The sequence below is a fragment of the Olsenella profusa F0195 genome (assembly GCF_000468755.1).
Taxonomy (GTDB): domain Bacteria; phylum Actinomycetota; class Coriobacteriia; order Coriobacteriales; family Atopobiaceae; genus Olsenella_F; species Olsenella_F profusa.
This window is the reverse complement of record NZ_AWEZ01000016.1, coordinates 1-53,256: the sequence shown is the minus strand read 5'-3', so window position 1 is coordinate 53,256 and position 53,256 is coordinate 1. Positions and strand designations below refer to the sequence as shown.

Annotated in this window: 57 protein-coding genes; 37 read left to right on the top strand and 20 right to left on the bottom strand. The window is 62.9% G+C overall.

Annotated features, from left to right (window positions below):
- Positions 1 to 1,041, bottom strand: a 1,041-nt coding sequence (locus HMPREF1316_RS02130) for an ABC transporter transmembrane domain-containing protein (RefSeq protein WP_269594075.1), incomplete at its 3' end; no start/stop codon positions are given.
- Between the two features lie 112 nt (positions 1,042 to 1,153).
- A complete protein-coding gene (locus HMPREF1316_RS02125) occupies positions 1,154 to 2,383 on the bottom strand; it encodes a radical SAM protein (protein WP_021725210.1) in 1,230 nt (409 codons plus the stop codon).
- A gap of 372 nt (positions 2,384 to 2,755) precedes the next feature.
- Between HMPREF1316_RS02125 and nrdG the strand changes: the two genes are divergently transcribed.
- Complete coding sequence (nrdG, locus tag HMPREF1316_RS02120) at positions 2,756 to 3,301, top strand: anaerobic ribonucleoside-triphosphate reductase activating protein (protein WP_021725226.1); 546 nt, start codon at positions 2,756 to 2,758, stop codon at positions 3,299 to 3,301.
- Positions 3,302 to 3,447: 146 nt separating this feature from the next.
- Here nrdG and HMPREF1316_RS02115 read toward each other — a convergent pair whose 3' ends face one another.
- Positions 3,448 to 4,257, bottom strand: coding sequence for a type III pantothenate kinase (locus tag HMPREF1316_RS02115; protein WP_021725248.1), 810 nt, complete (start codon positions 4,255 to 4,257; stop codon positions 3,448 to 3,450).
- 151 nt (positions 4,258 to 4,408) lie between these two features.
- Between HMPREF1316_RS02115 and HMPREF1316_RS02110 the strand changes: the two genes are divergently transcribed.
- A complete protein-coding gene (locus tag HMPREF1316_RS02110; protein ID WP_021725201.1) occupies positions 4,409 to 6,097 on the top strand; it encodes an OPT/YSL family transporter in 1,689 nt (562 codons plus the stop codon).
- 195 nt (positions 6,098 to 6,292) lie between these two features.
- On the opposite strand, the gene HMPREF1316_RS02105 is transcribed toward HMPREF1316_RS02110, so the two are convergent.
- The 3 genes from HMPREF1316_RS02105 to HMPREF1316_RS02095 all read right to left on the bottom strand — a co-directional run bounded on the left by HMPREF1316_RS02105 (position 6,293) and on the right by HMPREF1316_RS02095 (position 9,571).
- Positions 6,293 to 6,748 (bottom strand): PTS sugar transporter subunit IIA, encoded by a 456-nt coding sequence (locus HMPREF1316_RS02105; protein WP_021725251.1) that lies wholly within the window; start codon positions 6,746 to 6,748, stop codon positions 6,293 to 6,295.
- A gap of 58 nt (positions 6,749 to 6,806) precedes the next feature.
- Positions 6,807 to 8,078: a class II D-tagatose-bisphosphate aldolase non-catalytic subunit gene (locus HMPREF1316_RS02100; protein WP_021725240.1), complete on the bottom strand. Its 1,272-nt coding sequence runs from the start codon at positions 8,076 to 8,078 to the stop codon at positions 6,807 to 6,809.
- A gap of 89 nt (positions 8,079 to 8,167) precedes the next feature.
- Positions 8,168 to 9,571 carry a PTS fructose transporter subunit IIC gene (locus HMPREF1316_RS02095; RefSeq protein WP_021725213.1) on the bottom strand — a complete coding sequence of 468 codons (1,404 nt, stop codon included), beginning with the start codon at positions 9,569 to 9,571 and terminating at the stop codon, positions 8,168 to 8,170.
- 321 nt (positions 9,572 to 9,892) lie between these two features.
- On the opposite strand from HMPREF1316_RS02095, the gene HMPREF1316_RS02090 reads away from it, so the two are divergent.
- The gene (locus HMPREF1316_RS02090; protein WP_021725234.1) at positions 9,893 to 10,897 is read left to right on the top strand and encodes a LacI family DNA-binding transcriptional regulator; all 1,005 of its coding nucleotides are present in this window, start codon (positions 9,893 to 9,895) and stop codon (positions 10,895 to 10,897) included.
- A 216-nt stretch (positions 10,898 to 11,113) separates the two neighbouring features.
- Here HMPREF1316_RS02090 and HMPREF1316_RS14265 read toward each other — a convergent pair whose 3' ends face one another.
- The 11 genes from HMPREF1316_RS14265 to allC form a co-directional block, all read right to left on the bottom strand.
- Complete coding sequence (locus HMPREF1316_RS14265) at positions 11,114 to 11,488, bottom strand: family 1 glycosylhydrolase (protein WP_021725228.1); 375 nt, start codon at positions 11,486 to 11,488, stop codon at positions 11,114 to 11,116.
- Positions 11,489 to 11,497: 9 nt separating this feature from the next.
- Positions 11,498 to 11,674: a hypothetical protein gene (locus tag HMPREF1316_RS14260; RefSeq protein WP_021725225.1), complete on the bottom strand. Its 177-nt coding sequence runs from the start codon at positions 11,672 to 11,674 to the stop codon at positions 11,498 to 11,500.
- 175 nt (positions 11,675 to 11,849) lie between these two features.
- Positions 11,850 to 12,542, bottom strand: a complete 693-nt coding sequence (locus tag HMPREF1316_RS14255; RefSeq protein WP_021725231.1) for a glycoside hydrolase family 1 protein — start codon at positions 12,540 to 12,542, stop codon at positions 11,850 to 11,852.
- Positions 12,543 to 12,544: 2 nt separating this feature from the next.
- Complete coding sequence (locus HMPREF1316_RS02080) at positions 12,545 to 13,330, bottom strand: PTS transporter subunit EIIC (protein ID WP_040650912.1); 786 nt, start codon at positions 13,328 to 13,330, stop codon at positions 12,545 to 12,547.
- Positions 13,331 to 13,557: 227 nt separating this feature from the next.
- A complete protein-coding gene (allD, locus tag HMPREF1316_RS02075; protein WP_021725232.1) occupies positions 13,558 to 14,610 on the bottom strand; it encodes an ureidoglycolate dehydrogenase in 1,053 nt (350 codons plus the stop codon).
- A gap of 27 nt (positions 14,611 to 14,637) precedes the next feature.
- On the bottom strand, positions 14,638 to 15,585 hold the full coding sequence (arcC, locus tag HMPREF1316_RS02070; protein WP_040650910.1) for a carbamate kinase: 948 nt from the start codon (positions 15,583 to 15,585) through the stop codon (positions 14,638 to 14,640).
- The gene (locus HMPREF1316_RS13550) at positions 15,521 to 16,468 is read right to left on the bottom strand and encodes an oxamate carbamoyltransferase subunit AllH family protein (RefSeq protein ID WP_021725211.1); all 948 of its coding nucleotides are present in this window, start codon (positions 16,466 to 16,468) and stop codon (positions 15,521 to 15,523) included. Before HMPREF1316_RS13550 ends, arcC begins: the two co-directional genes overlap by 65 nt.
- Before the next feature lie 13 nt (positions 16,469 to 16,481).
- Positions 16,482 to 19,481, bottom strand: a complete 3,000-nt coding sequence (locus HMPREF1316_RS02060) for a bifunctional FdrA/YlbE family protein (protein WP_021725257.1) — start codon at positions 19,479 to 19,481, stop codon at positions 16,482 to 16,484.
- 28 nt (positions 19,482 to 19,509) lie between these two features.
- Positions 19,510 to 20,301, bottom strand: a complete 792-nt coding sequence (gene allE / locus HMPREF1316_RS02055; RefSeq protein WP_021725242.1) for a (S)-ureidoglycine aminohydrolase — start codon at positions 20,299 to 20,301, stop codon at positions 19,510 to 19,512.
- Positions 20,302 to 20,469: 168 nt separating this feature from the next.
- Positions 20,470 to 21,768, bottom strand: coding sequence for an MFS transporter (locus HMPREF1316_RS02050; RefSeq protein ID WP_232204393.1), 1,299 nt, complete (start codon positions 21,766 to 21,768; stop codon positions 20,470 to 20,472).
- Positions 21,769 to 21,802: 34 nt separating this feature from the next.
- The gene (gene allC / locus HMPREF1316_RS02045) at positions 21,803 to 23,032 is read right to left on the bottom strand and encodes an allantoate deiminase (protein ID WP_021725246.1); all 1,230 of its coding nucleotides are present in this window, start codon (positions 23,030 to 23,032) and stop codon (positions 21,803 to 21,805) included.
- A gap of 521 nt (positions 23,033 to 23,553) precedes the next feature.
- On the opposite strand from allC, the gene HMPREF1316_RS02040 reads away from it, so the two are divergent.
- Complete coding sequence (locus tag HMPREF1316_RS02040) at positions 23,554 to 24,753, top strand: dicarboxylate/amino acid:cation symporter (RefSeq protein WP_232204392.1); 1,200 nt, start codon at positions 23,554 to 23,556, stop codon at positions 24,751 to 24,753.
- A gap of 27 nt (positions 24,754 to 24,780) precedes the next feature.
- On the opposite strand, the gene HMPREF1316_RS02035 is transcribed toward HMPREF1316_RS02040, so the two are convergent.
- Positions 24,781 to 25,740: an NAD(P)-dependent oxidoreductase gene (locus tag HMPREF1316_RS02035; RefSeq protein ID WP_021725229.1), complete on the bottom strand. Its 960-nt coding sequence runs from the start codon at positions 25,738 to 25,740 to the stop codon at positions 24,781 to 24,783.
- A gap of 178 nt (positions 25,741 to 25,918) precedes the next feature.
- On the opposite strand from HMPREF1316_RS02035, the gene HMPREF1316_RS02030 reads away from it, so the two are divergent.
- The 16 genes from HMPREF1316_RS02030 to HMPREF1316_RS01960 all read left to right on the top strand — a co-directional run bounded on the left by HMPREF1316_RS02030 (position 25,919) and on the right by HMPREF1316_RS01960 (position 40,400).
- The gene (locus HMPREF1316_RS02030; RefSeq protein WP_021725218.1) at positions 25,919 to 27,562 is read left to right on the top strand and encodes a PucR family transcriptional regulator; all 1,644 of its coding nucleotides are present in this window, start codon (positions 25,919 to 25,921) and stop codon (positions 27,560 to 27,562) included.
- On the top strand, positions 27,559 to 28,425 hold the full coding sequence (locus HMPREF1316_RS02025; RefSeq protein ID WP_021725223.1) for an alpha/beta hydrolase: 867 nt from the start codon (positions 27,559 to 27,561) through the stop codon (positions 28,423 to 28,425). Before HMPREF1316_RS02030 ends, HMPREF1316_RS02025 begins: the two co-directional genes overlap by 4 nt.
- Positions 28,426 to 28,600: 175 nt before the next feature.
- Positions 28,601 to 29,074: a TetR/AcrR family transcriptional regulator gene (locus HMPREF1316_RS02020; protein ID WP_021725258.1), complete on the top strand. Its 474-nt coding sequence runs from the start codon at positions 28,601 to 28,603 to the stop codon at positions 29,072 to 29,074.
- A 72-nt stretch (positions 29,075 to 29,146) separates the two neighbouring features.
- Complete coding sequence (locus HMPREF1316_RS02015) at positions 29,147 to 29,716, top strand: MptD family putative ECF transporter S component (RefSeq protein ID WP_021725204.1); 570 nt, start codon at positions 29,147 to 29,149, stop codon at positions 29,714 to 29,716.
- 404 nt (positions 29,717 to 30,120) lie between these two features.
- Positions 30,121 to 30,543, top strand: coding sequence for a YjdF family protein (locus tag HMPREF1316_RS02010; protein WP_021725212.1), 423 nt, complete (start codon positions 30,121 to 30,123; stop codon positions 30,541 to 30,543).
- A gap of 730 nt (positions 30,544 to 31,273) precedes the next feature.
- Positions 31,274 to 31,831, top strand: coding sequence for an RNA polymerase sigma factor (locus HMPREF1316_RS02000; protein ID WP_021725233.1), 558 nt, complete (start codon positions 31,274 to 31,276; stop codon positions 31,829 to 31,831).
- Entirely contained in the window at positions 31,828 to 32,619 is a 792-nt protein-coding gene (locus tag HMPREF1316_RS01995; RefSeq protein ID WP_021725224.1) for a hypothetical protein, read from the top strand. The genes HMPREF1316_RS02000 and HMPREF1316_RS01995 overlap by 4 nt, the downstream gene beginning before the upstream one ends.
- Positions 32,620 to 32,656: 37 nt before the next feature.
- On the top strand, positions 32,657 to 33,568 hold the full coding sequence (locus HMPREF1316_RS01990; protein WP_021725243.1) for an ABC transporter ATP-binding protein: 912 nt from the start codon (positions 32,657 to 32,659) through the stop codon (positions 33,566 to 33,568).
- Entirely contained in the window at positions 33,561 to 34,820 is a 1,260-nt protein-coding gene (locus HMPREF1316_RS01985; protein ID WP_021725245.1) for an ABC transporter permease, read from the top strand. The genes HMPREF1316_RS01990 and HMPREF1316_RS01985 overlap by 8 nt, the downstream gene beginning before the upstream one ends.
- 93 nt (positions 34,821 to 34,913) lie before the next feature.
- Positions 34,914 to 35,798: an EamA family transporter gene (locus HMPREF1316_RS01980; RefSeq protein WP_021725256.1), complete on the top strand. Its 885-nt coding sequence runs from the start codon at positions 34,914 to 34,916 to the stop codon at positions 35,796 to 35,798.
- A 455-nt stretch (positions 35,799 to 36,253) separates the two neighbouring features.
- A complete protein-coding gene (locus tag HMPREF1316_RS14250) occupies positions 36,254 to 36,583 on the top strand; it encodes an SIR2 family NAD-dependent protein deacylase (RefSeq protein WP_021725205.1) in 330 nt (109 codons plus the stop codon).
- 42 nt (positions 36,584 to 36,625) lie between these two features.
- Complete coding sequence (locus HMPREF1316_RS14245) at positions 36,626 to 36,964, top strand: hypothetical protein (RefSeq protein WP_198009544.1); 339 nt, start codon at positions 36,626 to 36,628, stop codon at positions 36,962 to 36,964.
- 229 nt (positions 36,965 to 37,193) lie between these two features.
- Entirely contained in the window at positions 37,194 to 37,415 is a 222-nt protein-coding gene (locus tag HMPREF1316_RS14970; protein ID WP_198009548.1) for a macro domain-containing protein, read from the top strand.
- A 326-nt stretch (positions 37,416 to 37,741) separates the two neighbouring features.
- Positions 37,742 to 37,999, top strand: a complete 258-nt coding sequence (locus HMPREF1316_RS13540) for a SemiSWEET family transporter (protein ID WP_021725221.1) — start codon at positions 37,742 to 37,744, stop codon at positions 37,997 to 37,999.
- 970 nt (positions 38,000 to 38,969) lie between these two features.
- Positions 38,970 to 39,491 carry a helix-turn-helix domain-containing protein gene (locus HMPREF1316_RS01965; protein ID WP_021725244.1) on the top strand — a complete coding sequence of 174 codons (522 nt, stop codon included), beginning with the start codon at positions 38,970 to 38,972 and terminating at the stop codon, positions 39,489 to 39,491.
- A gap of 723 nt (positions 39,492 to 40,214) precedes the next feature.
- On the top strand, positions 40,215 to 40,400 hold the full coding sequence (locus HMPREF1316_RS01960) for a hypothetical protein (RefSeq protein WP_040650904.1): 186 nt from the start codon (positions 40,215 to 40,217) through the stop codon (positions 40,398 to 40,400).
- Positions 40,401 to 40,523: 123 nt separating this feature from the next.
- Here the strand turns inward: HMPREF1316_RS01960 and HMPREF1316_RS01955 are convergent, their stop codons facing one another.
- Positions 40,524 to 41,810, bottom strand: coding sequence for an ATP-binding protein (locus tag HMPREF1316_RS01955; protein ID WP_232204391.1), 1,287 nt, complete (start codon positions 41,808 to 41,810; stop codon positions 40,524 to 40,526).
- A 114-nt stretch (positions 41,811 to 41,924) separates the two neighbouring features.
- Here HMPREF1316_RS01955 and HMPREF1316_RS01950 point away from each other — a divergent pair, with 114 nt between their 5' ends.
- The 13 genes from HMPREF1316_RS01950 to HMPREF1316_RS01895 all read left to right on the top strand — a co-directional run bounded on the left by HMPREF1316_RS01950 (position 41,925) and on the right by HMPREF1316_RS01895 (position 50,422).
- Positions 41,925 to 42,299, top strand: a complete 375-nt coding sequence (locus HMPREF1316_RS01950; RefSeq protein ID WP_084620800.1) for a 5-methylcytosine restriction system specificity protein McrC — start codon at positions 41,925 to 41,927, stop codon at positions 42,297 to 42,299.
- A gap of 5 nt (positions 42,300 to 42,304) precedes the next feature.
- Complete coding sequence (locus HMPREF1316_RS01945; RefSeq protein ID WP_021725235.1) at positions 42,305 to 42,775, top strand: DUF6998 domain-containing protein; 471 nt, start codon at positions 42,305 to 42,307, stop codon at positions 42,773 to 42,775.
- A gap of 102 nt (positions 42,776 to 42,877) precedes the next feature.
- Positions 42,878 to 43,420: a hypothetical protein gene (locus HMPREF1316_RS01940; protein ID WP_040650902.1), complete on the top strand. Its 543-nt coding sequence runs from the start codon at positions 42,878 to 42,880 to the stop codon at positions 43,418 to 43,420.
- A gap of 3 nt (positions 43,421 to 43,423) precedes the next feature.
- Entirely contained in the window at positions 43,424 to 44,452 is a 1,029-nt protein-coding gene (locus tag HMPREF1316_RS01935) for a hypothetical protein (RefSeq protein WP_021725217.1), read from the top strand.
- A gap of 2 nt (positions 44,453 to 44,454) precedes the next feature.
- Positions 44,455 to 44,793 (top strand): hypothetical protein, encoded by a 339-nt coding sequence (locus HMPREF1316_RS01930; protein WP_021725207.1) that lies wholly within the window; start codon positions 44,455 to 44,457, stop codon positions 44,791 to 44,793.
- Position 44,794: 1 nt separating this feature from the next.
- A complete protein-coding gene (locus HMPREF1316_RS01925) occupies positions 44,795 to 45,121 on the top strand; it encodes a putative minor capsid protein (RefSeq protein ID WP_021725241.1) in 327 nt (108 codons plus the stop codon).
- Between the two features lie 7 nt (positions 45,122 to 45,128).
- Complete coding sequence (locus tag HMPREF1316_RS01920; protein ID WP_021725209.1) at positions 45,129 to 45,515, top strand: minor capsid protein; 387 nt, start codon at positions 45,129 to 45,131, stop codon at positions 45,513 to 45,515.
- Positions 45,512 to 45,661 (top strand): hypothetical protein, encoded by a 150-nt coding sequence (locus tag HMPREF1316_RS13940; protein WP_021725237.1) that lies wholly within the window; start codon positions 45,512 to 45,514, stop codon positions 45,659 to 45,661. Before HMPREF1316_RS01920 ends, HMPREF1316_RS13940 begins: the two co-directional genes overlap by 4 nt.
- Positions 45,658 to 46,377 carry a phage distal tail protein gene (locus tag HMPREF1316_RS01915; protein WP_021725220.1) on the top strand — a complete coding sequence of 240 codons (720 nt, stop codon included), beginning with the start codon at positions 45,658 to 45,660 and terminating at the stop codon, positions 46,375 to 46,377. Before HMPREF1316_RS13940 ends, HMPREF1316_RS01915 begins: the two co-directional genes overlap by 4 nt.
- 1 nt (position 46,378) lies before the next feature.
- Positions 46,379 to 47,599 carry a phage tail spike protein gene (locus tag HMPREF1316_RS01910; protein ID WP_021725252.1) on the top strand — a complete coding sequence of 407 codons (1,221 nt, stop codon included), beginning with the start codon at positions 46,379 to 46,381 and terminating at the stop codon, positions 47,597 to 47,599.
- 53 nt (positions 47,600 to 47,652) lie between these two features.
- Positions 47,653 to 48,831, top strand: a complete 1,179-nt coding sequence (locus HMPREF1316_RS13015; protein ID WP_021725249.1) for a BppU family phage baseplate upper protein — start codon at positions 47,653 to 47,655, stop codon at positions 48,829 to 48,831.
- Positions 48,828 to 49,031, top strand: coding sequence for a hypothetical protein (locus HMPREF1316_RS13935; protein WP_021725222.1), 204 nt, complete (start codon positions 48,828 to 48,830; stop codon positions 49,029 to 49,031). The genes HMPREF1316_RS13015 and HMPREF1316_RS13935 overlap by 4 nt, the downstream gene beginning before the upstream one ends.
- Before the next feature lie 2 nt (positions 49,032 to 49,033).
- Complete coding sequence (locus HMPREF1316_RS01895) at positions 49,034 to 50,422, top strand: leucine-rich repeat protein (protein ID WP_021725239.1); 1,389 nt, start codon at positions 49,034 to 49,036, stop codon at positions 50,420 to 50,422.
- A gap of 2 nt (positions 50,423 to 50,424) precedes the next feature.
- Here HMPREF1316_RS01895 and HMPREF1316_RS01890 read toward each other — a convergent pair whose 3' ends face one another.
- Positions 50,425 to 50,910 (bottom strand): GNAT family N-acetyltransferase, encoded by a 486-nt coding sequence (locus HMPREF1316_RS01890; protein ID WP_021725253.1) that lies wholly within the window; start codon positions 50,908 to 50,910, stop codon positions 50,425 to 50,427.
- Positions 50,911 to 51,012: 102 nt separating this feature from the next.
- Between HMPREF1316_RS01890 and HMPREF1316_RS01885 the strand changes: the two genes are divergently transcribed.
- Genes HMPREF1316_RS01885 through HMPREF1316_RS13930 form a run of 4 tightly spaced genes read left to right on the top strand, consistent with a single transcriptional unit; the run spans position 51,013 to position 53,236 of the window.
- The gene (locus tag HMPREF1316_RS01885) at positions 51,013 to 51,231 is read left to right on the top strand and encodes a hypothetical protein (RefSeq protein WP_021725255.1); all 219 of its coding nucleotides are present in this window, start codon (positions 51,013 to 51,015) and stop codon (positions 51,229 to 51,231) included.
- A gap of 1 nt (position 51,232) precedes the next feature.
- Complete coding sequence (locus HMPREF1316_RS01880; protein WP_021725215.1) at positions 51,233 to 51,472, top strand: hypothetical protein; 240 nt, start codon at positions 51,233 to 51,235, stop codon at positions 51,470 to 51,472.
- Positions 51,462 to 53,093, top strand: coding sequence for a GH25 family lysozyme (locus HMPREF1316_RS13010; protein ID WP_021725214.1), 1,632 nt, complete (start codon positions 51,462 to 51,464; stop codon positions 53,091 to 53,093). Before HMPREF1316_RS01880 ends, HMPREF1316_RS13010 begins: the two co-directional genes overlap by 11 nt.
- Positions 53,090 to 53,236: a hypothetical protein gene (locus HMPREF1316_RS13930; RefSeq protein WP_021725227.1), complete on the top strand. Its 147-nt coding sequence runs from the start codon at positions 53,090 to 53,092 to the stop codon at positions 53,234 to 53,236. The genes HMPREF1316_RS13010 and HMPREF1316_RS13930 overlap by 4 nt, the downstream gene beginning before the upstream one ends.
- The last annotated feature ends 20 nt before the right edge of the window (positions 53,237 to 53,256 follow it).

Genomic DNA, 53,256 nt, shown 5'->3' with positions numbered 1-53,256 from the left:
GACCACCGTAAGGGCCCCGCGGGGCACCCTCACGCCCGCCGCCCGGAACAGCGGCTCCCCCTCGCGCGCGGCCGTCGCCCACAGGCTCCCCGAGATGCGGGCGAGGTCGCCGGTGTCGCGGTAGAGCCCCTCGAAGCCCGAGGACTCGCGGGCCTCGGAGGCGAGGCCCCTGAGGCGGTCGAGGTGCACCGCATTGGCCCGATACCTCACAAAGATCTGTAATACTATCGACAAGGGGTCCTGCATGAGAGACGCGAGCCTGTAGCTCGCGTAGATCGCTCCCACCCCAATGGAGCCCTGTATGCACAACCACGCCGACTCCGCGAGCAGAACGACCTGCAGGAGGACTGTCAGCAGGATAGGAGCATCGCTTACCATCATCTCATTGAAGCGATAGCGCCATATGAAGGAGAGATACTCGCGCGCCGCATGATGATAGCGGTGGGAGAAGTAATCCTCCGCACGGATGGCGTTGATGGGGCGCTTGTTCTCCACGATGCGCTTGGACTCTCCAAGAAAGTCATCTTGGGTTGCTATCCCCTCCTGCTGCAGGCGAGCAAGGCGGCCCGCCGGCAGGCGCAAGGTCCCATAGAAGAGAAGGATATATACCACGCAGCCTAGGAGGAAGGCTGGATGTAACCAACCCATGAGGGCCAGAAGCACCAAGAGGCACAGCAGGGACCCCATGAGCCTCACGCTCAAGTCAGCATACGTACTGGCATACACACCTATCGAACTCGATTGTACATTGAGGTAGAAGCTCTTGTCATGATGCCTATAAACACGCCATGGGGAAGAGAGGAGGTCACGAATCAGCCTCACAGAAGCCGATCGCTGTCGTCCTATCTCCAGACGCTTCGGCATCCATGAGGAGAGGAGCACGCTCGATGCAGCAGAAACGAGCGTCATGATAAGCGCAAGAACGAGCCAGCCTGCCACGCTGTGGATATCCTGCCCGAGCGAGATGCGGCTGATGACATCCGCAATGAGCAGACTTGCCACCGCCATACATGTCGTCGATAGGGCACAGCCCAGCGCCATGAGCGCGTTTTTTCCCGTGAGCTCGAATACTGGAAAGGACACCCCCGCATCTCTGCGCAAAACCTCTGCCCCCCATCACAGTCTCAAAGAGCCGCATGCAATATGACTGCGCTTACTCATGCTCTTGCTCGATAACCCAACCCTCCCGATGGCAGACGAAATCCCGGAGGAGGTCCCTTAGGATGTATCTCTCAGGAATGCAAACATGCTTCTCCGGGCTCATAGGGCATGGGCCCATACACAGCGGAAGCACGGAACACGAGCGACAAGTTCCATGAAAGGCAATGTCCTGATAAGACGTGACACCGTTCGCCTCATCGAAGAACTCAATTCTCTCAGAGCAAATTCTCCGCCTCAGACCCGGACCGATGCATAGGGCCCGACCCGTCCTAAAGGGGCATGGCCGGCTCATGCCCGGCAGACATTGAGTGAATCCGAGATTCCTGGCATGCAGACGAAGCAGTAAGACCTTATGAGCAAAGTGTTCGGAAGTAAGCTCATGGAAGGTGGGACTATGCACCTCGTTATGCAACGCAGCATATACAAGCCGTATGCGTCGAATATTGGCGGAAATCATTGTGGAAATATCGTTTAACGTCTCTACAAAGGAATCGGCATTCTCCCGACAGAGGTTGAGTCGTATCTCAAGGTTAGAGGACGTCGTTCTCACAATCCGATCCAGAAGACTGACCTGCTCACGATAGGGAAAGCTGTGCGCCCTCTTCAAACTATTATGCCAGGTCTCATCTCCGTCAAATGTCAGGCGAATTCTCTCAAAGCTCACGCGTTCAAGAAGCTCATCATCGAGGAGCGACCCATTCGTTGATATGAGGGCGGAGTATTCAACCCCATACTCTCTCGAAATAGCCTTCATCCCCGCATCAATCTGCAAAATCGCTTCGCGATTCAGAAGAGGCTCTCCTCCAAAATAGACAATGCGCAGAGCTGTAGCACCACGCTGAACGATCCTCTCAGCATGTTTCAGTAGCTCATGAGAGTCTCTTGGGGTAAGGGATTCCCCACCATGTTCTTGATAGCAGTACACACAACGGAAGTTGCATCTTTCAGTTAGGACAATTGTCAGATAGACCTCACCTATGGGCACGTTCAGCCCTTCCATCACCTCATGTTCAAGAATACTTACTTCATCCTTCTTCTCATACACAAGTATGCCGCTACTCATAAGCGTACAGGCCTCATCTTCAGACACATGAGACAGGTAGGCTGGATCCATCTGGAACATGGCACTGGTCTTCGTGTTAAAGACATAGTCCTCATCATCTGCTGAAAACCAGACATTGAACAGGGATTGCTTTGTATGCGGCGCAAGCATTGGCGACATATCTGTCCTCTCGATATGACCCTCTCGAGAACATACGGGCGGAGCCCCACAAGCTCCGCCCTCTTACCGCTACACGAGGACAACGGCACCGAACCCACAGCTAAACGAGCGAACCCTCATGCCACTCTTTGCCGCAACGATGGTCTTCATAATCCCCTCCTCTCACATTGCGTAGAAGGCGAAACAGTTGGCACATGTCCCATGTCCTTCCACGTCTCCTTACCACAATTCATAACCTAGCCGGTCAAACGACCGGTCGAGAGGGGATACGGTACAATCCAAAGATGCAGCCCTGCTCGACCAAGATAAGGGCACTCGTTGGGTCAGAGCGTCGCTGGTTGGGCAGAAGACAGGATTGTTTGGGGTCCCGGCATGAACTACGCCAACATCAAGTACTGCGACATCGCGAACGGCGCGGGTGTGCGCACGTCGCTCTTTGTCTCGGGCTGTCGCCTGCACTGCAAGGGGTGCTTCAACAACGGCGCCTGGTCGTTCCTCGCGGGGGAGCCCTTCACGACCGAGGTGGAGGATCGCGTCGTCGAGTCGCTCGCTCCGGCCTACGTGGACGGCCTCACCGTGCTGGGCGGCGAGCCGACCGAGCCCGAGAACGCCCAGGCGCTGGCCCCCTTCCTCGAGCGCGTGCGCGCGGCCCATCCCCAGAAGGGCATCTGGCTCTACTCCGGCCGCACCTGGGAGGAGCTCACGGGTTCCGGAAGCCATGCCAGCGAGGACATGCGGCGCATCCTGCGGACGCTCGACGTGCTGGTGGATGGCCCCTTCGTGCAGGAGCTGCATGACATCGCGCTGCGCTTCAAGGGCTCCTCCAACCAGCGCATCATCGACGTGCCCGCCAGCCTCGCGGCGAGTGAGGTGGTGCTCTGGAGTGACGACCCGCTGTTCGAGACGCACGAGATGTGAGCCAAGCTAGGGCGGCAACCGTAGACAAGAGCACCCTCGCGCTGGCCGCGCCGCTCTTCGCCATCATCTGGACCGGGACCTACCCCATGCGCCGCATACAGGCATCGCGGCAGGGTGAAGTGGATGACGATGCTCGTTAGCCGCCCCTACCTACGCGCGTTGAGCAGATAGAGCTGGTGCAGCCCCCGGAGGGCGAGCGTTGCGTCCACGATCACGTCATGCGAGACGAGCTTGGCCACGCGCGTGGCCCCCTCCCCCGTCAGCACGATGGGCGCATCCTCCCCCAACTCGGCAAACACGCGGTCGAGCAGGCCATCGATGCGCGCGACCTCTCCAAGCACCACGCCCGCGAGCATGGCCTCGCGCGTGGAGCGGCCGATGGCCGCCTCGGGCACCGCTAGCTCGATCATGGGCAGCCGTGCCGCGTGCTGGCTGAGAGACTGCGCCCCCGCTGCCAGCCCCGGCGCGATGAGGCCACCCAGGAAGGAGCCGTCCCGTCCCACCACCTCCAGGTTGAGCGTGGTCCCCAGGTCGACGGCGATCACGGGCGTCCCATGGCGCTCACGCGCCGCCACGGCGTCGGCAATGCGATCGGGGCCGATCTCCGAGGGATCGCGATAGCGCATCGGAAGCCCGGTCCTGAGACCTGGACCCACCACATACGGGCGACATCGCCCGAGACGCCCCAGGGCACGCTCCCACACATCGGACAGTGCTGGCACCACGCAGGAGAGAATCGCGCCCATGACCTCTCCGGTGGGTGGTTCCCCCATGACCTGCCTCATGCGAAGCGCCACCTCGTCCACCGTCAGGCGCTGGGGAGTCGAGAGCTCCCAGGTGCACGTGGGCTCGTCGGAGGCATGTCCGCCGCCCTCGAACAGCCCCAGCGACGTCGTGGTGTTGCCCACGTCAACCGCCAGCACGACACCTGTGGTCACGTTCTGTGCCCCTGCCATGTTCGTCCCCCTCGCCTGGTGGATGGCGCTCGCATCCTCTACACTGTAGCCGTTCGCTGGACTCGTCCCGTCCTGCGGACGTCCGGTAACCCGACTCCTCGCCACGCACGGGCGCTGGCATCAGGGGGAGCGGATATACGAAGGAGCAGCTATGGACGAACCGCGTGGCGCGCGTCTGCGCGACGAGCTCAGCATGCCTGGATTCGTCATCGGCATCGTGGGGTGTGTCATCCTCACGGCCGCATCGGCCTACACGGCCCTCAAGCTGGGGTCTCTCCCCTGGCCCACCATCTTCACCTCCATCACGGCGCTGCTGGTGCTGCGCGCCTGCGGGCGCCACAGCGTGACCGAGGCCAACGTCACCCAAATCGTGATGTCTGCCGGCTCCATGGTGGCGGGCGGCCTCGCCTTCACCATACCGGGGGCATGGATGCTGGGGCTCTCGGATGGCATAGGCTGGATGCAGATGCTCATGGTGGCAGTCGCAGGCACCCTGTTGGGCCTGGTATGCACCATGCTGATCCGCAGGCGCTTCGTGGACAACTCGGACCTTGAGTATCCCATAGGCACCGCCGCTGCCGAGACTCTCAAGGCAGCCCGCGAGGGTGGCTCCACGGGGCGGAGGCTCTTCGCGTCCATGGGGATCGCCGGTGCCTGGGCGGTGCTCCGTGACGGGATGCACCTCCTGCCGGCACGCCTCTTCGCCCTCGACATCCCGGGGGTGGCGTTTGGCCTCAACAACTCGCCCATGTGGCTCTCCATGGGCTTTCTCGTGGGCTTTGTGCCCGTATCGTTCTGGCTTGCCTCGGCACTGTTCGCAAATTTTGGGCTTGTCGTGGGTGCGAGCAGCCTGGGCCTGTGGAGCGTGGAGGCCGCCGGCGGCATCGTACGCAGCCTGGGCATGGGTCTCATGATGGGAGCGGGCCTGGGAGTCGTCGTGAAGGATGTGCTGTACCGCCTGGTCATCACACGACTACTCGGATCGCGCAGGATGGGCGGCTCGGACCCCGAAGGTAGGAACGATTGGACGGGCGACATCAAGGGACACCGAGACATCGGGATGCTTGCGCTTCTTGTGGCCGCAGCCACCCTCGTCGTGGGGGTGGGACTGGGACTCGGCCCCGTGCCGACCGTACTCATCGTGCTGCTCTCGTTCGTGACCACCACCATGAGCGCACAGTCCGTGGGACAGACGGGCGTGGACCCCATGGAGGTCTTCGGCCTCATCGTGCTGCTCTGCGTGGCGGCGGTCTCCAGCCTGTCCCAGGTCGGCCTCTTCCTTGTGGCAGGCATCATCACGGTGACCTGCGGACTTGCCGGTGACGTGATGGCCGACTTCAAGACCGGGGCGCTGCTGGGCAACAACCCACGCGTGCTATGGAAGGCGCAGGCCCTCGGCGCCACCGTTGGTGTGTTCGTCTCTGTGGCCACCATGGTCGCCATACGGGCCGCCTATGGAGCCGATGCGTTTGGCCTGGGCAAGGAGTTTGTCTCGACCCAAGCAAGCGTGGTGGCGACAATGGTGACGGGCGTGCCCAGCGTGCCAGCGTTTGCCATGGGACTGGCGAGCGGCGTCGTGCTCTACTGCATGGGGCTTCCCGCCATCATGATGGGCCTCGGTGTCTATCTGCCCTTCTACATGAGCGTGCCCGCGTTCCTGGGAGGCCTGGTCAAGCTCGTCCTTGATGGGCATGCACGGCACAGGTCGCAGGCAGGTGACGAGCGGGCCGACGATGTGCCGCAGGGGGATGGCATCGTTGTGGCATCCGGCGTGCTCGGCGGCGAGTCCATCGTGGGTGTCGTCATCGCGCTCGCCACGATCCTCGGCGGCATGGGGTAGCATCGCATCTGTCTGACGAGTCGTTCGCAATCCTCAGGGGAGTCGTTCACATTTTTCGGGCCGATGTCGCTGCTCCACAAGTACCCGCACCTCCTCTACCTGTAGCGTTATAAGAGAGGAGCCGTCCGCTTTTGCGAACGACCCCCGAAGCGTTGAATCAAGATTGCATACGACTCCCGCGATGGACGGACGAGGCTACCGCTCCAACTCGGCGTTGATGGCATCAGCGACAAACGTGGCGTCATCCCCCTCGCACAACAGCTTCTTGAACCCATCGTCCATCAGCAGCACCGCCGTCTTCGAGAGCAGGCGCAGGTGCTTCGTGCCTGCCTCCTGGCCAGGGACCAGGAGCGCCATGGCGATGTCGACGGGCTCGCCGTCGAGGGAGGGCCACGCGAGCTTCCGGTCGTTCTTGAAGACGATGACCGTCGCCCGCTTCACGGCATCGGTCTTGCGGTGGGGAATGGCAAACCCCTCGACCATGCCCGTCTGGTCGACCTCCTCTCGCGCGAGGAAGCCGGCGTACACCTCGTAGGCGTCGTCGGCGGCAGCCAAGGCGATGGGGTAGTCCGAGATGATGCGCAGGGTCTCCTCCCCGGTTGCCGTCTGCTGGTGCAGCAGCACGTTTCGTTCCGTGACGGATCGTTCCATGACGTCTTCCCCTGTGCTACGCCTCGCATGGGTATCCACCCACCGGCACCGACGGGACCTACAGCACGTCCTTGATGCGCGTGGTCACACCCGTGAGGTTGAGGCCCACGACATGTTGCCTGAGGGGGCGCTTGATGTGCTCGACCACGAAGCGCTGGCCATCGATGCCCTGCGCCGCGAGGTTCCGATAGAGCGTGGCAAGCTCCTCCTTGACCTCCGGGTCATCGAAGGCATAGTGGCCGGAGATGTCCAGGATCTGGAGGGACAGCTCCTCGTCCCTGAGAATGTCGTCCACCTGCAGGTTGACGTCGCCGCCGCACATCCACTTGCGCCAGCGCTCCGTCTTGATCGCCTTGACCAGCAGCACATGGCGCAGGTCGGAGGGATCGCCGCAGAGGTCGTTGTCAACAAGCAGCTGTTCCACGTCACAGAGCTTGAGGTAGGCGCGCGTCTCCTCGGTGCCGTACTGGGGAGCCACGTTGGAGGCGGTCACGTGGGCGGGGATGTGCTCGAGCAGGGTCACGTCGTCCAGATAGTCGGCGTTGTGCTCCTTGAGGCCCACGCCATAGCGCTTGGCCATGTCGGCCAGCTCGCGGGCGTTCCGGTAGTTGTAGTGGCCCACCTGCTCGGTCAGGCGCGTGAGGGTGCCCGTCTGTCCCACGATGAAGGTGGGCATGGGGCAGCCACGCCTCTCGAGCTCGGGCTTGAGCTGGGAGATGAACTCCTCGTACGTGTCCGTCGTGGTCAGGCCACCGTTGGTCTCCTCGGTGCCCACCTCATAGGCAACCTCGGGCAGGTTGTGCTCGCGACGGTACCTCTCGAGGTAGTCGATGAGGTCGACGGTGCGCCGCAGCACGACCTTTAGGGGGATGACCTTGCCGGTCTGGTAGGGATCCTTGGTGGGGTCCACCATCAGGAGGTCGAAGCCCGCCTCCATGTCGGCAACGAAGGACCTGCGGGCGATCTCCATGGCCGCGTCCTCGGACAGGTGCGCGTTGCGCTCCTCGTCACGCTGCCACGGACCGCCGTGGTCACGACACAGGTAGTACGGGCCATCGTAGCCCACCTCGTCAGCGGCCTTCCTGATGTCTGCCGCAAAGCGCCTCTGGTCCCAGTGGTTGACGTAGCCCGCACCCAGCTCGTCCATGTCCACCTGGTTGCGCGAGGCAATGAACATCAGGGGGAAGTCCTCGTCGCGGGCGAGCTCGAACGCCGCCTGCAGCAGGTTGGGCGACATGGGGCCGATGCCGATCATCGTGGCATGGTCACCCGAATCCTGAAGCTTGAGCATTCCCCGCACCGCTTGCTTGATTGAAAGCCTGCCAGGCATGGCAGCCCCCTTCCCCATCGCCTTGGGCGATGGATTGCTGTTGGACGAACATGGGATGAACGGAACCGTCAGGCTGGAATCACTCGCCCTCACCGTTCCTGCAGCCTTGGCTTCATGGCAACCAGAACTGCCGCACCGATCAGCGCGCCAATCACGATGTCCAGGCAGAACAGAGGGATGTTGCTGGTGGCGAGGGCGACGATGAAGCCACCGTGGGGCACGTAGCATTCGATGCCCTGCAGCGCCGCCAGCCCTGCACCGACGGCGGAGCCAATCATGATGCCGGGAAGCGTGCGCCCGAGATCCTTGACGGCAAAGGGAATGGCGCCCTCGGTGATGCCGATGCAGCCCATGAAGATGGCGGAGACGCCCATCTGACGATCCGCGTCATCAAACTTGGTGCGCGCGACGAGCGAGGCGATGCCACAGGCGATGGGAGGCACCGCGACGGCGACACGGAACATGCCGTTAGGAGCGTACACGCCCGTCGTCATGAGTGCCATCGTGAAGGTGGAGGCGGTCTTGTTGACGGGACCGCCCATGTCGAACGCGGTCATGAGGCCAATGACCAGGCCGAGCGCCACCGCCGAACCGCCCTGCAGGCTGCCGAGCACGTCCGTGAGCCACACCATGACGACGCTCAGAGGACCCGCAAGCACGTAGATGTACAGCAGGCCAAGGACCAGCGAGGTGAGGATGGGGATGATCAGGATGGGCATGATGGTGCGGACGGTGTCGTTCGTCCTCCACGTCTTCATCCAGCGGACGAAGTAGCCCGTCACGACGGCCATGATCATGGCGCCCAGAAAGCCCGTGGAGACGTTGGTCTCACCCACGGGCACGGGGTTGTTGACCAGGTAGCCCAGGACGAAGCCCGGGGCGAGGGCAGGCTTGCCGGCAATCGAGTAGGCGATGTAGGCGGCCAGCACGGGGATCATCATGCTGATGCCCGCCATGCCGATGAGGTTGAGGTTCTGCATGAAGGGGTTGGTGACCTCCATGCCAGAGCTGCCCGCCTGGCCCGATGCCAGCGAGAACGCCAGGAACACGCCACCGATGACGACGACCGGGATGAAGTACGACACACCGGTGTTGAACGCGTTCAGGAGGTCGCGCCCCATGTTGGCGAAGATGCCCTGCCGTACCCCACCGGACGTCTCGACCTCGGCGGCCGCCTCGGCCAAGGCAACCGCCTGGTCGACGGCGACCGAGGCGTCAGAGATGACCTCCGCGGTGCCCACCTTGAGGAAGCGGCCCCTCCCCCGCATGCCCTCGAAGCGGTCGTCTCCCTCTATGCCAACGTCAATGGCATGCAGGACGACGTCCGCCCCATCGACCTCGTCCTGCGTGAGCTCGTTCTCGATGCCCAGGCCGCCCTGGGCCTCCACCTTGCAGTCTATCCCGCGCCGTGCGCACTCCTTCTCGATGGCCTTCTTTGCCAGATAGGTATGTGCGATGCCAACGGTGCACGCGCATACGGCAACAAGTCTCATGTTCCCCTCCCCTACGAGCAGTGCGATCACACACTGACGCGCGTCCGGATCGAGCGGCAGCCATTGCCAAACGCTTGGTCGTTCGATGCCTATCTTGAATTGGATGGAGATGTCTATCAATATTTATTCGGTATATGTCTTTGTTATCCAGAATTTTGTATTTTAGTTAAACGATTGACATATTCTGCACGCTCGTGAATCACAAAGTGATATGAATGTCAACAGAAAGATGGGAGCATCGGTGACTGGGCATAACCACAGGGGAGCCCTACGTTCCTGCCGCTATCATTGCTCCCATGCCAGCACATTGGAGGGATTGCCATGGATGGCCAGCGCGTGACCATACGAGACGTGGCGCGCGCGGCGCATACCTCCACCGCAACCGTCTCCCATTACCTCAATGGGAAGTTCGAACGCATGAGCCAAGGCACGCGCAGGACCGTCGAGCAGGCCATCCAAGAGCTCGGCTATGTGCCGAATGCACAGGCGCGCATGCTCGGGAACGTCAAGTCGGGGGTCATCGCCGTGCTCCTCGAGGACAACACCAATGCATGGGCCGGACGATTCGTCTCGGGCTTTGAGACCGAGGCATATGGACGCGGCTTTCAGACCGTCGTCTGTGACACGCACTTTGATCCTCAGGTGGAGCATGACTATGTCGAGAAGATGCTCTCGCTCGGGGTTGACGGGTTTGCCATACAGCCGACGAAACGCTACCGCGCCATCAACGAGCGCATCAAACGGGCGCGAAAGCCCGTGGTCTTCTATGACTTCAACCTCATCGACCTGACGAGCACCTGGGTGAAGACGGACCTCTACGGTGGCGTCTATGACGCCACCAGCTCATGCATCGCCAAGGGATACGAGGAGTTCGTGGTGCTAGCAGCGAATGTCGAGGAGATGCGCACCCGTTCCGAGCGCCTGCGGGGGCTGTCTGACGCGCTGGAGGAACACGGACGCCCCTTCCAGCATATCGCCATCTCCCATCAGGCGCCATCCCTCACCGAGCTGCGGCATCAGTTCGAATACACCCTCAACCCGTCCAGAAGAACCCTCGTCTTCTGCATGCACCAATGGGCCCTCGCCCGTACCTATGAGGCACTCCTCTCCATGCGCCAGCTCATTCCGGAGCGGGTCGGCCTCCTGGGGCTCAACAATGCCGAGTGGACCCGCCTCGCATCCCCCTCCATATCCACATTGGTCGAGCCCGTCGAGGAGGAAGGGAAGCTGGCCTGCACGATGCTCGCGCAGTTGATCGCCGGAGAGCAGGCTCCGCAACAGCGCATCCTGCCCTGTGCGGTCAACTGGCTCGAGTCAACGAGATAGGAGCGCCGCCTGAGGTAGGCAACCCTCCCGGGAGTCGTTCGCAATCCTCTCGGGAGTCGTTCGCGATTTTGGGCTGACTTTTCCGCTCCAAAAAGTAGCTGCAGCTCCTTTACCTGCAACTTTACGAAGAGGGGTCATCCGAGTTTGCGAACGACTCCCCAAACACTGGCTCAAGATTGCATACGACTCCCCCCTGCCACGGGAACCACCGGGGCGCTATGGGAGCACGTCCCTCCCCTGGGATGCAATGACCCTCTGATACCAGTAGAAGCTGTCCTTGGGCGTCCTCGCAAGGCTGCCCTCTCCCCCATTGTCCCGATCGACGTAGACGAAGCCATAGCGCTTGCGAAAGCCCTGGTGCGAGCTCAGCAGGTCCGTGAACGACCAGGGCGAGTAGCCCATGAGTTCCACACCGTCGCCCAGGGCCAGCGCGCAGGCCTCGATATGCCGCCGCGGGTAGTCGATGCGATAGGGATCGTGCACGGACCCATCGGGCGCGACCTCGTCCGTCATGCCCAGGCCGTCCTCGGTGACGATCATGGGCACGTGGTAGCGAGCATGGTAGTCGTTGGGCACGATGCGTAGGCCCATCGGGTCGATCTATGCCCCATACTCGCTTGCCGCGAGGCTCTCGTTCCTCTCGTCACGACACCAGCCATACTGGTCGAAGTCCATCTCGTTGCCGCGGAAGGCCCTGGAGCCGGCCGGATGGTCACCATCAGCAGGAAGGTGGCTCGCGCACAGCGTGCGGTAGTAGTTGACGGCCAGATAGTCCATGCCACCCTCGGCAAGCGTCTGGCCGTCCCCCTGAAGGTGCGCGGCACGATGCCACGTTCCCTCAAATAGCGCAGGTAGAGTCCGTCGTAGTGGCCAGACTGGTACATGTTGGGCGCATAGACGCTCTCGAGATGATCGTTCATGCGCGCCGCCCATACGTCCTCGGGGCGGTTGGTCAGGGGATACGTGCATGTGGACGAGATGGCAGGGCCCACCTGGTCCCCGAAACCAGCTCATGGCAGGCGCGATACGCCAGGGCATGCGCCAGGAACATGTGATAGTCCATCTGGGCATGCAGGCGAGCTGCCTCAAGGGGATCGGGGCTGTCGATGTTCATCCGCTCGTCGACGCACACCATGAGGTTCTGCTCGTTGATGGTCTGCCAATACCTCACCCGGTCGCCAAAGTGCTCGAAGCAGATGCGCGCATACCGCTCGAAGGCAAGGGCGCAGCGGCGGTCGGCCCAGCCGTCGTACTTCTCGACCAGGGCGTAGGGCAAATCGAAGTGGTACAGCATCACCAACGGCTGTATCCCATACTCGAGGAGGCAGTCTATGACCTGGTCGTAGAAGGCGAGGCCCACGGGGTTCACCGCTCCGTCACCCGTGGGCACGACGCGCGCCCACGCGATGGAGAAGCGGTATGCCCCGAGCCCCAGCTGCGCCATGAGCTCGATGTCCTCGCGCCAACGATGATAGGAGTCGCCGACGACCCCGGTGTCGGCCTGCCGGTCGGAGCGCTTGAAGGGGTCGACGTCGGCGACGGTCATGCCCTTGCCATCCTCGTCCCATACCCCCTCCACCTGAAAGGCAGAGGACGATGCGTCCCACAGGGAGCCTTGGGGAAAGCTCGCGCCCATACCGTCCATGCCTAGACCTCCATCCCCTCGTCGGTGAGCTCCTCAAAGCCCACGACGGCCGTGGGGGCTGCGGCACCGAAGAACGCAACGGCGCATCCGACCAGGTAGAACACGAACTGCGCGATACCAAAGGAGGCGTACGTGAAGATGGTCAGCACACCGTTGGTGGCGAAGGCGTCGCCAAAGACGTTGCCGAAGCCCATGATGGCCCCACCCACGGCACCAGCGATGATGGCGCAGGCCATGGGCCACTTGAAGCGCAGGTTGCAGCCGTAGATGGCAGGCTCGGTGATGCCCACGAGCACGGCGGAGATCATGACGGACAGGGAGACGCCCCTCATCTCCTCGCTCTTGGTCTTGAGCCACACACCGGGGACTGCACCGCCCTGCGCGAAGTTGGCGGCGCCCGCAAAGGCGAGCAGGATGGGAATGACGGATTCGGTGTAGCTGAAGACCTTGGTGGACTCGCCGATCGTCCACGTCGCCTTGACGCCGGGGATGCCATAGATCGTCGTCGCCGTTCCCACATCCTGGATGGGCTTGTCGACCTGCGGATAGCAGAGGAAGGCCCCGAGGACCATGGCGATGATCTCGTTGCACCTGAGCGCCTTGGCCGCCGTATAGCCCAGGAAGATGGGCAGGAAGTAGAAGATGACCTGGCCGGCGGCATACAGCAGCACATAGGTGTCGTTGGTGGTGATGTCGATGCCCCGCTGCTTGAAGATCAGCGAGACGGCCGTGAGGACGCCCTTGACGAGGCCAGCCGCCGCGATGGCGGGCATGAGGGGCGTGAACATCCTGGCGACGGTCGAGAGGATCCCATCGCCCCAGCCGCGGTCGTCCCGTACCGTGGGGGCACCGGAGCCGTCCTTCTCCGTGCCGTGCGTCAGGAGGGGTCGAGCAGGAGCATCAGCGCCTCGAACACCCTGGACACCTTGGCACCCATGACCACCTGAAAACAGGCATTCCCGTGAGTGCCGGTGTCCGTGGCACACGTTTCGGAGTCCTCCTGCCTGCCTGTGCCCTACTCGGCGAAACGGTTTCTGTGGTCCCAGCTGTGGATGTAGAGCTTGTCGGAGATGAGGTAGTCGTAGATGTCATCCACGACCTCGATGCCACCCACTGCATCGCACTTGGCCTTGCGGATGAGCGCCCGCTCGCCAGGATAGTAGACCTTGTCGAAGCCCGGGCCCGGCCTCACGGCAGCCAGCTCATCCAGAGTCTGGGACATGTGGCGCTTGAACTCGTCCAGGCCGCAGAAGCGGGACGGGTCGATCACGATGTGGAGATGGCCCAGGTTCCTGCCCTCAGACAGGTCGTGGTACATCGAGGAGACGTTCTTGCCGGAGGGCACGCCCAGAAGGATGCCGGAGAGGATGTCGACGACCATCATCAGGCCGTAGCCCTTGGGACCCGCAATGGCACGCAGGGCATTGACCTTGTGGGGGTCGGTCGTCGGCTTGCCATCCGCATCGACGGCCCAGTCATCGGGGATGGGGCGGCCGGCGCTCTTGGCATCGAGGATCTTCCCCCATGCCTGCACCGTCGTCGCCATGTCGAAGTTCACGAAGCGCTCGTCTGCCGTCGGAGCACCGAAGGCGATCGGATTCGTGCCATAGAAGGGTTCCGCGCCGCCATACGGAATGACCATCGGGTCGGACTGACACATCGTGAGACAGCAGAGGTCGCTCTTCGCTGCCATCTCGGTGTAGTATCCCAAGGCTCCCGAGTGGGAGATGTTCTTCATGCCCACGACGCCGAGGCCATGCTCCCGTGCGAGCTCCATGGCCTTCTTGAGGCCTAGGATCGCAAAGGGATAGCCGCAGCCATTGTCCGCATCGAGGATGCCCGAGCAGGGACCCGTCTGCTCCCAGTCCCATCTTGGGTCTATCGTGATGCCACCCTTGGAGATGCGCTCGGCGTAGTACTCGACACGCACCTCTCCGTGGCTGTGAAGACCCCGTTCGCTCGACCAGGTGAGCACCTCTGCCATCTCGTCAGCATGCCCCTCATGGAGACCTGCCGCCATGAACTTCCCCTTCATGAGCCGCTTGAGCTCCTCACGTGCAACGAGCATGTCAGGTCCTTTCTCTCAAGATGGTGACTATCGTACGATACGGGTGCCGGCGCCCTGACTCAGGTCACGCAGGCGACCGAGCGAGGTGATCGTGGCCGCGCGACCCGCACCGGACTCGACGAAGCGGATGCAGGCCTCGACCTTGGGAAGCATGCTCCCCTGTGGGAACTGGCCCTCATCGATGTAGCGCTCAAGCTCCGGAACGGAGACCTCGCCCAAGGCACGCTGGGTCGGCCTGTTGAAGTCGATGCAGACATTGTCCACGCCCGTGCAGATCACGAGATTGTCTGCATCCACGATCTCAGCGAGCTTCTCTGCCATGAGATCCTTGTCGATGACACCCTCGACGCCGCGAAAGCCGTCTTCGGTCTCGACGACCGGGATGCCGCCGCCTCCGACGCAGACCACGATGTCGCCACGCTCGACAAGCGCCGGGACGCAGGCGGAGCCGGGCACGTCGAGCGGTTGGGGCGAGGGCACGACCTTACGCCAGCCACGGCCTGCGTCCTCTATGTAGGTGCAGCCATCAATCGCCGCCTGTGCCTTTGCGTCCTCCTCGGTGAGGAAGGGACCTATCGGCTTGGTCGGGTGCCTGAAGGCCGGATCGTCCGCCGCAACCGACGTCGTTGTCATGAGCACGTCGACCCTGTGGTCGAGGCCCGCCCGCTTGAGCTCGGTCTTGAGTGCCAGCACGGTCCAGTAGCCGATCGATCCCTGCGTCATTGCGACACAGGTGTCGAGCGGCATGGCGGGGCTCCTGGCAGAGGAGCCCGTCTCCTGCTGCAGGAGCAGGTTTCCCACCTGGGGGCCATTGCCGTGTGTGATGACTATCTCCTTGCCCTCCCGAACCAGGGGGACGATGTGGGCGCAGGTCCTCTGAAGCGCCCTGATCTGCGCCTCTGCCGAGGGGTCATCCGTCAGGATGGCATTGCCGCCGAGGGCGATCACGATGCGCTCGGGGTGCGTCGTAGGCATGGGCTCCTCCGTTCTTGCCGATGACGGTGTGACGCCAGAGGCTGTTGCCCCATCCCCACAAGGAGGGGGAGGGGGCCCGACGTGCGAATGCGGCATAGAGGCCAAGAAGCATATCGTCCCCCGAGGTATGGCCGTAGGACCTGGCCCCCGCAAGGGCACCCTCGAGCGGCCTCCCTTCCTGTGCCGCCTCAAGAAGCTCGAGAAATCCCTCGTTGCAGGTACCTTCGAGCATCGCCGCCAGGTAGGCCTCGCTTACGGGCGTGGTGTGCCGGATGAGGAGCGTGCGCTGAAGCGCACCTGCAAAGGCGGCAAGGTCCCCTTCGTCCCCCCGGGCACGAAGACCCAGGCCAAAACCGGAGAGGATGTCATCTCCCGAGGGGGTGAGGCCCAGCCCCCGACCAAGAAGCCAGAAGATGGCATCCTCCCTGGCGGCCTCCCCCACTGCCAGACCCCGCAGGGCAGCGAGCAGGCTTGTGTCGATGGCGAGCCCTGGGGAAAGTGGGGGATCAGCGTGCGCGACGGCCGAAGCCACGCGCCTGCGCCCCTCCGGGGAGAGTTGGGACGTGAGGGAGAGGCGGACCGTCTCCAGCTCCGTCCAGACAAGGCGCAGGAGCGGACGGCTGCCACGTGTCAGGAAGAGTCCCCGCGAGGTTATGCGCACCTCATCACCGATGCGGGCCCGGTCAAGAAGCAGGCCGGTCTGTCCTTGGGGGAGCTGGAGGCCAATGCAGGAGAGGGGCCTGTCATGCCCGCCGACGTAGAAGAGCCGACCCTGATCGGGCTGGACGTCCATTCCATGGGCAAAGGCCTGCACGACCACGCCGGCAAGCGAATCCCCCCCTAGGGGGACAAGGGAGGAGGAGATCCGCGCCTGTGTCCCCATGGCTGTCCCCTGCCTACTCGATGCCATGCTTTGCCGCATAGGCCTCGAGCGCCTTGGTGAAGCAGCCCATGGGGGCAAGGACTGTACCGGCACCGATCTGGCCAAGGCCGGCCCTCTTGTTCGCAATGCCGGTATTGATGGTCGGCGTGATGCCGGTCGCCACGACCTTGCGGATGTCGATGCCGAGGTTCGTGCCCTTGAAGTCCCAGGTAGGAATCGTCCAGTTGGGATTGTGGGCGATGCAGATCCTCTCGCCCTCCTTGGAATAGCGGATGGCGTCCTCGAAGCCACCGGCACCGACGAAGCGGGTGACGCCCGGGGCGGCGATCATCGCCATCGCACCCACACCGACGGTCTCAGTGATGGCGGAGTCGCCGATGTCGGGATTCGCATCTTCGGCAGAGTAGCCGGTGAAGTAGAGGCCCTGGGGCGTGTTGACGGGCGCACAGAACCACTCGTCCCCCATGCCGGCAATCCTGATGCCAAAGCTCTCGCCGTTTCTCGCCATCGTCGTGACGACGCAGCCATGCTCGTACTTGCGGGCGTAGTCCACCATCGACTTGCCCGCCGCCATCATGATGTTCAGGAAGAACTGGTCGGTGTCGGCAAGGAACTGGATGACGTCCTGCTTCTCTCCCTGGTCCCAATCAAGCACGGTGATGAGCGGTGCGACAGTCTTGAGGAAGACAAGGGACGCGGCGATGTTGCGCTGGTGAAACTCGTCTCCCATCGTGATGGCCTTGGCGATCATAGGATTGATGTTGAGGCCGCCTGGAACCGAGCGGATCGCCGCCGAGAGCACGGGGGCGAGGACGTCCGCCATCCAGTGCAGACGGTCGATGACCTCCTGGTCATAGGCACCAAAGCGCAGGACCTTGCCGATTCCCTCGTTCATGGTGCAGAAGCCCACGGTGCCGTCGACCTTGTTCACGACCTTGAGCACCGCCATGCCACCCGTCGTGATGCCACCCATGGGACCGACGGCGTGCGCGGAGTGGCAGGGCTTGAAGGCAACCTCCCCGGATTCGAGGAGCCTTCGGGCATCTTCCTCGCTGTCTGCCCAGCCCTCGAAGAGGACGGCGCCAACGCAGGAACCCTGCATGGGGTCGGACATGTGGGTGTACTCGATCGGGGGGCCCGCATGAAGGATGACCCTGCCCGCAAGCTCGGGAATCTCGCCCTTGGCAGGCACCACATCCACGAGGAAGGGCTGCGAGTCACGCAAGCGGCCAATCACGACGTCGTTTGCCTCGTCGATCTCCTCCTCGTGTTCGCTGAGCCCCTGAAGGAGATGGATCAGGTGCCTGTCGCCGCCAGCCATAGGCTTCCAGCTGTACTGGACGGACCTCGCACCGCAGGCACGCAGGGAGTCATTGAAGGACTCGACACCCACATTGATGATGCGAGGCTTGGCATCGAGAAGCTCGCGCACGGACTCGGAGGGCTCGGGAACTGGATCCTTGCAGCTCGGCTCATAGGGAACGAAAGTGCGGTCCGCCTCGATGAGGTGGACGCCCTTGAGCTCCAGGGCATAGCGGACGGCACGGGCGTTGGAGGTCTCCATATGGACACCCACGGCACGGAGTTCCGCAAAGGATTTCTGGTAGTCCTGCGGATCTGCCTCGGTACCGGTGACCGAGCCCACGAAGTGAAGTTCGCGGCCTTCCTTGCGGGCGACGGAGAGCTCTTCGCGAATCACGGGAGCCAGGGCCCCCGCCATGTCAGGATGGCAGCCATAGCCAAGCATCACGTCGAAGAGGATGACGCCGGCACGCGGACTGCGGGCGTACTTCCGGATGTGGTCGATGCGGACATCGGGGTCGATCATGGGGTGCGGACGACCCTGGGTGTAGACGTCGTCGCCGAGGTCAATCACGTCATAGCCATCGGCGTGGAGGATGTAGCCGTCCTCCTTCACGACGCCACCGAGGTCCAGCGCCTCGGAGACGAGCATGCCTGCCTCATTCGCCAGGGTGCCGCCCGAATAGAGGCCGACCACGGTCCTGCCCTCGGGGAGTGGGTCCTTGCACGTAAAGCCGAGCGGCTCGAGGTAGTTCCTCTTGACCGGCCTTCCCTCTGCGAGGTCGACCGCGATCCTGGCTGTCTCCTCGAGGGTGTGGGCCAGATAGACCCTGCCGAGATGGTGCTCCGGCCTCTCACCCAGAAATATGGCCACGACTGGCTTGGTGCAGCGCTCAAGGAGGTCAACCACCCTGTCACGGACCTCCCGCGCGGGTGGCTTGGAGATGACGCAGATGACCTTGACCTCCCTATCATGCTCGAGGGCAGAGATGCCATCCATGACGGTGATGGCGCCCACGGCGCCGGAAAGGTCGCGCCCGCCCGTGCCGATGGCATGGGTCACGCCTTCGCCCAGGCGGTCGATGATGCAGGTGACCTCCTGGATGCCCGTGCCGGAGGCGCCCACGATGCCGATGCGGCCGGGCCTGACCACGTTCGTGAAGGCGATGGGAGTCGAGCTGATGATGCCGGTGCCGCAATCGGGACCCATGAGCATGAGGCCCTTCTCATGTGCCTTCCGCTTCAGGCTCGCCTCGTCGGCGAGGCTGATGTTGTCCGTGAACGAGAAGACGTTGAGACCGAGGTCGAGGGCATGCCCGATCTCGGGCGCGGTGTACTCGCCCGGCGTGGAGAAGAGGGCGAGGTTTGCGTCGGGCATGGCCCCAAGGGCCTCGTCCCAGCTCTCCACCTCGGCGAGCTGGGAGGCATCCCCCCTCACGGAAAGGTCAGAGAGGAAGCGCTCGGTCTCGGCCAGGACCTCACCCACCGTCTCCTCGCGCTCGGAGTCGACGACGATGACCATGTCGGAGGGTGAGGCTGCCGCCGCCTCGTCGGTCAGGAGGCCCGCACCCTCGAGGATGTCCTTATTGGCATCGGTGCCCATCATGATCTGACTCTTCGTGACACCGGGCAGCGCATTGATCGCATTGGTGAGCAGCATCAGGTTGATGGAGTCCTGGTAGCTGTTCCTCTTGATGACGGTACTCAGCATGGGCAATCCCCACTCAATCGGAGCGACCTCAGAGCTCAGGGTCGCGGTTGCAGTCCTTGGAGTAGATGTAGGCGAACTCCTCTCCACGGCCCACGGCGTAGCAGGCCTGGGGCACATAGGAATCCATGTAGAGGTAGTCGCCCTTCTTGATGGGCACCCACTTGTCGCCTAGGACGTACATGCCCTCGCCGGAGTAGACGTAGGCGCCGTGCTCCTGGTAGTGAGTCTCGATGTAGCCATGGCAGGCACCCGGCTTGAAGGAGAGGATGTGCATGTTCATGTCGAAGCCGAGGTCATTTGCGGAGGGCAGGAAGTCCTTGCAGCGGACGTCCGTCATGCCCTCGTAATCGGCCCAGTCCACATCGTTGATGTTCGCGAGGACCGTGTGGGCCTCATGGCCCTCAAGCGGCTCATAGACGCGCTTGTAGAGAAAGCAGAAGGCGTCCTCGTCGCCAACGTTCTTGAAGGTGAGCCTGGTGCCGGCGGGGCAGAAGATGTAACCGCCATCGGTGACGGTCTCTCGCCTCTCTTCGTTGCCAATCTCCATATGTCCGTTGAAGACATAGAGGAACACCTCGACGCCCTCGGTGCCAAAGCCGGCCTCACAGCCACCGCCGGCGTGGACGGTCACGACGTAGTCGACGAACGACGCCCCGAGACGGGGGGACCCGAGGATGGTGGTGTCACAGTCCACAAAGCCCGGGATCACGTTCTTGACGATGCCGTCAGGCTCGATGAGGGCCCAGGCGCCCTTGTGCACCTCGGAACGGGTCTCGAGAATATCCTTGCGGTAGCCAGTGACGTTATTGATGTAGCTCATGGGGTCTCTCCTTCCGTTGAGCCTCTCTTGACCTCATGGATAGCCTAGACGAGCCAAATGGCCACGCCATTATCTAGGGGGATAAAATCTCTTCGCGTTGCTTTGCCACATGCGGGGAGTCAGACGGGCACACCACGAAAATGCGGTGTGTCGCTGGTCGGATGTGTTCTAGTGGCTGGGAGGCCTATGCGCTCGTTCCCCCACAACGACATTGGTGAAGAAGAAGAGCGCCGTACCCGCAAGCAAAAGAACCGCACCCAGGTAGAAGCCCAGTTCGCCCGAGCCCGTCATATCCATGATCACGCCGGTGAACCAGGGAGCGACTACCGAGGAAGCCATGCCAAAGAAGTTGAAGGTTCCGAGTGTGGTAGCAGTGTTCTTGGCCTCTGCATGATCCGTGATGTAGGAAATGAGCACGGGATCGACGGCCATCTTGCCGAGCAAACCATAGAGCAGGAGGATGGCCGCAAGCACAAGCGCATTAGGGGCAAGCATCGAGACGGCAACCAGGAAAAAAGCGGCAATCTCAAGGAGCAGGATGATGTTGGCCTTCCTGTTGCGCCGCTTGTCGGACAGGTGGGAAAACCACAAGGCCCCGGGGATGGCAGTGACGGAGATCATCGAGACGACGAGACCTACGAGGCCACCCTCGATCCCGCGCTCAGTCTGAAGGAAGTTAGGGAGCCACGTCACAATCATGTAGTACGAATAGCAAGTCGCGAAGTAGAGTGCGTAGCATGCAACGCTGCGAATGCTCCAGAGGCCCTCCTTCCTCGCAGAGCTGACCTCGGTGACTATGTCATCCTGCCCTGCTTCCACATCCGGCGCAGCGTCAGAGGAACGGAGCTTCCTCTTGTCTGCCATGTTGTCATGCAGCGCAACCGCATACCACACAACCAGCAGGAGAATCAGGGCTGTTGAGATTGTGACCATAAGCTGCCAAGGAAAACCGAGCGAGTTGACGAGGTAGGAGGAGAGTGTCATGCCGATGATCATGCCGAGGGCAGAGCCCGAGTTGACGATTGCAGTCGAAAGGCCCTTCTTCTCAGGGGGAACATGCTCGGCCGTAAGCGAAAAGGCGGATCCGTAGTAGCATCCGCACCCAACGCCTGCCATCACGGAGCCGACGTAGATTGCCGTCAGCGTCGTCGCCCGAGAGATGAGGAATGCACCAAGGGCAAAGATAAGGAAGCCTGGAATGAGGACGCGTTTCTGACCAAAACGGTCAACCAATGCACCCGAAGGTATCTGCATGGCGGTGTACCCGAAGAAATAGCAGCTGGAGATAAGACCCATGGCTGCCTTGGTCTGCTCGCCGATGCTTCCCTGGATGGCAGGGTACACCGGGCTGAGCATGGACCGGTAGATCCAGATAACGGTCCACCCCAGACAGAAGGTGAAGACTATGGTCTTCCAGTAGTTCTTACCAATCGAATGCGACATCGCTTTCCTCTCCCTAGACTCCACGCTGGTACTTTCGCGGTTTTTCTCACGTGTACGACTAGTACGCCAAGGCGTAGATGGCCGCTTCGAGAGCATCGATGCCCTCCTTGATGTCCTCCACCTTGGTCGCCTCGGAGGGGTTATAGCTTATGCCGCTGATGGAGGGGACGAAGATCATGCCGGAGGGGATGTGCTTGGCGATGATCTGCGAATCGTGACCGGCGCCAGAGTGCATGTCGCGATAGTTGAGGCCACGGTCCCTGCAGGCCCTCTGGATGACAGAAATCATCCCATCGTCCATGGGAACGGGGTCCTCGTCCATCCAGTTGTCGATGTCAATCTGTATCCCCATCTCGTCACAGATGGAGCGCATGTCGGCGGCGACCCCGGCCGAGAAGGAGACGAGGAAGTCCCTATCGGTGTGACGGCAGTCCATCGTGAAGGTCATTTCGCCGGGAACGACGTTGACTACGTTGGGCTTGACCTCGACCTTGCCGAAGGTGAGCACGAGGGGGTCGCCCGCGGCCCTTGCCTTCTCGATGGACTGCGAGACGATTCTGGCGTAGGCCTGAACCACGTCGTGCCGATAGCGCATCATCGTGGTCCCCGCGTGGTTGGCCTCGCCCACGAGGTGGATGTCGTAGCGGCGCTGCCCGACGATGCCGTGAACGATACCCACCTGCTCGCCCTCCATCTCGAGGGTATTGCCCTGCTCGATGTGGAGCTCGAGCCAGTTGGTAACACCATCCATGAGTGGGTCGTGACCAGTGTTGAAGTCAAAGCCGCAGGAGCGCATGGCGTCGACGAAGCTCACGCCATCCTTGTCCTTGATGTCGGACATCCGAGAGTTCTCCTCGAGGTCGAAGAGGTTCTTGCTGCCCCAAAACACGTAGGGGAAGCGGCTCCCCTCCTCCTCGGCCATGCTCACCACGGACATGCTCCTCCTAGGCTGGCCGTAGGTCTTGACAAGGTCGCTCATGGCCAGGAAGGCAGCCTCGATGCCCAGCGCCCCGTCAAGCTTCCCGCCGTTGACGACGGTGTCGACATGGGAGCCGGACGCGACGGTGCCCGATGTGGGATCGGATCCCACGAAGGTGGCCTTGAGGTTTCCCACGGAGTCGAACTCCGCCTCCATGCCCACCTGCTCAAACCTCTCCTTGAGGGCGTTCTGTGCCGCAAGCCACTCGGGCGTGTAGAGGAGGCGGATCATCCCCTCGCCCTCCCCTTGGCAGCCGTACCGCGCAAGCCAGTCGATGATCTCGGTGATTTGCTGCTCTGAGACGCTCATGCATGCTCCTTTTCCCGCCCCAAGGCCTTTTTCGGGTTGTGCCAGGCTCAGTCAGAACTCTACGGGCGAAAGCGTTCGCAATCGGCTATCAAAGCAGTCAAGAGAATTCAAAAGACTTATCCGAACGGGATAATCGGTACCAACCTATGGACAGCTTTGAACAATGCGGAACGACGAATGTCGCCAAGGCTAAAGGTGGCCGAGGTCGCCTCGTAAGCATGCACCGCAGGTATCGTTTCGTGACTGGTCATTGTGCTCGTAGGACACAACTGCGGTCGTCTCGGTTTCTTTTTCGGCAAACGTAACATATCAATCGGCGAATTGTATTTTTTATCCAAATGGATAGCTATAGGACACATGCTTGTCCACGATGACCGAGTCCTGACTCGCTTCCGCGAAAGAGAATGTCTCCAAGGAACTGTCGCACATCGGCTTGCATGGCCATCAATGGCCTGTGCCCATGGCCAGCTTTGAGTGTGAGGGGGCAAGACATGGACATCCTAGGCAGAGCGAAGCGGAACATGAGCACCGTGCTGATAATCATCGCAATGATCGCCGGGGTGGTCTTCGGGCTAGCCTTCAAGGACGTCGGAAAGGATATAAAGTTCATTGGCGGCCTCTTCTTCCAGCTCATACAGATGAGCATCATCCCGTTTGTCATGGGCCAGATCATAGAGGCGGTTGGTTCGCTTACGAAGGGCCAACTCAGTCGAAGCGGCGTCACAGCTATTGCCCTTTTCTTTATCTCATCTGTCATCGCCTCGGCGTTTGGCATCGTCGTTTGCTACCTGTTCCAACCTGGCGCGAACTTTGGCGAGATCGGGGGCAGCTCATCTTCCATAGTCACGGTAACGACTGATGTCACCGAGATGATCACTGGCTTCGTGCCTTCAAATATTTTTTCATCGATGTCGGAAGGGTCGATAATACAGGTCATCGTGTTCTCCCTCTTCTTTGGGTTTGCAATCAGCGGGTACGCGCTCAGACACGGCTCCTCGCAGGTCCTCTCGCTAGTCCATGAGGCGAACGACCTCCTCATGAGCATCATCAGGACGGTGATGAGGGCAGCCCCCATCGGGATCTTCGCCTACGTCGCCTCGACCGCAAGCTCCCTAGGAGTTCGGGCCCTCGACTCTCTGTTCAGATACATAGTGGTTTTTGGTCTGGCGATTTTCGCCTTCATGGCGCTTTGGTTTGTCATCATAAGCATATCCTGCCACGTCAGCATCTTCAAACTGCTAAGAAAGATGTTCCCCATGTCCATCATGGCCATGGCGACAACCTCCTCGGCCGTCACGCTCCCTGTCGAAATGCACGATGCAAAGGAGAAGCTCGGACTTGACGAGGAGATCGCAAATCTCGTCCTACCTCTTGGTATGCCGCTCAACAGCAACGGCGCCTCTATGTACATCTCGTTCACGGCAATCATGATTGCCCAGATATACGGCATTCACTTTGACTTCCCCTACCTCACCTACATCACCATCGTATCGATGCTGCTATCCCTAGCCAATGCCGTCGTCCCCGGAGCGGGAATCGTGTCGCTGACCATGATGGCACCTCAATTTGGCCTCCCACTGGAGTCCGTGGCCATCTTCGCCGGCATCGATTGGGTAATGGGGGTCTTCCGAACCGTGCTCAATGTTAACTCAGACGTGTTCTGCGCGCTGCTCGTCGCAAAACAGGAGAGAAAGCTCAACCGCGAGAAGATGAACTCCTGAGGACGCAGAAGCACTCCTTATAGCTCGCTAGAGCTCGCACACGTTCCTAGGGCTTCCATCGAGCCAGGCGATCACGTTGTCGAACTCGATCCGAGCGCGGCGCTCCATCGCCTCCTCGGTGAGGAAGGCCACATGCGGGGTCAGCACCGCATGCTTGGCATGGAGGAGCGCATAGTCCTCCGGCAGGGGCGGCTCCATATCGAAGACGTCCACGCCTGCACCAGCCAGATGCCCCCTGTTCAGGGCAGCGGCCAGGGCGTCGTTGTCCGCGATGGCGCCACGGGCACAGTTTATGAAGACCGAGCCTTCCGGCATCAGGGCGAACTTCCCTGTCGTAAACATCCTGTGCGTCGAGGCATTGCTCGGCAGATGCAGGCTCACGATGTCACTTGCCGCGAGCAGCTCGTCAAGATCGCTCACATACTCGATGCCCGCCCTCGTCGCTTCCGGATTCTCGTGGCGCGCATAGCCTAGGACATGGGCACCGAAGGCGGCAAAGAGTCGGCCCGCCTGGGTGCCGATATGGCCGGTGCCGACGATGCCGACGACCTTGCCGGCAATCTCGCGACCCGTGAGTCCCGACGAGGTCTTCCCAGAGCGTACGGCCGCGTCTCCCCCAGCCACGAGACGCAGGACGTCGATCGTGAGACCCAAGGTCAACTCGGCCACGCTCACATCGGAGTAGCCCGCGCAGTTGCAAACCACCACACCCCGCTGCCTGCAGGCGTCGAGACCGACGTGGTCGATGCCCGTGAAGGCCACGGCAATCATCTTGAGGGCGTCGGCACCCCCTACGACGGAAGCGGGGTAGGGGTTGTTCGCAATCATCACGACATCGGCGCCTGCGCTCCTCTTCGCGAGTTCCCCCACATCGGTCGTCCTCTGGTCGAAATACACAAACTCATGGCCCCGCCCACGGATGGGGGCACTGAGCTTTGAGACCGTCTCCTCAGATACGCCAAGCGGCTCCAGCAGTGCGACACGCATGCCAACCCTCCCAAGGTCCGAGACTACGAACCCATTATAGGCTGCCAATCTAGCGTGGCTCCCCCCCCTGGCGATGATCTATACCGCTGGATAGATAGCACCTCTTACCAGACTTATCTATCAGAGATAAACATCTCCGGCTCTGCATGCGATATCTTTGTCTTCCAAGGAGATAACGATGACAAGGCCCCGCATACAGATCAAGGAAGAGACGCTCACCGCTCGCTCTGTGCTCGACCTGGCGAGCTTCGAAGGTGCTGAGGTCATTGCCGGTGAAGGGGGGCTTGGCCGCACCATCAGCAATGCGATGGTAATGGAGGCGGCCGACATCGAGCGCTGGGGCCGCAGGGGCATCTTTCTCGTGACCAGCTTCTTCGCCCTGGAGCCACTCTCCCTCGAGGAGCGCACGCGCTTTCTCCAGAGGCTTGTGGCCGTGGAGCCCGCAGGCATCGCCTTCAAGCCAGGACGCCTCTACGCCGAGGCACCTGGGGACGTGGTGGCCTGCTGCGACCGGGCAGACATCCCCCTCATCCAGCTTGCCACGGAGACGAAATACGAGAGCATCCTTGCCGATGTGATGGGCTCTGCCCTCGACACCAACCTGATGCTCCTGAACCGCTTCTTCAGCATCCACCAGCGGACCATGAAGCTGGCGCTTGAGCAGCCGAGCATCCATGTGATCCTGGACCAGGCCAAGAAGTCGATCGGCATGGACTGCTCCTACTACGGACGTTCCTCAGGCACCTGCATCTCGACCTCGCCCCGGGCGGTCAGCCTCGAGAACCTGAGCCTCAAGGAGCTCCACCGCGGCCACTACCAGACCTTTCATTACTACCATGCCTCCTTTGACACGGCAACGGAACAGGGACGGGAGGCTCTGGCCGTCATGATTCCGACGACCGAGGGCATGCCTGCCTATTTCCTGATCCATACGGGTGGCAGGACCCTCTCGCAGCTCGACGTGATGACCATCGAGAGCTTCACGAGCCTCCTGCAGATGGAGCTCCTCAAGGAGTCCGCCATCGAGGAGCGGCTCTTCCGCCGCAACAACACGCTCGTGCATGACCTGCTCCTGGGTCGCTGCACGACGAAGGCCGCCACCGACGAGTCCCTGAAGGAACTCTCGATCGAGAGCAAGCCCTACTACCAGGTGCTGCTTGTGCGCTTCCAGATTCTCGATGCGAAGGAGGGCGCCCGGGTGACGGAGCTCCCCCATGCCCTCCGGCAGCGCCTCAAGCATCAGCACTACAGCGTCGTCTACTACGAGAGCAACAACCGCATCATCTTCCTGCGCAATCTCACCTCCGAGGCGCAGGGACTCAAGATGTCGACCGTGAGGGGCATCCTCAAGGACATGTGCGCGAACCCCGACCTGCCCGACTTCACCTACCTGGCAACGCTTTCCGGCATCGTCGGCCGCTACGACATCCAGCGTGCCAACGACCAGGTCATGGGCGTCTATCGCCTCTTCGATCCCGACCGCGGGCACAACCATCTCCTGTGCTACGAGGATCTGGGCATCTACCGCATCTTCCTGAACATCGAGGACCATGACAAGCTCGTGCAGTTCATGGACCCCCATCTGCGGAGGCTCCGCAGCGAGAACCCGCTCGTCTTCGGCACCCTCATGGCCCTGACGGACAACAACCTCAACTTCCAGCAGACGGCAGACCAGCTCTATGTGCACCACAAGACCGTGAGCTATCGTGTGAACCGCGCCCGCGAATCCTATGGGATCGACATCCATGACTCGGATACCCTGGCACAGCTCGTGATTGCCCGACGACTCCTGACCCTTATGGGAGAGGACATCCCGCAATGAGTGCAAGCGCGAGGACGACCCACGTCACCCTTCCGAAAGGCGCCACACTCCCCGTCGGCATCACGATCGAGCGGCCGCAGCCGGGCTGCGACCGACATGCCGCCCTCTTCTACCTCCACGGAGGGGGACTTCTCTATGGCGTCCGAGACGACCTGCCCCGCCGCTACGTCGATATCATCCTGGGGCGAGGCCTCACCCTGGTGACGGCAGACTATCCCCTGGCTCCCCAAGTTCAGATCGGAGCGATACTCAATGCCATCGAGGAGGTCTTTCGCAGCTCAAGCGACCTCCTCCCGGAAGGGCGAACCTTTCTCTGCGGCCGCTCTGCCGGCGCCTACCTTGCCCTCATGCTCGCTCACCGGTTGGGCCAGTCGGGCGAGGCCCCCGCAGGCGTGGCCGACTTCTACGGCTACTGCAACCTGGCAAAGATGCGCGCCGCCCTCTTCCAGCCCTCCCTCCACTACCGCCGCACCTATGCCCTCGTAGCACCACGAACCGCCCGAAGGCTCGCGGGCACGGAACCGCTCAGCTCCGCTCCGCTCGAACGTCGCCTTGGCCTCTACGTCTACGCGCGTCAGACCGGCAACTGGGGATCGCTCCTTGCGGTCACCCCATCCAACCTCGACGCCTTCTCTCTCGATGCCGAGGCCCAGCAGGATCTCCCTCCCCTCTTCATCGCCGCAAGCAGGGACGACGAGGATGTGCCCTTCCAGAATGCCACGGCGCTGGCGGCGCAGGCCCCCACGGCCGAGACCTTCTTCGTCGACGAGGGAGGGCACGACTTCGATCGCGACCTGGCGCGTCCCGAAGGAATGGCGGCCTGGAACTCCTGCCTCGACTGGGCAGGGCGGAAGATCCTGTAGCCCCATCCCCATCGTGCATCTTGCGCTCGTCCCCTAGGAAAGCATCATGCGATGCCTCTCCACGGCTCTGTCCCACAGATTCCACGAGGCGATTATGCCCATCAAAAAGTTGACTTAAGTGAACTATTTAGTAATATTACGGTGTTCCGCTTCATGGGGAGGCGCAGTCACGCACATGGCCCGCGACTTTGACAAGACACACAAGCGCATCGTGGAGTCCGCGCTCGACCAGTTTGGGAGGATGGGCTTCCGAGGCACCTCCATCCGCGGGATCTGCAGAGAGGCCGGCGTGACCAACGGAGCGTTCCACGCGCACTTCAGGAGCAAGGAGGAGCTGTTCGACCAACTTGTCAAGCCATGCGTGAGCGGCTTTGACGAGCTCTATGGCAGCATGGCCGAGCGGTACATGGACATCGCGTCCCGCGGGGACATCATTCGTTCCCTACAGCAATCGCTCGACTCGGTCGGGGAGCTCATCCACTTCGTCTTCGAGCATGCCGCGGCATTCCGCCTGATCCTGCAGGATAGTGGCGGAACCCGGTACGAGCACTTCGCCGACGATGTGGCACAGGCTGAGACGAAGGGCATGATGGCCTTCATGGAACGGTGCAAGCCGTTCCTAGGAAGGCAAAGGGTGCTGGGAATCTGACGCACGCCCAACCGCGGGCCATCACGGCATATCGTCAAGTGTCCTTGGGACGCAAGAGACGGGAGGTCAACCATGGGAAAGCGGATACTACACATCGGAGTGGCAGTCGTTGCCTACATCATGGTCTTTGTGATCGGAGCCACGAGCAGCTTGCTTCATCCCGCATGCTATGCGTACTTTGGCACTATAGCGCCGATTCTGTTCGCCTTTCCCTACCTTGTCGTGGCATCGGAGATCCGCACGTTTGGTGCGGCCACGATCCTGAATGGTCTCACGCTTGTCTGCGCCCTTGTCATGGACGAGGGTAACGCGGCATTCATCATCATCCTGATCGTGCTGACCATCCTGTCAGAGATCATACGAGGTGTCAGGGGCTACGGCTCGCTTCGGGGCGTCAGGCTGAGCTTCATCCCGCTGGCGCTGTCCTACTACGGCTATGCGGCGCATTGGTGGACGGCGACGGCGGCCACGCTGCAGGACGCGACCGAGGAGATGTCCGCTGACTACGCGGTCTTGGTGGAACAGGTCATCCGGAACGTTCCGATGCTGTGCGTCATGGTGCTCCTGGCCATTCCGGTAGCCATCCTGGGAATGCGCCTCGCCGAGAGGGTCATGGGAAGGCGTGCCGCCACCTTTGAGTGAGGGCGCCCCACTCCCGCGGCATCGCAATGCCGAACCACGTTAGTCGGGCGCTCGGTGGCACCTCCTGCGCGAAGGGTGCAATGGATTCAAACATACGCCCTACGTCTCGTCCATCATGCGCATGGCCTTCATCTCGAGGCACACGCAGGCGCGAATGGCCCGACCGGCCGTCGTCTGGGGAGGAACAGGCCATATCCCTCAGGGATGACACCGCCCTCCGCATGGGATAGACTGGGCCGCAGCATGTCCGCCCGATAGCCAGCCCGCTGTCGGACGGGGCAGGAGATGAAAACAGAGCTCCCGTCGGGTACTCGTGGAGCGATCCGCCGCCATGCGGACCCAGTAGCCTTCCTCCTAGGTCGTCCCTTCTCCTTTTGGCCCGCACATGGAAAAAGGAGGAGCGTATGGCACAGGTCGGTGCGTCCATGACCCTGACCGTCTTCCACGATGGCCAGTTCTGGGTGGGAATGTTCGAGCGCGTGGAGGGCGGGAGGCTATCCGCATGCCGCGTGGTGTTCGGGGCGGAGCTGTCCAACGAGGAGGTGCTCCGGCTCGTCACGGACGGCTGGGGCCGCCTCGCCTTCACCGACGGCATCGAAGCCGAGGCGCCCAGGAAGCCTGGCAGTCCCAAGCGCCGCCAGCGCGAGGCATCCCGTGCCCTTAAGGGCAGGGGGCCATCCACGAAGGCCCAGCAGGCGCTCTCGGAGCAGATGGAGACCTCGAAGGCCGCGCGCAGGGCGTCCGCCAGGGAAAGGCGCGAGGCCGAGAGGCAGGAGCGCTTCGAGAAGCGCGCCGAGAAGCGCAAGCGAAGGCATCGCGGACACTGAGGGGTCTGGGCTTCCGGTCGCCCTCCGCCCGACCGCCGGCGCTCCTTCCGCTGCTCCCTCTCCGTGCGTGACCTCTCGGTGAGCGCCGCTCCCATGGCCCCGTTGAACTGGGGAGAGATTGGCCTCATGGATGTCGCACATCAGCTCGTCCTCCAGGACCTCCCACAGCGCACCATTCTTGATGCCACCACCAGCCATGAGCACGTCGTCACCCAACCTATACTTCCGGGCCATCTTGGCGATGCGGCTCGATGTCACGAAGAAGGAGTTGACGGAGCGGCTGGGCATCCACAGGCCATCACTCTCGCGCAAGCTGGGCAGGATGTGAGCCGATGAGCTCGTCACCTATGACAGAAAGGGCATCGGGATTCGTAACCTGGAGGCCATCAGGGGGGCTCTGCCAGGGGTGACGTTCCTATATGCCTCGAGGGGGCTCTGTCCCATCGTGCTGCCATGTGCGGCGTTGGCATCCTTGTGCTCGGAGGGTGCCCTTCAAAGTGCGCACGCAACGCATTTTCAAAACCGTCAACTGAGCAAACGCGGCACGAAAGGCATTGCGTGTGCACTTTGGGCGGCACCCCCCGAGTATCGGCCCAAAAAGGTGCTCGGCAACTGACTCACATGACCCACACGCCCCTACCGTAACCTCCCGCCCGGCAAGAACAGGAAGAAAATGGTGGCCGGGCATACCCAGGCCCCCATACGTTGTAGTAGGTAGGAGGTGCGAATCTTGGCCAAGGACCATACCCTCGACGAGGCGGGCATCCGCCGCATCATCGACGAGTGCTACGACGGCGTGCTCGCATACTGCCGCCGCCACACGGACTCGCCGCAGGATGCGCAGGACGTCGCCCAGGAGACGTTCCTCCGGCTCGTGCGCAGCCGCTCGAGGTACGCGGACGAGGGAAAGCCGATGGCCTTCCTCCTGACCGTCGCGCGGAACCTCTGCGCCGATCGAGCGAGGTCCGGGAGGTTCCAGCCCGGCGAGCTGGATGGCGCCATCATCGAGGATGGGGGCGCCGAGGGGCGCTTCGCCGCGGCGGATGTGCACCTCGATGTGCGCACCGCACTCGGGAAGCTGCCCGAGGACCTCCGCGAAGCCGTCGAGCTGCGCTACGGGCAGGACCTGATGGTGAAGAACGTCGCACGGGTCCTCGGGATCTCGCGATTCGCCGCGCGCAGGAGGATCAACGCGGCGCTCGCCCAACTCGGGGAGGCCCTGGGACCTGGCTACGGGGACGACGCGGCAGCCACCGTTCCCACGAACGAGGAGACGATGCGGACATGAGGCACACGAGGGACCTGGAGAGCCTGGTCAGACGGGCGTACCACTCCGAGCGTCTGCCAGCGGGCAACGAGGGGCGCGAGGCGGTCGTGGGCGCGATGATGCGCGAGGCTCGCAGCTGCAGGAGGGCTGACCGCCTCGACGCGCTCGCCTCCTTCGTGGGGGCGCAGGTACGGTTCGTAGGGTGGCGGGCCTGGGCGGCCCAAACCGTGGTGGTGGTCCTCATGGCCGCCGTCTGCACCTCCGGGGCGGGAGGCAGAACCGTGGCCGCGGCCACGAGCCTGCTCGCTGCCACGAGCGCCGCCATCGGCCTGCCCTGGCTCCTCGCCAGCAGGGCGCAGGGCATGGCGGAACTCGAACGCTCCTGCCCCTTCGGCGCGGGGAGCGTCGCGCTGGCCCGCCTGCTCGTCCTCGGCATGGCAAGCGCCCTCTCCCTGACGGGCATCCTGGTGGTCGCGCCCGCCCTGGCGGGGACCGACCTGGTCATCACTGCCGTGCGGGCGGCGGCACCCTACCTCCTCTCGTGCGCGGGCGCCCTCGCCCTCGGCATGAGATCCAGTCGGACCGACGCGGCGCTGGCGGGCGTCGCCTGGGTCACCCTCGTGGCTGCGGCATCGTGCGCCGTGTACGCCGCCGTTCCGGCGGCCTACGACGCGGCGTCCATGTGGGTCTGGGGCGTCGCGTCCGGGATCGGCGCGGCGTGGTCCCTCGCGGAGGCCATCTCCTGGGTGCGGGCATGCGCGTACGGCATGGCACCCCTGCCCAACCGGACCGGCACCCCCGCCCTCTGACGGACGATCCCCCAGGCTCGATGACAAGGAGCAGACGATGGAGCTGACGATTGACAGGCTCACCAAGTCCTTCGGGGACAAGGTGGCAGTGGACGGCGTGTGCGCGCGCCTGATGCCGGGGGTGTATGGGCTGCTCGGGGCGAACGGGGCGGGCAAGACGACGCTCATGCGGATGGTGTGCGACATCCTGCGCCCCACCTCGGGAATGCTGCTGCTCGACGGGAAGGACGTCCGGGAGCTCGGGGCAACGTACCGCTCGATGCTGGGATACCTGCCCCAGGACTTCGGGTACTACCCCGAGTTCACCGCGATGGACTTCATGCGCTACCTCGCGGCGCTCAAGGGCGTCGACAAGAGGGCGGCACGGGACAGGAGCGCGTCCCTCCTCGACCTGGTCGGGCTCGGTACGGTGCGCGACGCGAGGATCCGCACGTTCTCTGGGGGAATGAGGCAGCGGCTCGGTATCGCGCAGGCGGTCCTCAACGACCCGTCCATCCTCGTCCTCGACGAACCGACGGCGGGCCTCGACCCCAAGGAGCGCGTCCGGTTCCGAAACCTGATAGCTGGCTTCGCCCAAGGGAAGATCGTCCTACTCTCGACCCATATCGTCTCCGACGTGGAGCACATAGCCGACGATGTGCTCGTCATGAGGGACGGCTCCTTCGTCCTGCAGGGCGCCACGCGGGAGGTGGTCTCGCACGTCGACGGCAAGGTCTGGGAATGTGCGACCTCCGCCGCCGAGGCGGATGCCCTCACGGAGCGGCTCTGCGTCTGCAACGTGAGGTACGACGACAGCGGGCGAGCCATCGTGCGCATCGTGAGCGACTCCTGCCCCCTCCCGGGCGCACGGACGGTCCCCGGGACGCTCGAGGACCTCTACATGCATGTCTTCAGCGATGTGAACACAGACGGCCCCACCGCCGCCAGGAAGGGGGACGAGGATGCCTAGCCTCATCGCGTTCGAGCTCAAGAAGACGCTCTCCCGCCGGGTCTCGCTGCTCACCTGCATCGGTGTGGCCCTCCTCATGTGCGGCATCATGGCCCTCAACGTAGCGGAGACACGGGTGCAGGCCGGTGCCGGAAGGGTGCTTGCGGGAACCGAGGCGATCGCCTACGAGCGGTCCGAGGCGGCCGCGCACGCGGGGATCCTCACCCCACAGAGGGTCCGGGAAGACCTTGAGGGATATCGCTCCATGGCCTTCGGAACCGTCTCGCCCGACGACGTCCTCGACGTGAGCGACGAGGCGGCGTACTCGCTGATGCTCGAGAGCCACGATGCCGCCACGTTCGAGACGATGTCAAACAAGTACTACGCCTACCTCCTCTCCCCCTGGCATGTCCGTGGGCAGGAGCCCTGCCAGACGGTGGCGGGCCTCTCGTCCGACGAGGAGGGCGACTTCTACGGTGCGGTGGACGCAAGGTACCAAGAGCTCATCCACGGAGGGAACGGCTGGGACTACACCGACGCGGAGGTGGCGTACTGGACCTCCCGCCAAGCCGCGGTCAGCAGGCCCCTCTCGTACGGGTACGCGGGCGGCTGGGTGGACGTCCTCGACTGCCTCGGCTTCTTGGCGTTCCCCATGATCGCCATCTGTGTCGTGCTCGCCCCCGTGTTCTCCTCCGAGTACCAGGATGGCACCGACGCCGTCATCCTGGCCACGCGGCACGGCCGAGGCCGGCTCGTCACGGCGAAGGTCGCGGCATCGCTCCTCTTCTCGACGGCGTACTTCGCCCTCTGCGCGGCCATCCTCTGCGGCATCGCGCTCGGGGCGTTCGGCGTGGAGGGAGGAGACCTCCCCGTGCAGCTGGTATCGGTCACCGCACCGTATGCCCTCACGATGGGCCAGGCGGTGGCGGTCGGCGTCGCGCTCGCCTACCTCATGGCGATGGGTTTCGCGGCGCTCACGCTGGCCCTCTCGTCACGGACCAGGTCGACGCTCTCCGTGTTCATGGTGGATGTCGTCCTCGTGCTGATGACCGCGCTGATCCCGACCGGGGACGTGGATCTGCTGGAACGCCTGTCCTACCTGTTCCCCACGAATGCGCTGGCCCCCAGCCCGCTGTTCACCCAAGGTGTCTCGTATGCCCCGGGACCGGTGGTGCTCGACCTGGAGGCCGTCGTGACGGCGCTCTACGGCTTGGCGCTGGTCGTCTGCGTGCCCCTGTCCGCAGTGTCATTCAGAAGGCACCAGGTGGCATAGCGACGCGGCCGCGGGATGCCATGGATTTTGGCTCGCCAAGGCGCTACAGTCTGATGCGATTGCAGGATCGCGGCCCCTGGGGGATGACCAGACATGTGGCTGTTGGCTGCCGCTGGCTCGGCGCTCTTCGCGGGCGTGACGGCGGTTCTCGCCAAGCTCGGCATCAGGAGGACCGACCCGGACGTGGCGACGGCGATCCGTACCGTCGTAGTGCTCGCCTTCGCCTGGCTCATGGCGGCACTGACGGGGCAGGCGGGGGCGCTCGGCTCCATCGGCGCCACGTCGTGGGCCTTCCTCGCGCTCTCGGGCGTAGCCACCGGTGCGAGCTGGATCTGCTACTTCAAGGCGCTCTCGATGGGTGACGTCAACAAGGTCGTCCCCATCGACAAGACGAGCTCCGTCCTCACGATCCTCCTGGCCATGGCGCTCTTTGGCGAGACGGATGCGCTGCCGCTCAAGCTCGCTTGCTCCGCGGCCATACTGCTGGGCACCCTCATGATGGTCGAACGCAGGCAGGCGGCGGATGCCGAGACGGCCGCGGCACACGGCAGCGCCTATCTCGTCTATGCGGTCGGCTCGGCCGTCTTCGCGGCACTCACCTCGATCCTCGCCAAGGTCGGCATCGTGGGCGTGCCCTCCAACCTCGCTACGGCCGTGCGCACCTGCTTCGTGCTCGTGATGGCCTGGCTCGTCGTGGCCCTGCGCCACAAGCTGCCGCAGGCGCGGCCCTCCGCGCTCGACCGGCGCGAGCTCGCCTTCCTCGCCCTTTCGGGCGTGACCACGGGCGCCAGCTGGCTCTGCTACTACCTCGCCATCCAGCAGGGCATCGTGAGCGTCGTCGTGCCCATCGACAGGCTCTCGACGCTCGTATCCATGGGCTTCGCGGCCACCGTACTCCGCGAGCGCTACACCAGGCGGGCGCTCGCGGGCCTCGCGCTGGTCACGGTGGCGACGCTCGCGATGGCCATCTGGGCGTAGGTCCCGATACCCCGTACATGTGGAAGCCAGCACCTATCTCTTTCCGCCGATGACGACGTAACCGCCCTGTCATTGGATGGTTATGCTATGCGGAACTGGCATCGCACAATTTGCTGTCCTGACTACTCTGGCATCAATGGCGGGAGGGCCCAGAGGAGGGAGTTTTTTCGTCGCTACTGTGCTTGCGGGAGTTGCGCCTGCGCTTGAGGTTCTCTGCATAATTTTCGGTCATATATTTATTCGTTCGCACTACGACTACGACGTCAAGCCGTCCAAAGCGGGCTTGCCCTTCACACAGACAGGCTTTCAGTCCCTGCTTTCTGCAGGAAATCACTGCAGACGAGTGCAAGAGTGGCGCCGACTCGGGCCTCTCAATAGCCACGGGCTTCGCCTACGGCGACGAGCGCTTCCGTCACCGCTTCGCCGATTTTATCAAGTCGCGCGGATTCACCGACATGTACTCGGCCGGCTTCCTCCCCTTCCCCACATTTAAGGAGCAATGGGCATGCTGGAGTCGCCACATCTGGTACAGCCGCTACGTAGACGCGCCAAAGGGTACCTACGAGAAACTCCTGCGCCTGCTTGACGGTGAGGATCTCTTCATCCTGACCACTAACGTGAACCATCGGTTCCAGCTGGCAGGATTCCCCAAGGAGCGCTTGTTCTACACACAGGGTGACTACGGCCTGTGGCAGCGCAGCGTACCGTGCTACGACGCCACCTATGATAGCTACGGGGCGGTGAAGCGCATGGTAGAGGAGGAGCATGGCATGCGGGTACCGTAAAGGTTGGTGCCCCATTGCCCCAAATGCGGGGCGCCTATGAGCATGAACCTGCGAGCAGACGACACCTTTGTGGAAGATAACGGCTGGCACGAGGCAGCGGGGCGCTACCGTGACTTCATGGACGCACACGGGTGGGGAAGGGTGTCCCATCTCGAGCTGGGGGTGGGCATGAGCACACCCGTCATCATCAAATATCCCTTCTGGCAGCACACGAGCACCAATCCGCAGGCCAAGTACGCATGCGCCAACTATGGGGAGGCGTATACGCCGGCTGAGATCCGCAGCCGTTTGATTCTACTCGATGCCGATATCGACACGGCACTCTCCGAGGCGTTGGCGTTGATCGGCCACGAGGAGGCGCAGCATGGAGTCCGGTCGTAAGAAGGGATTGCCTGAGCATCTAGCGGCAGAGCTGTGTGCCGAGCGCGGGCTCCACGCCCCTCCGGCGAACGACGCAAATGAGCTAGGGGAACGCGTCCCGCACCTTAGTGAACACCAGGTCACCGACACCTGCGGATGAAAACTGGCTCAAAACGCAGGACGAGCTGCTCGAGGGGTTAATCGGTAAAGATCACCACCGCGTACAACCTCCCCTCGAAGCACGTCATCCATACGGCCGGTACCATCGCGCACGGGAGTCTCACGGACCTTCACCCACGTACAGCTCGCCAGCTGCCACAGCAGTTGCCTGGTCCTGGCGAAGAATTACAGCCTGTCTTCGATTGTCCTCTGCTGCATCGGCACGGGCGTATTCGGCTTCCCGCAGAAGGAGGAGCGAAAATCGCTGTCAGGACAGTTCGCAAATGGCCTGACGACACAGGCTCGGAGATGATGGCGACGTTCGATGTGTCCTCGAATGAGGATCTCGCATTCTAGAGACGTCCTCTCGGCTTGTAGTGCCGATGGCAAGCGTAAAGGAGACGCCTCGAGCACTCCCAGGAAGTGGTTGGGGCGGCACGATAGATGAGACCGGAAGCTACCATTTGCTACCAAGTGCTGAAAGGGTATTTTCAAATGGATTAGCATATACCGTGTTACTTTTATGAAACTTCGCTATAGCTTTCGTAATAATATATAGAAGAGTTGGTTTTTATTCTACTTACTGCTGTTTCGTTTCCATCTTGTGCATCTTGTCGTCGCTGAAAGTTGGGATAGACTATGAACCAAAAAACATTCAAAACTGTTGGGTGGATAGCAACATGCACCGCCATGCTCATGTATATAGCTTACTTCCCTCAGATCATAAATAACCTTCACGGAGATAAAAGTGGTTTCTTGCAGCCTATGGTTGCTGCAATAAACTGCACTCTATGGGTCTGCTATGGCTTCTTTCAAAAGAAAAAGGATTGGCCTATCATGGTGGCAAATGCTCCTGGCGTTTTGTTTGGTGCAATCGCCGCAATCACCGCCCTGTAGTCAGCTGATCAGAAAGCTGATTAGAATTAACTGTCGCAGCACGGGTCGGAAGCCATGCAACCCAAGGCTACGTGACGTATTGAAAGAGTCCAGGAAAAGGGCACTAAACTGGTGATTAATCTCCTTATATTCGATGGGATGGCGCCACACGAGGGAAGGGTGGTGCCATACCTGCGGAGAAATATAGAGTCGAGCTGACGTCGGAGAAGCACGGGAAGCTGCTCGCGGTGGACGTCAGCGAGTACGTCGACCTGCGCATGAGCGAGGCCGAGGCGACTAGGACATACCGACCTCGGCCAAGACGGTTCTCTGCCTAAAGGGGAGACTGATGATCGAGGGACTCTGGAGTGTGCTTGAGCGAAAGCGTAAGCTGTCCCCAGACAACCTCAAGATCGACGGGGACGTCGAGGCTGTATTCCGTCAAGTAAGAAGGCCTCGGTGGTGGAGCAAATGATAGTGCCGCACCATCAGAAGCCCCCTGCCGCCCAAGGGTGACGACGGGGGATATGCGCGACCTTTTGAGAGGCTCAACGTGAGCTGCTCCGCCATGGCAACAAGGCGAGCGGGGACCTTGCCCTGCTCGGGGAGTTCGAGGCCTTCGGGAATTTTGTCGGAGGTGATGGGTTTAGCACTGATTGAGAACTCTCCATCCTTGATGAGCTGGGGGACATCCCTGAGGTTCTCGACGGTGCCGTCGATGGAAGTCTTTACGGTGACCTCGGAAGCGGCAAACGGGAAATCGGGAGGTTCACGGACTGGCCGCCCAGACCGATGGGTACGGAAGTGCCGTCTCAGGGGCTTAGTGATGCTATGGTCAAGGCGTTCAAGAGCAAAAGCAAAAAGCAATGATCTTTAATGTCAACGAGTCATGCCATGTCTCATCCTTGGAATAGGGTAATTGCTCACTTTGTGTCCTGTTATGCAAAAGAAATCTGCAGCATGCTGAACCCAGAGAGGAGGCCATAAAACCATGGATCTTGTAAAGATTGGGAAAATCCTTCAGGAGCTTCGTAAGGAAAAGGGACTCACGCAGGAGCAGCTCGCGGAGCGGACTGGCGTCGCGCGCAGAACGGTATCCCGGGGGGAGACCGGCAGCAATATGCCGGATCTGGACATCCTGATCGAATTATCTGATTTCTACACAGTTGACCTCCGTGAGATCCTGAACGGAGAAAGGAAAAGTGAGCATATGAGTCGGGAACTGAAAGATACGGTATTGCAGGTTGCAGATTACAGCAACGAGGAAAAAGCAAGACTGCTTCGCAGGATGCACTGGCTGTTTATCGCCGGCCTGATCGGCTTTGCCGCTTTTCTGGTGATTACATTGCTAGGGCTGGATAAGACTACGCCATATGACGGCATCGGCGGTTTTGGCCTTGGCATTGCATTTGGAATGATTATTCTCGGCGTGATCTTCACAAGCAGATCTGCGGCCCGGATCAGGGAATTCAAGCTGAGACTGCTGGGTAAGAAAACGGAGGACAACAGATGAATGTCTTGATTATCATCGGTCTTGTTCTTGCGGGTGGCGCCATTGCTTTTTATGTATCATCTCGGTCGCAAATTATCAAGGATAACGCTTTTACCCCTAGACCCCTTGACACGGCGAATAAAAGGGGGCCATGCAGTTGTTGTCAAAGGAGCCCTTGTGAGGCCGACGATGCCGGAGCAGCCGCAACCCGCATTCCCCCTAGCCCATAGCGCTCTGCACCTAGCTTACGAGACCTTCCGTAGCTCAAGGTGCCGTCAGTCACGCCGAGAATCGTCTCCAGAAGCTCGCCATGGCTGGGCTTGAACTCGTGTCCGGACATCTTGGGCGCGCTCACCTGGCGAGCTCTTCGAGGGCGTCCGTGTACTCGTCCATGAAGCCGACCGCGACGTCCAGGAGCTGTCTGCGCTCTTGACGGGCTGGATGACGACCCAGGGCTTGTTGTTGTTCTTCAGTATCGTGACGGATCTGCTGGTCCTGTTCACCTCGACGGTGACGCGGGAGAAGTTGCTCTTCGCATCCGCGAGCCCCATGGTCAAAGCGGACATGATGGTCTCCTTTCGATCCTGACTAGAATCATGGCCAGGGATGAGATCAATGTGAAGGCTGACTACGGCATGCTGCTGCGTGAGTATTTGCCTGCATAGGCAGTGGCATTATTCGGTTTGAGCGGTAGGGGCATGCGGACGAAAAGTTGGGCCCGATGCGGTCCGGTCAGGAGTCTGCATGCCCCGATCACCCAGGCGCACGACGGGGTCCGAGCAAAAGACCGTGGAGCTGCGCAAGAAGGGCGGAACCGCCCACGCAGAGGTGGTCTGCGTCCAAGACCTCCTCACCGGCAGGGCCCGCGAGACGCTGGGATGGAGGACGCCCGCGGAGGCCATCGCCGAGGTGCTATCCGAGGCATCATGAGAACGTGGTGCAATGACCACCTGACTCTGCCCCTTTCACGTGCAATCATGCCCCTTTTGGACCAGAAGGAGTAAATTTCATCTGCCAGGCAACCTTAGCTCGTAACGCCTACCACGACGCCCATTAATCCCAGCACCCTGGGTTTCCGATGGCATAGAGCGGCACGTTGCGCATCCAGCCCTGGTCGCGGAAGCCCGAGAGGCTGAAGCGCCTCGGCATCGTGCCGGGATACCGCTCGGAAAACGCCCCCAGGCTCTTGGACTTCAGGTTCTCTTCAGCTTTCACCTCGATGGGGTAGACCCTGCCGCCGCGCTGCACGAGGAAGTCGACCTCGCCTCGGGAGTTCTGCGCGGACCAGTAGCACGGGCTGAGGCCGCAGTCCGAGATCAGCTGCTGGCAGACGTACTGCTCAGTAAGGGCTCCCTTGAACTCGGTGAAGAGCGCGTTGCCGTCGACAATGCTCGAGGCGTCAAGCCCGGAGAGCGCTCCGAGGAGGCCGAGGTCGAGGGCGAAGAGCTTGAACGCGGACTCGTCGGCGTAGGCAGAGAGAGGGATGCCCGGCTTGGACACCCTAGAGACCCTGGTCGCGATGCCGGCCCGGGTGAGCCAGGTAATCGCCGAACGGTAGTCCCGAGCCCGGGCGCCCTCCCTGACGTGCCCGAAGACGAACTTCTTGTTCTCCTGCCCAAGATGCGCCGGCAGCGAGCGCCACGCGGCAAGGGCGTGCTCCGCCTCGACAGCCCCCAGGTGCTTCGAGACGTCCCTCTCGTAGCCAAACAGGATGCCCTCCTGCACGGCACGAACGGCGGCCAGGTCGCCGGACTCGGTAAACGTGGCAACCGCCTCAGGCATGCCCCCGACGAAGTAGTACTGCTTAAGCAGCTCCACGAACCTCACCGCGAGGGATCCGAGGAGCTCTCCGTCGCCCGAGTCGACGATCTCCCGCAACATTGGGTTACCTGTCGCGTCGAGAAACTCGCGAAAGCTCAGAGGATGGAGGTCGAGTGTGTCGACCTTGCCGACGGGATAGCCGGTGCCCTCATGGAACGTGATGCCGAGGAGCGACCCCGCCGCCGCCACGGCGAGCTCGGGGACGTTCTCGCAGAAGTACTTGAGCGAGGTGAGCGCCTTGGGGCACTCCTGGATCTCGTCGAGCACGACGAGGGTCTTGCCGGGGGTCACCCTCTGCCCGCTCTCCGCTTGAATCACGAGCAAAAGGCGGGACAGGTCGTAGCCTGCATTGAACTGGGTGGCAAGGCCTGGGTTGTTGTCAAGGTTGACGTAGGCGACATTCTCGAAGTACCTCGCGCCGAACTCCTTGAGTAGCCAGGTCTTTCCGACCTGCCTAGCCCCGTTGAGCACGAGGGGCTTCCTGCGGGCGGCGTCCTTCCACCTGACGAGGTCTTCCATGAGGGGTCGCTCCATGGTCCCTCCAATCATTTCGATATTAATACGTCCTTATTTTCACACGAAAAGGCGAAAATAAGGACGTATTTCTGGAAAAATTGGCTAATATGATGATGTATTTTACTCCCACTCTTCGAGGGCAGGCGCGTCTCGCTGCGCCCCGACATCCTCTGTGGGTGCGCCAACGGGCGCCGCGTCGTGCTCGATACCAAGTGGAAGCACGTCTTCGGCCCAAGGGATTTGTCGGTGGCGGACATGCACCAGATGTACGCCTACGGGCAGCGGTACCGCGCCGAGGACGAGGGTATGCAACACGTCGTCCTTCTCTACCCATGGCATGAGGGCGTGAAGCCTGGGCTGATGCCCGAGGGCAGGCACGTGAGCAGCGACGGCGTGCAGGTGGACATTTTCTTCTTCGACCTTTCCAACGCTGCAGATAACATCACGTCACTCCTCGAAACGATCGAATCGCTTGCAGGATGCAGGGAGTAGGCACCATGGGAGAAACCGCAGGCAGCAAGAAGCTTGCCGAGATCATCCGACGCTTGTACGGCATCGTCGGTGAGTTGGAACATGACTACCATGACCAGCACCGCCACTTTACGCTGGACGGGCATCTGATCGGAAGCATCGGCGAGGTCTACGCGGCCGAAAGGTACGGCATCGACCTCTTCGTCTCGTCAACGCCCAGACATGACGGAACATCGCCGGACGGGAGGCTCGTGCAAGTCAAGGCCACTCAACGCGGCAGCGTGGCCTTGAACGAGAACCCGGACTTCCTGATTGTTCTCAAGATCGATGGGGACGGCGAGATAAGCGAGGTGTACAACGGACCCGGTCAACCCGTCTGGAACTTGTTCGAGAACCGAGCAAGGCCGAAGAACGGCCAATACCAAGTGTCGCTCTCGAAGCTCAAAGCCCTGAACAAAGCGGTTGATAAGAGGGACAGGATACCCGCGCTGACGTAAATACGCACCAGCTTGTGACACCCCAAGACAATGCCCGTACCGGTAAAGGTGCGGGCATTGTTCGTCTCTGCCCGCCTTACGAGACGAAAGGCAGGACAGAACATGGACGGTGAGACCAATGGCGGCCAGGAAGCCACGCAGGGCGCGCAGGACCAGGCGCAACAGCAGGGCCAAGAGCAGCAGGAAACGCAACAGGGCCAGTCGCAGGTAAGCGGCAGCGAGACCGACTACGAGAAGCAAATCGCCGAGCGCGACGAGAAGATCGCCTCCCTGGAGGCCCAGGTTGCCGAGGCGGCCAAGAACGCCGAGACCGCCGAGCAGCTGCGCGGCGAGATCGCCGAGCTCAAGGCCCAGGGCGAGAGCGACCGGATCGACTTCAGGCTGAAGCTCGCGGGCGTGCGCAACGTGAAGGCGGCACGCGCCCTGCTCTCCGACCACGGCAACGACGTGGACAAGCTCAAGGAGGCAGAGCCCTGGCTCTTCGAGGCCACGGGCAAGCACGCCAAGGGCGGCAGCTCTGCGGGTTCCGGCACGACCGGGCTGCCCAACGCGGGCGCGGCCAGCGACGAAGGCAAGACGCTCAAGCACTGGCGCGAGATCGCGGGCCTCACCGACGATGACGACGACACCAAGAAGGAGGGCTAAGAGATGCCTAGCAACAACATCGCGTTCGCACGCAACTACACATCCGTAATCGACGAGGTCTACCAGCGCGCATCCGTGTCCGGCTGCCTGAACAGCGGCCGCCGCATGGTGCGCGCGGGCCACAACGCAAAGGAGATCCTCATCCCGAAGATCTCCGTGACGGGCCTCGGGAACTACACCAGAAACGTCGGCTACAAGACCGGCGCGATCACCTACGAGTTCGAGACCAAGACCTTCAACTACGACCGCGGCATCCGCCTGTTCGCGGACGTGATGGACGTGGAGGAGGCCGGAGTCAACGACTGCTTCGTCGAGGCCGGCGCCGAGCTGCAGCGCACGCAGGTGGCGCCCGAGGCCGACGCCTTCACCTTCGCGCAGATCGCGGGGCACGCCGGCGTCGAGGTCGCCACCGACGACTTCTCGCAGGCCTCCGCACTGGACGTGCTGGCCGAGCTCCGCGAGGTCACCAGCGTCATGGACGAGAAGCAGGTGACGCTGGGAAGCCGCTACCTGTTCATCACGCCGACGCTCAAGGGCGTGCTCGACGACTTCTCCTACGCGAACCCGACGCGCTCCAACCGCGTGCTCGAGCGCTTCTCGCGCATCGTTGAGGTGCCGCAGGTGCGCTTCTACACGGCGATCGACCTGCTCTCCGGCGACGGGGACCAGTTCGGCTACCAGCGCTCCGAGGGCAGCTACGCGCCCACGGCCGACACCGAGGTGGACGCCTCCAAGACCTACTACACGCGCAGCGGCAGCGAGGGCAGCTACACCTACACCGCCGTGGCGTCGCCCACCAAGAGCGGCCTGTCCGGTTACTACGAGCTCACCGGCGTGGGGCGCGCCATCAACTTCATGGTGGTGGAGAAGAGCGCCGTGATCAAGTTCGACAAGCACGTGGCGTCGCGCGTGTTCAGCCCGGACGAGCTGGAATCCCTGGACTCTTACATGATGAAGTACCGAAAGTACGGCATCGTGGAGCTCTTCGACAACAAGCTCGACGGCGTGTACGTCTCGGCGGCGACGGAGTAGCCGTGGCCTCCACCGTGACATACGAGTGGTATTCGCAAACCTACGGGGGCGGCCTTTCCGAGGCCGCCTTCGCGGCATCGCTGCCCATGGCCGACGCGCACGTGAGGTGGCTCTGCGCCGTGAAGGGAGCGACGACCACCTGCAACGTGTTCAAGCGCGCGGTGTGCGCGGCCGTGGACGCCTTCGCCGAGTACGGCGCGGGCGAGGTCGGGGGGTTCCAGATCGGCGAGTTCTCGGTCAAGAACTACGCGAGCCAGCAGACGACCGGCGAGGAGCTGGCGACGGCGGCCGCGCTGCGGGAGCTGGGGCTCTCCGGCATGGCGTTCACGGGGGTGTGCTGACATGCGCTCCATCCGGCCCATACCTCGCTCGGCGCTGCCCGACGTTATGACCGTGAGGGTGCCGCTTGCCGACGGGACCTTCGAGGAGCCGCAGATCATCGCCAACGTGCGGTTCGAGCGGACGCAGAAGGTGTCGGAGGACGACCACCGAAGCGCCGACGCGGGCCAGGGAACGGTGTTCGTGGACGCCGTGAACTCCATCGGCGCGTTCGACGTGCCGGCGGGATCGCGCGTCGCCGTGAGCGGGCACTCGATGATGGTGGCCGAGTCGCACGCGTGCTGCGACCTCTTTGGCCGCGTGCACCACTGGGAACTGAAGGTGAGGTGAGCTGGTCTTGCAGCTTTCCTTCTTGGTGGCGAAGGCCCTGCTTGAGGGCGACTTCGCAAGCTACTTCGCAAGTCTTCCGTCGGCCGACATGGAGCCCGAGCCCATCGTGGTCCGCGAGGGCAGGCTCGAGCGCGTGAGCCGCATGGAGCACGAGGAGCGCGGGACCGTCACCGTCGCCGTGATGGTCGTGCGCGAGGTGGCGGCCAAGGCCGAGGCCGACGCTATCGCTTGCGAGAGGTGGATCCGACGCTACGGCTGGGAGCCAGTGGCGGAGAACGGCAGCTGGCGCATCGCGGGCCTGGACACCACGGCGCCGGCGTTCAAGGAGAGGGACGGGTCCGGGCGCTTCGTCTGGACCTTCGACGTTGTGCTTACGGTGGTGAGGAGCCTATGAGCGACAAGGGCAAGCGCGTGAACGCGAGCGGGCATGTGGCCGAGGCCACGTTGAAGCGTGCGCGGCCGTTCGGCAAGGACGACAGGGCGGCGCGCGAGTCGCAGCGCCGGGCATCGGCCTACGGGCGTGCCAGGGGCAACGCATGAGGTCGATCGTCTACGCGGGGAACGACTTCTCCGAGATCTGCAGCGCCGAGGTGATCGAGCGGGCGGCCAACCCCATCGTCGCGGAGGCCATGGCCGTGCCGGGACGCGCCGGTGCTTTGCTGGTCTCCGGCTACATACCGCCCGTGGACGTGCGGGTGCGGCTCTTCATGGACATGGGCTACAACCCCGGATTCACCGGCATGGCGCGGATGCGCGGCAAGGTGCGCCGGTGGCTCAGCTGGCCCGGCGGCGGGAGCCTGGTGCTGCCCGACGACCCCGAGGTCGAGTACCGCGACGCGATGCTCGTGGGCGCGCCCGACTGGTCCAACCTCTTCGAGGCCGGCGAGTGCACGCTGACCTTCACCCTGTTCGACCCCATCGGCTGGGGCGCGGAGCGCGTGGAGCGCACGTCGCGCTTCGAGGTGGGCGGCGACTGGCCGACGCTGCCGGAGTTCCGCGTGGTGGCCTCTGCGGGGTCATACCTGCAGGTTTCGCTGCCGTCTGTCGGCAAGGGCATCCGCGTGGACTACGACTTCGCGGGCGGCGAGGCCGTGGTGATCGACTGCCAGGGCGAGACGGTGCTGATAAACGACGTTGACGCTCGGGACTGCGTGGCCCTGGCGAGCGACTTCTTCGCGCTGGAGCCCGGCGACTGCGTCGTGTCGACCTCCAACTGCACCTACGTGGAGACGCGCTTCTGCGAGAGGTGGGCCTAGCATGGCGGGCTCGGTGCCGACGCTCTACTGGTTCGACCGGTGGGACGAGCGGATCGGGCTCCTTCGCGTGGTCGGCGAGCTCGTGCACACCGAGGAGCTGAACGGCGAGGACACGCTCGAGTTCTGCAGCTACGAGGTGCCCGCGAAGGGCGACCGGCTGCTGTGGCTGGACGGCTCGACCTGGCGCGAGCACGTGGTGGTGCGAACCGACGAGCCGGTGGCCGGGCTCTGCAGCGTGTACGCGGAGTCGTCGCTCTGCGAGCTCTTGGACGACTTCATCGAGGAGGCCCAGCTGGTGAGCAGGACGGCGGCGCAGGCCCTGGCGGCCGTGCTGGCGCCGACCAGGTGGAGCGTTGCGTATTGCGCGAGTCTCGGCACCGCCGGGGCGCTGATCTACCACCAGAACGCGCTCTGGGCGCTGCGGCGCGTGGCCGAGGTGTGGGGCGGCGAGGTGACGCCGATCATCACCGTTTCGGGCGGGCACGTGGCATCGCGCTCGGTCCGCCTGGACGCCCAGCGCGGCGACTGGCGCGGCCTGCGCTTCACCTACGGCAAGAACATGGCCGGCTGCACGCGCACGGTGCTAGAGCAGGACGTGTACACCGCCCTCTACGGCTTCGGGGCGGGTCTGCCCTTCACCGACGAGGACGGCAACTACAAGGCGGGCTATAGGCGCAAGCTGACCTTCGGGGACATCAACGGCGGGCTGAACTACGTGGCAGACGAGAGCGCCAAGCAGGTCTGGGGACGCTGGAACGCTGACCACACGGCGAAGGCGCATTCGTTCGGGCAGGTGACGTTCTCCGAGGTGACAGAGCCCGAGCGGCTGCTGGCGCTGACCAGGCGGACGCTCGTGGAGGCGTCGCAGCCCAAGGTGAGCTACGAGGTGGACGTGGCGGCGCTCGACGGCGACGACGCGGACCTGGGCGACACCGTGGCCGTGATAGACACGTCGCGCGACCCGGAGTGGCGGCTTACTGCCCGCGTCGTGCGGCGCGTGCGGACCTTCGGCGAGCAGGTGGTGGCGCGGGTGACGATCGGCACCGTGGAGCCCGTGGACTACGCGCAGGTGAGCGCTTTGGCAGCCGACGTGGCCACGCTGCGCGACGACGTGGTGGGCATCGACGGAAACCTGACCACGGCCGCATCGGTGACCGTGGTGGAGAACACCGTGACAACGGCGATCGACGACCTGGACGAGCTGGCGGATTTGGACTTCTAATCTGTGACGCGGGCGGATGCTCTTCTCGGCAACTCATACGCGAGGAGGGCGGCATGCTCGACGGTTACGGACTTCACACGATGATATGGGACTCGGCGGACGAGCGGCTGGGAGACTTCCTGGTGGCCTCTCCGGCCGACGCCTCGGGGCGCGGGCTGGAGCTGCACGTGCGGCAGGGCGGCGCGGCGGCCGACCTCACCGGCGCCGAGGTCTACTTCCTCTGGCGGCACAAGATGGCCGGCACGCGCGGATGCGAGCCGATGACGGAGATCGACGCGTCTCTCGGCCAGTTCGTCGTGTACTACCCGGCCGCCATGCAGGAGGCCGAGGGCGCGGTTGACGCTCAGTTCATGGTGACACACGACGGGAAGAGCATCTCCACGCGGGCGTTCACGATCCGCGTGGAGCCGGTGATCATCGGCGGCACCGAGAGCGAGGACGGCTTCACCCTGTTCGTGGAGACGATCATGCGCTATGAGGGCGCGATCGAGATCACCACGGCGGCTGCGGACGCTGCGGAGGAAGCCGCCGAGGCCGCCAACGACGCGGCGGACAGCGCCACGGCGGTCGCGAACGCGATACAGGCCGCTGCCGCGCGCGGCGACTACGACGGGGCCGACGGCGCGGACGGGTACAGCCCGACGGCCACGATCACCCAGACCGCCGAGGGCGCGACCATCACCATCACCGACAAGAACGGCACCACGACCGCCAACGTCTCCAAGGGCGTGAAGGGCGACAAGGGAGACACAGGCGATATAGGCCCGCAGGGACCCAAGGGCGACACCGGCGAGCAGGGACCGCAGGGCATCCAGGGCGAGACGGGAGCCACCGGAGCCACTGGCCCACAGGGACCCCAGGGCGAGAAGGGCGACACGGGTGCGACCGGTCCTCAAGGGCCAAAAGGTGATACCGGCGATGCTGGCCCGCAAGGTGAAACTGGTCCCGCCGGCGCTAATGGCGTCTCCTGCACGCACAGCTGGAATGGCTCGGTGCTGACGGTGACGAGCGCATCGGGCACGAGCTCGGCCGACCTGCGCGGCCGCAGGGAGTCCAGGGAGTCCAGGGCGAGACCGGCCCCCAGGGCGAGACGGGCCCGCAAGGTGAGACCGGCGCGACCGGAGCCACGGGACCGCAAGAGCCGAAGGGCGACACTGGCGATGACGGCGTTAACGCGACCATCACCGGAGCGAGCGCGACTGTCGACTCTGCCACCGGCACGCCGTCCGTGAGCGTCACGCTGGGCGGCACGGCTTCCGCCCGGACGTTCGCCTTCGCGTTCCACAACCTCAAGGGCGAGACCGGCGCGACTGGGCCAACCGGGCCGCAGGGTCCGGCGGGAACGACGCCCGACTTGTCTGCCTACGCGACGAAGCAGTACGTGGACGACGCCATCGCGGCGCTCGCGAACCTCGAGGAAGAGGAGTTCTGATCATGGCCGTTGGCACCGTCTCCACGCGCATACTCACCGACATCGCAAACGCGATCCGCTACCAGGCTGGCATGGCCACGCTGTACAAGCCGCGCGAGATGGCCGCCGCAGTGGCGGCCCTCGACGGCACGGACGCCGGGAGCTACCAGGCGCAGCCTTACATGACGCTCGAGTCCGGCGTGCTGCCGGAGTCGGTGTTCTCGGACATCGCCGACGTCATACGGGGGCAGAACGGACTCTCGACGCTGTACGCGCCGGGCGACATGGCCGCCGCCATCCTGGCGCTCGAATGGGACGTGGGCTACAAGATCCGTGCGCTGCTGCTCGATGACGGCACGCTCGAAATCAACTACTACGAGCGGCGAACGTCGGTCACCGGCGGGCGCATCGTACAGGTCTTCGAGATCGACCCGGCGGGCTACTCGTCGGCCAGCGCGAGGTCGTACGACTCCATCAAGCTGCTGGTGAAGAAGGTCTACATCGACAGCACAATTTCCGGGCTCGGCCTGACGAACTGCAACTACTGGTTCAACGCGTTCTCGAACTGCACCGAGGTGCGCGGGTTCGAGAACCTCTCCGGCATGACCAGCGCCACGCAGATGTTCTCCAGCTGCACGAGCCTTGAGACGATCTACGCAACGAGCTTCAGCAACTCGGGGCTCTCGGGTTCGCTCATGTTCACCGGCTGCACCAGGCTCGTCGGCGGGACGGACGGCTTCGTGCCGTCCCAGACCAGCGGCGCGAGCGTGTGCAAGCTGGGCGCCGGCGGCGTGCTGACCGACCCGAACAACGACCAGCGCACGTGGTTCTACGCGCACTACTACGCCGACGGCGAGGGCGTGCTCACGGCGACATCGACGCCTGACTCCTCGCGCACGCTGCGTGCCTCCGGCAGGATCTGCGCCATCGGCAAGTACGTGGGCCTGGGATTCACGCCTTGGGACGGCGTCACCGGAGCGACGCACCGCCAGAACCTGACCAGCGCGACCTTCGCGGCGGACATGGCGACGTTCTCGTACCTGAACCTGAACTACCTGTTCTACAGCTGTACGAACCTTGCCAACATGAACGGACTGGGCAACCTGTCGGGCGTGCGGTCGATGCGCTACACGTTCAGCTCCTGCGCATTCACGACCATCGACTTCCGCGGCTTCGACCCGTCCACGCTCACTGACCTGTTCTACACGTTCTCGGGGTGCTCGCACCTGACGACGATCTACGCGGACTCCACCTGGGCGCTGCCCACGAGCGGCATCACGGGCTCGCAGTGCTTCTACAGCTGCGGCAGCCTCGTCGGAGGCAACGGCACCGCGTGGGCCAGCAGCAAGACGGCTTACACGTACTTCCGCGTTGACACGGCGAGCACGCCGGGGTACGTCACGGTAAACTGACGTTAGAGATCGATAACCATGAGCCACTCGGTGTCATCGAAGCCGTTGCCTGCTATGATGAAGCCCAGGCGCTCGTACAGGCGTAGCGCCGGGTTATCCTTCTGGACCGAAAGCGAAGCGCGGGCATAGCCGGCGTCACGCAGCTCGGTGAGCAATGTGCTCATCATGGCTGTTCCGATGCCTTGCCCCCGGTACGGCCTGTAGAGCGAGACGGAGAACGAGGGCGTCGCGTCGTCGATGTGACCATACTCGTCAGTCGTGCGCACCCAGCAGGCGCCGACCACTCTGCCGTCGACCTCGGCGACAACGGCGCGGTCGTCCGGCAGCGTGCCGAAGCCCTCGAAGGCGGCTCGGCACTTGGGGTCGTCGTATATGACCGAACGCGGAATTTCGCCCTCGAAGCCCACCGGCACGAAGATCGCCTCGTAGAGGAAGTCTTCGAGCAGGGGCCACTCGTCTTCCCTGATATGTCTGACCTCGTAATCCATGGGCCGCATTATACCCGCTGGCACACCGGAGCGACCTTGTGACGCGGGCCGACACTCTCACTGACAGAGGGTGTCGGCTTTTTCGTTGTGGAGGTCCTTTTCATGGAGTCAATCATCGTCGCGTGCATCACGGGGGTGGTCACGCTGGTTGGCGTGATCCTCTCCAACTCGAAGAGCAGGGCCGTCATGGAGGTCAAGCTGGACGCCCTCACGGCAAAGGTCGAGAAGCACAACCAGCTCATCGAGCGGACATACCGCCTGGAAGAGGGGCTTTCGGTCGTGCGGAACGACATCGAGACCCTCAAGGGAAAGGCGGGCTGACATGAGCGAGTTCCTGGCAAGCAACGAGTGGCAGTGGAGGCTCCTGCGCACGATCGTGCAGGGGGTCCTGGGCGTGGTGATCGCCAACCTCGATTTGATCATGGGCTGGTGTGTCCTGGACCCGAGCGTGAGGGGTCTAGTCGTGGCCTTGGTGATGGCGGTTTTGTCGCCCATCATGGCCGCCCTGGGCGGCGACGGTGACAAGCCGGAGATCCCGAGGGGTGAGGCGCGTGGGGCTTAACGGCATCGACATCAGCTCCTGGCAGGACGACCTGGTCGTCTCGGCCATGGGCACGTGCGACTTCGTGATCGTGAAGGCGACCGGCGGCGCGGGCTACTCGAACGAGTGCTTCCGCCGGCATGCCGACGAGACGCTGGCGGCCGGCAAGCTCCTGGGCTGCTACCACTACGCGCGCGACCGTGGGTACGAGGGCTCGGCCGAGGCCGAGGCTGACCACTTCATCGCCGCGTTCAGGCCCTACGTCGGCAAGGCGATCCCGTTCCTGGACTGGGAGGCGGACGCGCTGAGCCTGGGGCCGTCCTGGGCGAAGAGGTGGCTCGACCGCGTGAAGGCTAAGACCGGCGTGACGCCGGGCATCTACACGAGCAAGAGCGTGCTCTTCTCGTACGACTGGGCTGCTGTGGCCAAGACGTATCCCTTGTGGGTGGCGCAGTACCCCAACTACGAGGAAACCGGCTTCTTGAGCGAGCCGTGGACCGACGGCTGGGACTTCGGCGCGTGGTCTTCTCCGCTGATTTTCCAGTACACGGGGACCGGACGCATCCCCGGCTACGGCGGCCATCTTGATCTGGATCTCTTCTACGGAACCAAGGACGACTGGCGGAGGCTCTGCGCAATTGCCGGCGCCTCCGCTGGCACCGGGGAGGTGAAGGAAGTGTCTATCAGCAGGGCGAACGTGGCCGCGCAGATCATGGAGCACCTCTGCAACTGCGCCGAGCACGGGTACAGCCAGCCTGGCCGTCATGGCACGAGCGGCCATTGCAGCGTGAAAACGGACGCGGGCGTCGTCAAGGTCACCAAGGGCGACCGCGACTGCTCCTCGGCCGTGTGCGAGGCATGGGAGCTCGCGCTCGCGGGCACGACGTACGACGGGCTCATCACGCGGTACAACTGGACCGGCGGCATGCGCGAGATGTTCGTGGGCTCGGGCCTCTTCTCGTGGCAGGCTGTGACCGCAAACGCCCAACGCGGCGACATCTACCTCGACGAGGAGAACCACACGGCGATGGCGCTGGGAGGCGGCAAGATCGGCCACTTCACCGGCTCGGAGACGGGCGGCATCGACGGTGCGCCAGGCGACCAGACGGGGCGCGAGTCGCGCATCCAGGACTACTACCGTGGCAGCTGGGACGGCGTGCTCCACTACAACGGCAAGGCCGACGTTGGCGGGGCCTCAACCCCTACCGGCTCTGGTGCGCCCTCCGGCGACGTGTCAGAGCTTGCGGCGAGGGTCATCGCCGGAGAGTTCGGAAATGGCGATGCGCGCAAGGCTGCGCTGGGCGACCGATACGACGAGGTGCAGGCGGAGGTCAACCGGATCCTACTTGGCGGCTCCTCTGGTGGCTCCTACGACATTGACGCCCTGGCAAGGCGCGTGATCGCAGGCGAGTTCGGCAACGGCGACGAGCGGAAGCGGCGCCTGGGCGACAAGTACTCGGCCGTGCAGCAGCGGGTGAACGAGATCCTGGGCGCTACGGGCGCGAGCTCGACCTCAATGGACGTCGACGCGATGGCCCGTGCGGTGATTCGGGGAGACTACGGCAACGGCGAGGAGCGGAAGCGGCGGCTGGGGTCGTACTACTCCATCGTGCAGCGGCGCGTGAACGAGATGCTGTCATGATGACGAGGCTGAGGTGGCTCGGAGAGCAGGTGGGCTGGTTCCTCGGGATCGTGGGTTGCCTGGTCCTGCTCATCGTGCTGCTGCCGCTTATACCGATCCTCGAAATCTACGACGACGTGCGCAGGGCATACGAGGACAAGTAACGCGAAGGCCGCCTATCGGA

What these genes read in the sequence shown, in the direction of transcription:
- HMPREF1316_RS01935 (WP_021725217.1), top strand. Translation starts at nt 43,424, where the DNA reads ATGCCTAGCAACAACATCGCGTTCGCACGCAACTACACATCCGTAATC.
- HMPREF1316_RS13930 (WP_021725227.1), top strand. Translation starts at nt 53,090, where the DNA reads ATGATGACGAGGCTGAGGTGGCTCGGAGAGCAGGTGGGCTGGTTCCTC.
- HMPREF1316_RS02020 (WP_021725258.1), top strand. Translation starts at nt 28,601, where the DNA reads ATGGCCCGCGACTTTGACAAGACACACAAGCGCATCGTGGAGTCCGCG.
- HMPREF1316_RS02115 (WP_021725248.1), bottom strand. Translation starts at nt 4,257, where the DNA reads ATGGCAGGGGCACAGAACGTGACCACAGGTGTCGTGCTGGCGGTTGAC.
- HMPREF1316_RS02010 (WP_021725212.1), top strand. Translation starts at nt 30,121, where the DNA reads ATGGCACAGGTCGGTGCGTCCATGACCCTGACCGTCTTCCACGATGGC.
- HMPREF1316_RS01985 (WP_021725245.1), top strand. Translation starts at nt 33,561, where the DNA reads ATGCCTAGCCTCATCGCGTTCGAGCTCAAGAAGACGCTCTCCCGCCGG.
- allE (WP_021725242.1), bottom strand. Translation starts at nt 20,301, where the DNA reads ATGAGCTACATCAATAACGTCACTGGCTACCGCAAGGATATTCTCGAG.
- HMPREF1316_RS02125 (WP_021725210.1), bottom strand. Translation starts at nt 2,383, where the DNA reads ATGTCGCCAATGCTTGCGCCGCATACAAAGCAATCCCTGTTCAATGTC.
- HMPREF1316_RS02040 (WP_232204392.1), top strand. Translation starts at nt 23,554, where the DNA reads ATGAGCACCGTGCTGATAATCATCGCAATGATCGCCGGGGTGGTCTTC.
- HMPREF1316_RS02110 (WP_021725201.1), top strand. Translation starts at nt 4,409, where the DNA reads ATGGACGAACCGCGTGGCGCGCGTCTGCGCGACGAGCTCAGCATGCCT.
- HMPREF1316_RS01890 (WP_021725253.1), bottom strand. Translation starts at nt 50,910, where the DNA reads ATGGATTACGAGGTCAGACATATCAGGGAAGACGAGTGGCCCCTGCTC.
- HMPREF1316_RS02015 (WP_021725204.1), top strand. Translation starts at nt 29,147, where the DNA reads ATGGGAAAGCGGATACTACACATCGGAGTGGCAGTCGTTGCCTACATC.
- HMPREF1316_RS01960 (WP_040650904.1), top strand. Translation starts at nt 40,215, where the DNA reads ATGCCCCGATCACCCAGGCGCACGACGGGGTCCGAGCAAAAGACCGTG.
- arcC (WP_040650910.1), bottom strand. Translation starts at nt 15,585, where the DNA reads ATGCCTACGACGCACCCCGAGCGCATCGTGATCGCCCTCGGCGGCAAT.
- HMPREF1316_RS14255 (WP_021725231.1), bottom strand. Translation starts at nt 12,542, where the DNA reads ATGGACGGTATGGGCGCGAGCTTTCCCCAAGGCTCCCTGTGGGACGCA.
- HMPREF1316_RS01955 (WP_232204391.1), bottom strand. Translation starts at nt 41,810, where the DNA reads ATGGAAGACCTCGTCAGGTGGAAGGACGCCGCCCGCAGGAAGCCCCTC.
- nrdG (WP_021725226.1), top strand. Translation starts at nt 2,756, where the DNA reads ATGAACTACGCCAACATCAAGTACTGCGACATCGCGAACGGCGCGGGT.
- allC (WP_021725246.1), bottom strand. Translation starts at nt 23,032, where the DNA reads ATGAGCGTCTCAGAGCAGCAAATCACCGAGATCATCGACTGGCTTGCG.
- HMPREF1316_RS01895 (WP_021725239.1), top strand. Translation starts at nt 49,034, where the DNA reads ATGGCCGTTGGCACCGTCTCCACGCGCATACTCACCGACATCGCAAAC.
- HMPREF1316_RS02080 (WP_040650912.1), bottom strand. Translation starts at nt 13,330, where the DNA reads ATGTTCACGCCCCTCATGCCCGCCATCGCGGCGGCTGGCCTCGTCAAG.
- HMPREF1316_RS01945 (WP_021725235.1), top strand. Translation starts at nt 42,305, where the DNA reads ATGGGAGAAACCGCAGGCAGCAAGAAGCTTGCCGAGATCATCCGACGC.
- HMPREF1316_RS02025 (WP_021725223.1), top strand. Translation starts at nt 27,559, where the DNA reads ATGAGTGCAAGCGCGAGGACGACCCACGTCACCCTTCCGAAAGGCGCC.
- HMPREF1316_RS01990 (WP_021725243.1), top strand. Translation starts at nt 32,657, where the DNA reads ATGGAGCTGACGATTGACAGGCTCACCAAGTCCTTCGGGGACAAGGTG.
- HMPREF1316_RS02030 (WP_021725218.1), top strand. Translation starts at nt 25,919, where the DNA reads ATGACAAGGCCCCGCATACAGATCAAGGAAGAGACGCTCACCGCTCGC.
- HMPREF1316_RS13550 (WP_021725211.1), bottom strand. Translation starts at nt 16,468, where the DNA reads ATGGGGACACAGGCGCGGATCTCCTCCTCCCTTGTCCCCCTAGGGGGG.
- HMPREF1316_RS14245 (WP_198009544.1), top strand. Translation starts at nt 36,626, where the DNA reads ATGAACCTGCGAGCAGACGACACCTTTGTGGAAGATAACGGCTGGCAC.
- HMPREF1316_RS01980 (WP_021725256.1), top strand. Translation starts at nt 34,914, where the DNA reads ATGTGGCTGTTGGCTGCCGCTGGCTCGGCGCTCTTCGCGGGCGTGACG.
- HMPREF1316_RS02060 (WP_021725257.1), bottom strand. Translation starts at nt 19,481, where the DNA reads ATGCTGAGTACCGTCATCAAGAGGAACAGCTACCAGGACTCCATCAAC.
- HMPREF1316_RS02105 (WP_021725251.1), bottom strand. Translation starts at nt 6,748, where the DNA reads ATGGAACGATCCGTCACGGAACGAAACGTGCTGCTGCACCAGCAGACG.
- HMPREF1316_RS13015 (WP_021725249.1), top strand. Translation starts at nt 47,653, where the DNA reads ATGCTCGACGGTTACGGACTTCACACGATGATATGGGACTCGGCGGAC.
- HMPREF1316_RS13940 (WP_021725237.1), top strand. Translation starts at nt 45,512, where the DNA reads ATGAGCGACAAGGGCAAGCGCGTGAACGCGAGCGGGCATGTGGCCGAG.
- HMPREF1316_RS01940 (WP_040650902.1), top strand. Translation starts at nt 42,878, where the DNA reads ATGGACGGTGAGACCAATGGCGGCCAGGAAGCCACGCAGGGCGCGCAG.
- HMPREF1316_RS01965 (WP_021725244.1), top strand. Translation starts at nt 38,970, where the DNA reads ATGGATCTTGTAAAGATTGGGAAAATCCTTCAGGAGCTTCGTAAGGAA.
- HMPREF1316_RS01885 (WP_021725255.1), top strand. Translation starts at nt 51,013, where the DNA reads ATGGAGTCAATCATCGTCGCGTGCATCACGGGGGTGGTCACGCTGGTT.
- HMPREF1316_RS02035 (WP_021725229.1), bottom strand. Translation starts at nt 25,740, where the DNA reads ATGCGTGTCGCACTGCTGGAGCCGCTTGGCGTATCTGAGGAGACGGTC.
- allD (WP_021725232.1), bottom strand. Translation starts at nt 14,610, where the DNA reads ATGCTCGTTGCACGTGAGGAGCTCAAGCGGCTCATGAAGGGGAAGTTC.
- HMPREF1316_RS02095 (WP_021725213.1), bottom strand. Translation starts at nt 9,571, where the DNA reads ATGAGACTTGTTGCCGTATGCGCGTGCACCGTTGGCATCGCACATACC.
- HMPREF1316_RS01925 (WP_021725241.1), top strand. Translation starts at nt 44,795, where the DNA reads ATGCGCTCCATCCGGCCCATACCTCGCTCGGCGCTGCCCGACGTTATG.
- HMPREF1316_RS01915 (WP_021725220.1), top strand. Translation starts at nt 45,658, where the DNA reads ATGAGGTCGATCGTCTACGCGGGGAACGACTTCTCCGAGATCTGCAGC.
- HMPREF1316_RS14260 (WP_021725225.1), bottom strand. Translation starts at nt 11,674, where the DNA reads ATGGACTATCTGGCCGTCAACTACTACCGCACGCTGTGCGCGAGCCAC.
- HMPREF1316_RS14265 (WP_021725228.1), bottom strand. Translation starts at nt 11,488, where the DNA reads ATGGGCCTACGCATCGTGCCCAACGACTACCATGCTCGCTACCACGTG.
- HMPREF1316_RS01880 (WP_021725215.1), top strand. Translation starts at nt 51,233, where the DNA reads ATGAGCGAGTTCCTGGCAAGCAACGAGTGGCAGTGGAGGCTCCTGCGC.
- HMPREF1316_RS13540 (WP_021725221.1), top strand. Translation starts at nt 37,742, where the DNA reads ATGAACCAAAAAACATTCAAAACTGTTGGGTGGATAGCAACATGCACC.
- HMPREF1316_RS01995 (WP_021725224.1), top strand. Translation starts at nt 31,828, where the DNA reads ATGAGGCACACGAGGGACCTGGAGAGCCTGGTCAGACGGGCGTACCAC.
- HMPREF1316_RS02090 (WP_021725234.1), top strand. Translation starts at nt 9,893, where the DNA reads ATGGATGGCCAGCGCGTGACCATACGAGACGTGGCGCGCGCGGCGCAT.
- HMPREF1316_RS14250 (WP_021725205.1), top strand. Translation starts at nt 36,254, where the DNA reads ATGTACTCGGCCGGCTTCCTCCCCTTCCCCACATTTAAGGAGCAATGG.
- HMPREF1316_RS01910 (WP_021725252.1), top strand. Translation starts at nt 46,379, where the DNA reads ATGGCGGGCTCGGTGCCGACGCTCTACTGGTTCGACCGGTGGGACGAG.
- HMPREF1316_RS02100 (WP_021725240.1), bottom strand. Translation starts at nt 8,078, where the DNA reads ATGCCTGGCAGGCTTTCAATCAAGCAAGCGGTGCGGGGAATGCTCAAG.